The 57,671-nt window shown below is 44.0% G+C and carries 57 protein-coding genes and 3 tRNA genes (2 of these 60 only partly in view); 20 read left to right on the top strand and 40 right to left on the bottom strand.

Features of this window, described 5'->3' with window-relative positions:
* The 16 genes from AC5SXE_RS07300 to tpiA all read left to right on the top strand — a co-directional run.
* Window positions 1–227, top strand: partial view of a B12-binding domain-containing radical SAM protein gene (locus AC5SXE_RS07300; RefSeq protein WP_493917054.1) — the end only. It extends 1,261 nt beyond the left edge of the window; 227 of the gene's 1,488 nt are visible here — the last part of the coding sequence; its start codon lies beyond the left edge, outside the window; it ends in the stop codon at window positions 225–227.
* 71 nt (window positions 228–298) lie between these two features.
* The gene (locus tag AC5SXE_RS07295) at window positions 299–919 is read left to right on the top strand and encodes an SPOR domain-containing protein (protein ID WP_493917053.1); all 621 of its coding nucleotides are present in this window, start codon (window positions 299–301) and stop codon (window positions 917–919) included.
* 17 nt (window positions 920–936) lie between these two features.
* Window positions 937–2,178: a molybdopterin molybdotransferase MoeA gene (locus tag AC5SXE_RS07290; protein ID WP_493917052.1), complete on the top strand. Its 1,242-nt coding sequence runs from the start codon at window positions 937–939 to the stop codon at window positions 2,176–2,178.
* Window positions 2,172–4,073, top strand: coding sequence for a substrate-binding domain-containing protein (locus tag AC5SXE_RS07285; protein ID WP_493917051.1), 1,902 nt, complete (start codon window positions 2,172–2,174; stop codon window positions 4,071–4,073). The genes AC5SXE_RS07290 and AC5SXE_RS07285 overlap by 7 nt, the downstream gene beginning before the upstream one ends.
* The gene (locus AC5SXE_RS07280; RefSeq protein ID WP_493917050.1) at window positions 4,064–4,777 is read left to right on the top strand and encodes a GTP 3',8-cyclase MoaA; all 714 of its coding nucleotides are present in this window, start codon (window positions 4,064–4,066) and stop codon (window positions 4,775–4,777) included. The genes AC5SXE_RS07285 and AC5SXE_RS07280 overlap by 10 nt, the downstream gene beginning before the upstream one ends.
* Complete coding sequence (locus AC5SXE_RS07275) at window positions 4,674–5,039, top strand: GTP 3',8-cyclase MoaA family protein (RefSeq protein WP_493917294.1); 366 nt, start codon at window positions 4,674–4,676, stop codon at window positions 5,037–5,039. Before AC5SXE_RS07280 ends, AC5SXE_RS07275 begins: the two co-directional genes overlap by 104 nt.
* Window positions 5,040–5,043: 4 nt before the next feature.
* Window positions 5,044–5,181 (top strand): hypothetical protein, encoded by a 138-nt coding sequence (locus AC5SXE_RS07270; protein ID WP_493917049.1) that lies wholly within the window; start codon window positions 5,044–5,046, stop codon window positions 5,179–5,181.
* Entirely contained in the window at window positions 5,165–5,545 is a 381-nt protein-coding gene (gene moaC, locus AC5SXE_RS07265) for a cyclic pyranopterin monophosphate synthase MoaC (protein ID WP_493917048.1), read from the top strand. The genes AC5SXE_RS07270 and moaC overlap by 17 nt, the downstream gene beginning before the upstream one ends.
* Window positions 5,529–6,332 (top strand): MogA/MoaB family molybdenum cofactor biosynthesis protein, encoded by an 804-nt coding sequence (locus tag AC5SXE_RS07260; protein ID WP_493917047.1) that lies wholly within the window; start codon window positions 5,529–5,531, stop codon window positions 6,330–6,332. The genes moaC and AC5SXE_RS07260 overlap by 17 nt, the downstream gene beginning before the upstream one ends.
* Window positions 6,319–6,849, top strand: coding sequence for an RNase adapter RapZ (locus tag AC5SXE_RS07255; protein ID WP_493917046.1), 531 nt, complete (start codon window positions 6,319–6,321; stop codon window positions 6,847–6,849). The genes AC5SXE_RS07260 and AC5SXE_RS07255 overlap by 14 nt, the downstream gene beginning before the upstream one ends.
* Complete coding sequence (locus tag AC5SXE_RS07250; protein ID WP_493917045.1) at window positions 6,809–7,291, top strand: RapZ C-terminal domain-containing protein; 483 nt, start codon at window positions 6,809–6,811, stop codon at window positions 7,289–7,291. Before AC5SXE_RS07255 ends, AC5SXE_RS07250 begins: the two co-directional genes overlap by 41 nt.
* Window positions 7,275–8,447 carry a gluconeogenesis factor YvcK family protein gene (locus AC5SXE_RS07245; protein WP_493917044.1) on the top strand — a complete coding sequence of 391 codons (1,173 nt, stop codon included), beginning with the start codon at window positions 7,275–7,277 and terminating at the stop codon, window positions 8,445–8,447. Before AC5SXE_RS07250 ends, AC5SXE_RS07245 begins: the two co-directional genes overlap by 17 nt.
* Window positions 8,408–9,298: a DNA-binding protein WhiA gene (gene whiA / locus AC5SXE_RS07240; protein ID WP_310849916.1), complete on the top strand. Its 891-nt coding sequence runs from the start codon at window positions 8,408–8,410 to the stop codon at window positions 9,296–9,298. The genes AC5SXE_RS07245 and whiA overlap by 40 nt, the downstream gene beginning before the upstream one ends.
* A 111-nt stretch (window positions 9,299–9,409) precedes the next feature.
* Window positions 9,410–10,426 carry a type I glyceraldehyde-3-phosphate dehydrogenase gene (gap, locus tag AC5SXE_RS07235; RefSeq protein WP_493917043.1) on the top strand — a complete coding sequence of 339 codons (1,017 nt, stop codon included), beginning with the start codon at window positions 9,410–9,412 and terminating at the stop codon, window positions 10,424–10,426.
* 19 nt (window positions 10,427–10,445) lie between these two features.
* Window positions 10,446–11,636 carry a phosphoglycerate kinase gene (locus AC5SXE_RS07230; protein WP_493917042.1) on the top strand — a complete coding sequence of 397 codons (1,191 nt, stop codon included), beginning with the start codon at window positions 10,446–10,448 and terminating at the stop codon, window positions 11,634–11,636.
* Between the two features lie 101 nt (window positions 11,637–11,737).
* Window positions 11,738–12,547, top strand: a complete 810-nt coding sequence (gene tpiA, locus AC5SXE_RS07225) for a triose-phosphate isomerase (protein WP_493917041.1) — start codon at window positions 11,738–11,740, stop codon at window positions 12,545–12,547.
* Between the two features lie 156 nt (window positions 12,548–12,703).
* On the opposite strand, the gene rsfS is transcribed toward tpiA, so the two are convergent.
* From rsfS to xseB, 13 genes are all read right to left on the bottom strand, one after another.
* Window positions 12,704–13,066: a ribosome silencing factor gene (gene rsfS / locus AC5SXE_RS07220; RefSeq protein ID WP_493917293.1), complete on the bottom strand. Its 363-nt coding sequence runs from the start codon at window positions 13,064–13,066 to the stop codon at window positions 12,704–12,706.
* 117 nt (window positions 13,067–13,183) lie between these two features.
* Window positions 13,184–14,473 carry an LCP family protein gene (locus AC5SXE_RS07215; protein ID WP_493917040.1) on the bottom strand — a complete coding sequence of 430 codons (1,290 nt, stop codon included), beginning with the start codon at window positions 14,471–14,473 and terminating at the stop codon, window positions 13,184–13,186.
* Between the two features lie 5 nt (window positions 14,474–14,478).
* Window positions 14,479–15,117 carry a nicotinate-nucleotide adenylyltransferase gene (nadD, locus tag AC5SXE_RS07210; protein ID WP_416358723.1) on the bottom strand — a complete coding sequence of 213 codons (639 nt, stop codon included), beginning with the start codon at window positions 15,115–15,117 and terminating at the stop codon, window positions 14,479–14,481.
* A gap of 18 nt (window positions 15,118–15,135) precedes the next feature.
* The gene (obgE, locus tag AC5SXE_RS07205; protein ID WP_493917039.1) at window positions 15,136–16,428 is read right to left on the bottom strand and encodes a GTPase ObgE; all 1,293 of its coding nucleotides are present in this window, start codon (window positions 16,426–16,428) and stop codon (window positions 15,136–15,138) included.
* Window positions 16,429–16,516: 88 nt separating this feature from the next.
* Window positions 16,517–16,792: a 50S ribosomal protein L27 gene (rpmA, locus tag AC5SXE_RS07200; RefSeq protein ID WP_303882976.1), complete on the bottom strand. Its 276-nt coding sequence runs from the start codon at window positions 16,790–16,792 to the stop codon at window positions 16,517–16,519.
* Window positions 16,789–17,124, bottom strand: coding sequence for a ribosomal-processing cysteine protease Prp (locus AC5SXE_RS07195; RefSeq protein ID WP_323721542.1), 336 nt, complete (start codon window positions 17,122–17,124; stop codon window positions 16,789–16,791). The genes rpmA and AC5SXE_RS07195 overlap by 4 nt, the downstream gene beginning before the upstream one ends.
* Complete coding sequence (gene rplU, locus AC5SXE_RS07190; RefSeq protein ID WP_416358722.1) at window positions 17,124–17,438, bottom strand: 50S ribosomal protein L21; 315 nt, start codon at window positions 17,436–17,438, stop codon at window positions 17,124–17,126. Before rplU ends, AC5SXE_RS07195 begins: the two co-directional genes overlap by 1 nt.
* Window positions 17,439–17,594: 156 nt before the next feature.
* Window positions 17,595–19,247 carry an AAA family ATPase gene (locus tag AC5SXE_RS07185; RefSeq protein ID WP_323721541.1) on the bottom strand — a complete coding sequence of 551 codons (1,653 nt, stop codon included), beginning with the start codon at window positions 19,245–19,247 and terminating at the stop codon, window positions 17,595–17,597.
* Window positions 19,248–19,250: 3 nt separating this feature from the next.
* Window positions 19,251–20,129: an NAD(+)/NADH kinase gene (locus tag AC5SXE_RS07180; RefSeq protein ID WP_323721540.1), complete on the bottom strand. Its 879-nt coding sequence runs from the start codon at window positions 20,127–20,129 to the stop codon at window positions 19,251–19,253.
* Between the two features lie 11 nt (window positions 20,130–20,140).
* Window positions 20,141–20,944 (bottom strand): TlyA family RNA methyltransferase, encoded by an 804-nt coding sequence (locus AC5SXE_RS07175; RefSeq protein WP_323721539.1) that lies wholly within the window; start codon window positions 20,942–20,944, stop codon window positions 20,141–20,143.
* Window positions 20,916–22,793 carry a 1-deoxy-D-xylulose-5-phosphate synthase gene (dxs, locus tag AC5SXE_RS07170; RefSeq protein WP_493917292.1) on the bottom strand — a complete coding sequence of 626 codons (1,878 nt, stop codon included), beginning with the start codon at window positions 22,791–22,793 and terminating at the stop codon, window positions 20,916–20,918. The genes AC5SXE_RS07175 and dxs overlap by 29 nt, the downstream gene beginning before the upstream one ends.
* A gap of 12 nt (window positions 22,794–22,805) precedes the next feature.
* On the bottom strand, window positions 22,806–23,705 hold the full coding sequence (locus tag AC5SXE_RS07165; RefSeq protein WP_323721538.1) for a polyprenyl synthetase family protein: 900 nt from the start codon (window positions 23,703–23,705) through the stop codon (window positions 22,806–22,808).
* The gene (gene xseB, locus AC5SXE_RS07160) at window positions 23,702–23,920 is read right to left on the bottom strand and encodes an exodeoxyribonuclease VII small subunit (RefSeq protein WP_323721537.1); all 219 of its coding nucleotides are present in this window, start codon (window positions 23,918–23,920) and stop codon (window positions 23,702–23,704) included. The genes AC5SXE_RS07165 and xseB overlap by 4 nt, the downstream gene beginning before the upstream one ends.
* A 101-nt stretch (window positions 23,921–24,021) precedes the next feature.
* On the opposite strand from xseB, the gene rpmB reads away from it, so the two are divergent.
* Window positions 24,022–24,216 (top strand): 50S ribosomal protein L28, encoded by a 195-nt coding sequence (gene rpmB / locus AC5SXE_RS07155; RefSeq protein ID WP_303882984.1) that lies wholly within the window; start codon window positions 24,022–24,024, stop codon window positions 24,214–24,216.
* A gap of 12 nt (window positions 24,217–24,228) precedes the next feature.
* Here rpmB and AC5SXE_RS07150 read toward each other — a convergent pair whose 3' ends face one another.
* From AC5SXE_RS07150 to AC5SXE_RS07085, 14 genes are all read right to left on the bottom strand, one after another.
* Window positions 24,229–24,954, bottom strand: a complete 726-nt coding sequence (locus tag AC5SXE_RS07150; RefSeq protein WP_323721536.1) for a thiamine diphosphokinase — start codon at window positions 24,952–24,954, stop codon at window positions 24,229–24,231.
* Window positions 24,935–27,268 carry a DNA translocase FtsK gene (locus AC5SXE_RS07145; RefSeq protein ID WP_493917038.1) on the bottom strand — a complete coding sequence of 778 codons (2,334 nt, stop codon included), beginning with the start codon at window positions 27,266–27,268 and terminating at the stop codon, window positions 24,935–24,937. Before AC5SXE_RS07145 ends, AC5SXE_RS07150 begins: the two co-directional genes overlap by 20 nt.
* The gene (locus AC5SXE_RS07140) at window positions 27,269–28,633 is read right to left on the bottom strand and encodes a TldD/PmbA family protein (RefSeq protein WP_493917037.1); all 1,365 of its coding nucleotides are present in this window, start codon (window positions 28,631–28,633) and stop codon (window positions 27,269–27,271) included.
* Between the two features lie 4 nt (window positions 28,634–28,637).
* The gene (locus AC5SXE_RS07135) at window positions 28,638–28,883 is read right to left on the bottom strand and encodes a DUF4911 domain-containing protein (protein WP_323721533.1); all 246 of its coding nucleotides are present in this window, start codon (window positions 28,881–28,883) and stop codon (window positions 28,638–28,640) included.
* A gap of 2 nt (window positions 28,884–28,885) precedes the next feature.
* Window positions 28,886–29,662 carry a 23S rRNA (guanosine(2251)-2'-O)-methyltransferase RlmB gene (gene rlmB, locus AC5SXE_RS07130; RefSeq protein WP_323721532.1) on the bottom strand — a complete coding sequence of 259 codons (777 nt, stop codon included), beginning with the start codon at window positions 29,660–29,662 and terminating at the stop codon, window positions 28,886–28,888.
* Window positions 29,659–32,499, bottom strand: coding sequence for an excinuclease ABC subunit UvrA (gene uvrA, locus AC5SXE_RS07125; protein ID WP_493917036.1), 2,841 nt, complete (start codon window positions 32,497–32,499; stop codon window positions 29,659–29,661). Before uvrA ends, rlmB begins: the two co-directional genes overlap by 4 nt.
* Window positions 32,459–34,483, bottom strand: coding sequence for an excinuclease ABC subunit UvrB (gene uvrB, locus AC5SXE_RS07120; RefSeq protein ID WP_493917035.1), 2,025 nt, complete (start codon window positions 34,481–34,483; stop codon window positions 32,459–32,461). Before uvrB ends, uvrA begins: the two co-directional genes overlap by 41 nt.
* 127 nt (window positions 34,484–34,610) lie before the next feature.
* Complete coding sequence (gene ftsH, locus AC5SXE_RS07115) at window positions 34,611–36,524, bottom strand: ATP-dependent zinc metalloprotease FtsH (protein WP_493917034.1); 1,914 nt, start codon at window positions 36,522–36,524, stop codon at window positions 34,611–34,613.
* 40 nt (window positions 36,525–36,564) lie between these two features.
* Window positions 36,565–37,101: a hypoxanthine phosphoribosyltransferase gene (gene hpt, locus AC5SXE_RS07110; RefSeq protein WP_493917033.1), complete on the bottom strand. Its 537-nt coding sequence runs from the start codon at window positions 37,099–37,101 to the stop codon at window positions 36,565–36,567.
* Between the two features lie 5 nt (window positions 37,102–37,106).
* A complete protein-coding gene (tilS, locus tag AC5SXE_RS07105; RefSeq protein WP_493917032.1) occupies window positions 37,107–38,504 on the bottom strand; it encodes a tRNA lysidine(34) synthetase TilS in 1,398 nt (465 codons plus the stop codon).
* Between the two features lie 81 nt (window positions 38,505–38,585).
* Window positions 38,586–38,662 (bottom strand) — tRNA-Met (locus tag AC5SXE_RS07100).
* Between the two features lie 8 nt (window positions 38,663–38,670).
* Window positions 38,671–38,747 (bottom strand) — tRNA-Met (locus AC5SXE_RS07095).
* Window positions 38,748–38,779: 32 nt separating this feature from the next.
* Window positions 38,780–38,866, bottom strand: a tRNA-Leu gene (locus tag AC5SXE_RS07090).
* A 52-nt stretch (window positions 38,867–38,918) separates the two neighbouring features.
* Window positions 38,919–39,623: a lipid-binding SYLF domain-containing protein gene (locus tag AC5SXE_RS07085; RefSeq protein WP_323721526.1), complete on the bottom strand. Its 705-nt coding sequence runs from the start codon at window positions 39,621–39,623 to the stop codon at window positions 38,919–38,921.
* 348 nt (window positions 39,624–39,971) lie between these two features.
* Here AC5SXE_RS07085 and AC5SXE_RS07080 point away from each other — a divergent pair, with 348 nt between their 5' ends.
* Together AC5SXE_RS07080 and AC5SXE_RS07075 are read left to right on the top strand one after the other, a co-directional pair.
* Complete coding sequence (locus AC5SXE_RS07080) at window positions 39,972–41,039, top strand: pyridoxal phosphate-dependent aminotransferase (protein ID WP_493917031.1); 1,068 nt, start codon at window positions 39,972–39,974, stop codon at window positions 41,037–41,039.
* A 116-nt stretch (window positions 41,040–41,155) separates the two neighbouring features.
* Entirely contained in the window at window positions 41,156–41,467 is a 312-nt protein-coding gene (locus AC5SXE_RS07075; protein ID WP_303882829.1) for a YerC/YecD family TrpR-related protein, read from the top strand.
* A 96-nt stretch (window positions 41,468–41,563) separates the two neighbouring features.
* Here the strand turns inward: AC5SXE_RS07075 and AC5SXE_RS07070 are convergent, their stop codons facing one another.
* From AC5SXE_RS07070 to cobO, 8 genes are all read right to left on the bottom strand, one after another.
* Entirely contained in the window at window positions 41,564–42,709 is a 1,146-nt protein-coding gene (locus AC5SXE_RS07070) for a DUF362 domain-containing protein (protein WP_323721524.1), read from the bottom strand.
* Window positions 42,699–43,436 (bottom strand): endonuclease III domain-containing protein, encoded by a 738-nt coding sequence (locus tag AC5SXE_RS07065; RefSeq protein ID WP_493917030.1) that lies wholly within the window; start codon window positions 43,434–43,436, stop codon window positions 42,699–42,701. The genes AC5SXE_RS07070 and AC5SXE_RS07065 overlap by 11 nt, the downstream gene beginning before the upstream one ends.
* A gap of 36 nt (window positions 43,437–43,472) precedes the next feature.
* A complete protein-coding gene (locus AC5SXE_RS07060) occupies window positions 43,473–45,923 on the bottom strand; it encodes a Lon protease family protein (protein ID WP_493917029.1) in 2,451 nt (816 codons plus the stop codon).
* Window positions 45,924–45,956: 33 nt separating this feature from the next.
* Entirely contained in the window at window positions 45,957–46,106 is a 150-nt protein-coding gene (locus AC5SXE_RS07055) for an aminomethyltransferase beta-barrel domain-containing protein (protein WP_493917028.1), read from the bottom strand.
* A 68-nt stretch (window positions 46,107–46,174) separates the two neighbouring features.
* On the bottom strand, window positions 46,175–46,999 hold the full coding sequence (gene mnmA / locus AC5SXE_RS07050) for a tRNA 2-thiouridine(34) synthase MnmA (protein WP_493917027.1): 825 nt from the start codon (window positions 46,997–46,999) through the stop codon (window positions 46,175–46,177).
* Window positions 47,000–47,007: 8 nt separating this feature from the next.
* Window positions 47,008–48,816 (bottom strand): cation-translocating P-type ATPase, encoded by a 1,809-nt coding sequence (locus tag AC5SXE_RS07045; RefSeq protein WP_493917026.1) that lies wholly within the window; start codon window positions 48,814–48,816, stop codon window positions 47,008–47,010.
* Between the two features lie 26 nt (window positions 48,817–48,842).
* Window positions 48,843–49,562, bottom strand: coding sequence for an HAD-IC family P-type ATPase (locus AC5SXE_RS07040; protein WP_493917025.1), 720 nt, complete (start codon window positions 49,560–49,562; stop codon window positions 48,843–48,845).
* Between the two features lie 24 nt (window positions 49,563–49,586).
* On the bottom strand, window positions 49,587–50,117 hold the full coding sequence (gene cobO, locus AC5SXE_RS07035) for a cob(I)yrinic acid a,c-diamide adenosyltransferase (RefSeq protein WP_493917024.1): 531 nt from the start codon (window positions 50,115–50,117) through the stop codon (window positions 49,587–49,589).
* A gap of 61 nt (window positions 50,118–50,178) precedes the next feature.
* Between cobO and hypF the strand changes: the two genes are divergently transcribed.
* Window positions 50,179–52,452: a carbamoyltransferase HypF gene (hypF, locus tag AC5SXE_RS07030; RefSeq protein ID WP_493917023.1), complete on the top strand. Its 2,274-nt coding sequence runs from the start codon at window positions 50,179–50,181 to the stop codon at window positions 52,450–52,452.
* A gap of 126 nt (window positions 52,453–52,578) precedes the next feature.
* Here the strand turns inward: hypF and AC5SXE_RS07025 are convergent, their stop codons facing one another.
* The 5 genes from AC5SXE_RS07025 to ispF all read right to left on the bottom strand — a co-directional run.
* The gene (locus AC5SXE_RS07025) at window positions 52,579–52,776 is read right to left on the bottom strand and encodes a cold shock domain-containing protein (protein WP_303882815.1); all 198 of its coding nucleotides are present in this window, start codon (window positions 52,774–52,776) and stop codon (window positions 52,579–52,581) included.
* Window positions 52,777–52,926: 150 nt separating this feature from the next.
* Window positions 52,927–54,408, bottom strand: coding sequence for an IMP dehydrogenase (gene guaB, locus AC5SXE_RS07020; RefSeq protein WP_493917022.1), 1,482 nt, complete (start codon window positions 54,406–54,408; stop codon window positions 52,927–52,929).
* A gap of 12 nt (window positions 54,409–54,420) precedes the next feature.
* Window positions 54,421–55,818 carry a glutamate--tRNA ligase gene (gene gltX / locus AC5SXE_RS07015; RefSeq protein ID WP_493917021.1) on the bottom strand — a complete coding sequence of 466 codons (1,398 nt, stop codon included), beginning with the start codon at window positions 55,816–55,818 and terminating at the stop codon, window positions 54,421–54,423.
* 26 nt (window positions 55,819–55,844) lie between these two features.
* Entirely contained in the window at window positions 55,845–56,558 is a 714-nt protein-coding gene (locus AC5SXE_RS07010) for a septal ring lytic transglycosylase RlpA family protein (protein ID WP_493917020.1), read from the bottom strand.
* A protein-coding gene (ispF, locus tag AC5SXE_RS07005; RefSeq protein ID WP_323721514.1) for a 2-C-methyl-D-erythritol 2,4-cyclodiphosphate synthase crosses the window boundary here: on the bottom strand, window positions 56,546–57,671 show its 3' portion. The gene runs 65 nt beyond the window's last position; the window shows 1,126 of its 1,191 coding nt (coding positions 66–1,191); its start codon lies off the right edge, out of view; it ends in the stop codon at window positions 56,546–56,548. The genes AC5SXE_RS07010 and ispF overlap by 13 nt, the downstream gene beginning before the upstream one ends.

The raw sequence follows: 57,671 nt of genomic DNA, 5'->3' as shown, positions 1-57,671 counted from the left end.
GCAAATTAAACATATTACGTAGATCTTTAAAAGGATTTGGCAAAGTTATTACAATAAGGCCTGTGGATTTGAGGGGATCTTTAAAAGAATACACGTTATCGTGGTATGGTTTACAAGAGGCCGAGGTTTTATTAGACATGATTGATGACGGCGACAAAGATGATCTTTCTTGTTTGGCATTCTCTAAAGAGGTTGTTCGGGAACAAATTTTCATGCTTGGTTTTTGATAAAACATTCTCCTTATTTCGATTTCGGCGAGCATATTATGTTGTGTCAAGACTATAAGAGGTGATAATTAATGATGAAAAGAGAAAGGCAAAACGATAAAAAGCCAATCTTTTCCTTTGGCCAAATAATGATTCCCCTAGTAGGTTTGGTCGCTATAGGCTTGTTGTATCTGGGGGTTAAGATGTTTTTCTTTGCACCCGTTAAAACGATCTCCGATCAGGTAGGGGCACCCGATATCGTGGCACAACCTGCTCCCAGCGTGAGCGACGAGAGCGCTAAAACCCCCACGGTTGCTGCGCCTTCTGTTCCTATAGAAGAACCTTTTCTGGATTCTAAAGATGTGATAGCGGTGCCTTCTACCGAGAGTCCTGCCAGGTCGGCTGAAAAAGCAACTAAAGGCGAAGCTACCGGGGCCCAGACACCACAACCTTCTGTGAAGGTATCTCAACCTTCAAAGGGCGGTTGGGGAGTCCAGGTTGGTTCTTTTACTGAAAAGTGGAGAGCAGATGAGGTTAAAAAGAAGCTTGAAAGCGCAGGGTATACAGACAGGGTGCGTATAATTGAGGCTACCGTAAACGGTAAGCTTTATTATAGGGTACAAGTTTACGCCGGTACTGAAACGTCAGACGCGAAGGAGTTAGAAAAAAAGCTGAAGGATATGAATCTACCTACTTTAGTAGTGAAGTATTGATTTGAAGAGGTGTTTTTATGGCTGGCGTAACGGAAGAGCTTTTAGGAAGGTTTAAGGCGCTTCAACTCGTGTGCGATAGCATGTCTTTTCCTGCAGTTTTGAGGTGCACTTCAGTTGCTGTTGAAAGTTCTTATGGAATGCGATTAGCAGAAGATGTTGAAGCACCGGAGTCATATCCGCCCTTTTCCCGGAGTTTACGTGACGGATACGCAGTAAGAAGCGTTGATGTGAAGGGAGCCTCGATCTCCTCCCCTGTCTTTTTGAGAAAATGTGGCATTATTCCCATGGGCAAAGTGATCCGAGAATCTTTGCCAAAGGAAGCTGCTATGCAGATCCTCACGGGTGGGATTTTGCCTCTTGGCAGCGATGCCGTTGTGATGGTTGAAGACACTGAGGAAATCGGTCCATGGATCGAGGTAAGAAAGGGTGTAATGCCGGGCGAGAACGTAATTATCCAAGGCGAAGAGATAAAAAGTGGAGATATCATTGCAAGAGCAGGTGATTTGCTCGATTTTAAAAACATCCCAGCCGCTGTTGGCTTGGGAGTAAGAGAGGTTAAGGTGGTAGATTTAAAGATCGGCATTTTAAGTACGGGAGATGAGATAGTAGAAGCAGGAATAGATTGCGTTCCTCCCGGATGTGTTAGGGATGTCAATAGCACTACGTTGCGGCTACTGCTCAAGTTTTATGGTTACGACGCTCAGTTTTTGGGAATAGTGCGCGATGACCTGCAAGTTCTAACATCAGCCGTTCAAGATGCTTTGCGAAAAAACGACGTCGTCATATTAAGCGGAGGATCCTCCGTATCGACCAGGGATTACTGCTCCGAAGTGATAAAGAATTTAGGCGACCCGGGACTGATCATTAAGGGTATAAACATGAGACCCGGCAAGCCAACTTTAATCGGAGGCATTAAAGGAGAGCCTACTAAACTGGTCGTTTCTTTGCCGGGGCATCCCTTGTCTTGCACCGTTGTGGCAAGGGTAGTTTTGTTGCCTTTATTGGACATGATGATCGGCGGAATAAATTTATATGAAAGAAACTTCGTGCCCGCGAAGATGAAGTGCCTAGATGATGTTATAGGTAGAAGTGGCGTAGAAGAATATGTGCCTGTCGCTTCTAAGCCGGGTGGGGTTGTTCCCGTGAACTCTAAATCAGGGTATATTTCTGCGCTAAATGGGACCATCGGATTGGGTATGTTGCCTGTGAATAAAGAGACATTGAGAGCAGGAGAGGAGATAGAGGTAATTTTATGGTAAAAGAACATTTATCGTTATACGAGGTTTGGAAGTTGTTACAGAGCAAATGGGGCGGAAAGTTTTCTGTGATCCATGTTCCTCTACAGCAGGCACTTGGTGCGTCGTTGGCTGAAGATATCCTTTCTCCGATTAATGTGCCTCACTATCCGGCATCTGCGGTTGATGGTTATGCGGTTTTGTCAATATCTACTTCCATGGCGACTGCAGCCACTCCGGCAATCTTAGATGAAGGACAATTTCAGTGGGTCAATACAGGATCCTTTGTTCCTCCTCAGTTTGATGCCGTCGTCATGGTGGAGGATACCTCAATTAAAGAAGGAAAATTATACGTTTATGAATCTGAATTACCCGGGGCAAACCTCAGACCCATCGGGGAGGACGTTATCAAGGGACAAATCGTTGCCCATTTCGGGGATGAGGTTGACCCCAACCTAACGGCTTTGTTTTATGCGATTGGAATGCACGAGTTGCCTGTGTTAGCCAAACCAAAAGTTGTCTTCATACCTACAGGTGACGAGATCATTCCTAGGGAGAGCGTTAATGACCTCGGCTTATTGCCTCCTGGCAAGGTAATGGAGAGCAATTCAATTATGCTTGAGTGTATTTTTAAAAAATGGGGCGTACCCTTCTTTGTAGATCAACATGTGGAAGATAACCCACAGCTTTTGAGTAAAGCCCTGCTTCGGGCCGTTGATGAATACGATTTGGTGTTAATTGGGGCCGGGTCCGCCAAGGGAAAGCGGGATTTTACAGCCGATGTAATAGAACAAGAGGGAAGATTGCTCTTTCATTGGATTTTAATGAGGCCCGGGAGACCTGCGATGCTTGGTGTGGTTCGGGATAAACCTGTCATTGGCATGCCAGGTTTTCCAATGTCTACAATGGTCGTTGCATGGAGCGTGGTATACCCTCTAATAGAACTGCTGACGAAGGGCAGCTTTAACGAAGATAAATTTTTGGATGAAGCCATGGATGTAAAAGAAAGACTCAAGGCCTCTTTGTTAATATCTCATACATCACCACAGGGAATAAGTGAATGGCTTAGAATAAAGGCAGTCCTGTTGGGATCAAAAAAGTACGTCTGGCCGATTTCAGGAGGCTCAAGTTCCATGAGAGCCACAGCTGAAGCAGATGGATTTGCTCTCATGCCTCCAGAGGCTTATGAATGCCCGAAGGGCAAAGAAGTAGAAGTCAGGCTAATAAAAGATGTCTTGTGGGAGAATAGGGCATTGTTTCAGGGTTCTGATGATCCTGCAGTGGCAAGACTTGTTTCTTTGGTAAGGAGACGGGGCTCTGACTTAGTCATACGTCCCGTTGGTAGCTTAGGCGGGTTAGCGGCCCTTGCTAGGGGCGAAGCCCACCTCTCGGCCGCACACCTTTTGGATCCTGAAAGTGGCCTATATAATGATAGCTACATAGCAAGTTTTAAGCCGATTAGCGATAAATGGAAACGTTATTTGCTATTTTATAGACAACAGGGATTTATCGTAAAGAAAGGAAATCCGAAGGACATAAACTCCATTGAGGACTTAGCACGTAGTGATATTCGCATAGTCAATCGGCAACCTGGTGCTGGAACTCGAGTATTGCTGGATTCCATGCTTAAAGAACATGGCATTGAAGCCTCATTGATAAAGGGATACGAGGATCAGATGGTGACGCACCTCGATGCCTCTTGTAGGGTAGCGTGGGGTTTAGCTGACGTTGCCTTGGGGATAAAATTTGCAGCAGATGCCTTAGATTTAGATTTCATTCCCGTTACAGAAGAACCTTACGAGCTCATTATTCCCGAAGATGAATTAGATCATCCGGGGGTAGTTGCTTTGCTAGATGCCCTTTCTGATCCCGAGTTTAAAGAAAGAATTAACACAATGGGGGGATATCGTTGGCCTTGAAACTAGTAGACAAATTGGGGCGAAAATTAACATATGTGCGTATTTCTGTTACTGACAGGTGCAACTTCCGTTGTCAATATTGCATGCCCCCCGAAGGCGTGGAATGGATACCTCATGAAATGATCATGAGGTATGAGGATATACATTCGCTTATAAGAATATTAACCGAGTTGGGCATCAAAAAAGTGAGGTTAACGGGGGGAGAGCCTTTTGTTAGGAAGGACATTTCGAAATTTTTGCGTACGCTTCGCCTGTCCTTTCCTGAGCTCGTGCTTGCCATTACGACAAATGCGTCATTGCTTTCTAAGTTTATAGATGAAATAAAAGATCTTAAAATTAACCTAAACGTCAGTCTCGATACGCTCAATGCCGAAAAATTTAAATATATGACGAGGATGGGGAACTTAAACGACGTCATCAACGGGATTACTGAATGGAGTAAGTTAAATTTGCCATTAAAAATTAACACGGTTTTGATAAAGGGATTTAACGAAGATGAGATTAAGGCCTTGGCGAATTTTGCGAGGAAAACGGGGTGCTGTATTGAGATTTATAGAGTTCATGCCCGTAGATCAAAGTTTGTGGACGCAAGATTCCTTCATTCCCGCTTCGTCTATCAAAGAACTTCTTTTTTCTTCCGGAGAATGGGAAGAGGTTGGCAAAAGGCCGTCAGACACCGATGGGCCTGCAAAGTATTATGTTAACCTAGAGACAGGCCAAAGGATTGGAGTAATATCAGCCGTTTCGCATCACTTTTGCGAGACATGTAATAGACTTCGAATTACCGCAACAGGAGAGCTCAGGAATTGCTTATTTGCTACTAAAGGGATCGATTTGCTTTCACCCTTGAGGGCGGGTGATTTGGAGGAAGTTAAAAGGAGGATACTGCTTGCTTCTTGGGAAAAGCCAGCAAATTGGAAAAAGTTGGTTCGTGGCAATAGGCACATGTCTCAAATAGGGGGATAATTTTATGGGATCTTTAACGCATCTCGATGAACATGGCCATCCAAAAATGGTGAATGTGGGATTTAAAAGCCCAACGGACAGAAAAGCTATAGCCTGTGGTTGGATTATTTTGCCCGACAAAGTTTATGATACGATTTGCTGAAGGAAGTGTTCCTAAAGGAGACGTTCTTAAAGTTGCCGAGTTGGCAGGTATAATGGCTGCAAAAAGGACATGGGAAATGATTCCTTTGTGTCATAATATAAGGTTAGATCACGTTGAGGTAAAATGTGAATTGGACGAAAAGCGCCGAGGCATAAAAGTAACTTCCAAGGTGTTGGCAAGAGAAGTTACGGGTGTCGAGATGGAAGCTTTAACGGCTGTGACCGTTGCTCTTCTGACGATATATGACATGTGCAAGGGCATTGACAAAGGGATGTATTTTAATGATGTCCATTTGATTGAAAAAAGTGGAGGCAAAAGCGGACACTATCTTTCGGAGGATGCAAAACGTGCTGAAAGCGACTAAGAAAAGGCTTATAAGAATTTATGACAGCGAAAGAGATCTCACGGCGGTTTCTCTTCGTAAAGGCAGTTTGGGTGAAAACATGGTCGATGGGATGGCTAGGAGGTTGTTTGCAACTTCACCCATGCCTTTGTTTTCTTTGTGCGAGCCTTCTTTAATCTTGGTCTTATCACATGGGGTTAGCGACAAGGGAAATTTGATCTCCTTTTCAAATGGAGAAGTGATAGTTAAATTTCTTGATGAGGATGAGGTAGAAGTTTTTAAGGGCGGTTTCTTGAGTCTTTCTGCGGAATACGAAGAATGGTTTCCCATTTCTTTGGGGATCCTTACTGTAAGTGACAGAGCTAGCAGGGGGGAATTGGTAGATACCTCGGGCCCATCCCTGGAGGAATTAGCTCTTTCTATTGGTGCGGTCAGTAAGGAATACGAGATTGTTCCTGACTCCGTAGATGAGATACAAAATATAATACGCAAATGGAGTGACGAAAAGTTGCTCGATTTGGTTTTGGTGACAGGAGGAACGGGAATCTCACGGAGAGATGTCACCCCGGAGGCAATAATGCCCTTGTCAGATAAAATTGTATACGGAATAGGCGAATGTATGCGCTGGTCGACGGCCGTTAAAAACCCCATGTCGATTTTGAGCAGAGGTTTAGCTGTAACGAGGGAAAAGACGCTTATACTTGCCCTTCCTGGAAGTGAGAGGGGAGCGAGAGAGTGTTTTAGTGCCGTATCTCCCGCTTTAAGACATGCTGTGGAGGTGCTCACAGGCAGACATGTTCGTCATTGAAGGGGATAATTACGAGAGACAAGCAGAAATTAGTTGCGGAGTAGATTATCTTGACCATAAAAATAGGCATATATCCAAATGCATCATAATTACTGGAATGTCGGGTGGCGGGAAGTCGACTGCGCTAAAAGTATTGGAGGACATCGGTTTTTACACCATCGATAATATCCCACCAGCTATATTGCCCCAAATTATAGACATGTTAGGTTCGCACGAGGCAGCCGTCAACATGGGTATTGCCGTTGTCATGGATGTCAGAGGGGGAACCTTGCTGGGTGATTTTGAAGGCGTAATAAAGGCATTAAAAAATAAATTATCCCTGGTTAAGGTAATTTTTTTAGACGCTAGCGATGAAATCTTAATCAGACGTTATGAAACTACGAGAAGAAGGCACCCTTTAGGTGTCGAGCCTTCCGTTAAGCGAAATGATCTTAAAAGAACGAACGATGGTAGCCCCTGTCAGAGAGCTGGCGGATGTGGTCGTAAACACCAGTCATTTGAGCATTCAAGAACTTAAAGAAGCAATTTTAAGATCAATTGGAGTGATAGACGTTGAACCATCCGTGATCATTACTTCCTTTGGTTATAAATATGGTATTCCTTCCGATAGTGATTACGTCTTGGATGTGAGGTTTTTGGAAAATCCTTTTTATTGCCCACAGCTTCGAGATCTTACTGGTGTGGAACCTGAAGTTCAAGAATACTTGTTGAGTTTTAGAGAAACGGTCGTATTCTACGACGAATCGTTAAGGCTAATAAAGCTGATACTTCCACTTTACAGGAAGACTGGAAAGCCACAGGTTCACATTACAATAGGATGTACCGGTGGGAGACATCGTTCAGTGGCTTATGCTGAATGGCTTGCAAGACAGTTAAGTGCAGATGGAGAAAAATGTATAGTGAGACACCGTGATATTGGGAAAGACAAGGAGAAGATTGGCGATGTCGTCGCTGGTTAGTTTTTTTGCAGGTATATTTTTGGGAGGGGCTGTGGCTTACTTATTTTCTCGAAGAACATCTAACATGCAGCGTGATAGCAAAACAGGGGATAAAATCAAGGAAAGGTATAAGGACGTATATTTTAGCGCATCTCGCCAGAGGCTTTCTTTAGGGCCCTATATTGTAGCCCTAGGTGGTGGTACAGGTTTATCCACTTTGTTAAAGGGATTGAAGTGCTTTACTAGAAATATTACGGCTGTGGTGACTGTGACGGATGAGGGTGGTAGTTCAGGTCGTTTGCGTCAGGAGTGGGGAATGCTTCCCCCGGGGGATATTAGAAACTGCCTTTTAGCGCTGGCCGAAGATGATAGTTCTTTAAATCGCTTGCTGAACTTTCGTTTCGATCGTGGCGAATTGGCCGGTCACAGCCTCGGGAATTTGTTATTGCTTGCCGCGACGGAAATAGCAGGAGATTTTAGAAAGGGCATCGAGGAATTAAACTATATGCTCGCCATAAGAGGTCAAGTTCTCCCAGTTACTACCGAAAGCATATGTTTGGTTGGGAGGACCAAAAACGGCGTTAGAGTAGAAGGAGAATTAAACATCACTAATTACGGTTCAAGCTTGGAAGAAATATGGCTAGAGCCAAAGGGAGTAAAACCTCTACCAGAGGTGTTAAATGCCATCAGTAATGCCGATTTAATAGTACTGGGACCTGGCAGTCTTTTCACAAGCGTCATACCCAACCTTCTAGTGGAAAAGGTCGCCAATGCTATAGTGACTTCGCCTGCCCCTGTGGTTTACGTTTGTAACCTCATGACGCAACCACTGGAGACGGAAGGGTTTACCGTATTGGATCATGTAAGGTGGATTGCCAAGGTCCTTAGAGGGTTTCCTGATTTTGTAGTTGTCAATGCCATGTCTTTGCCCGAAGAAATATCTTCAAAATATACTGCCGCAGGTTCTATGCCTCTTTTAGTGACGACGGAGGAAAAGGAGAGGTTTAAAAAGATCGGGATAGATTTGATAGAAGATAAATTATATGAGATTAGCGAAGAAGGTGCTGTTAGGCATAATTCAGTCAAATTGGCAGAATGCCTGATTAGAATAGCAAGAAGTGCGAGGGAAAGGGAGATATGGAAAGAATCGATTCAGTTCTCTGGGATGAGTGGGTAAATAGTATATCGCCCGACAAAAAAGAGAACGATGCGGAATGTTCAGGTATTATCGAAGGGATTTTCGTAGCAAGAAAGATGGACCATGCAGTGCTCGCTTCCCTGAGATTGTGGGTTTTCAGGAGACTTTATGCTATATGGAAGTATACGCGATGGTCCGACGTGAATTTTTCATCTTACATGAGAGTGCCGAAGAGCAAAAAGGGACGTGTCAAGTTAATTTTGCCCTTCGAGCTTTACGAGGATATTTCCCGTTCTTCAAGGACTTCCTGGGCTTGGTTGCGCGGTGTATTTGGTAGTTGTGGATCAATATTTTGGCCGAAGAATGGATATCACTTGACCTTTAGGGTTAAAAATGAGCAATTATGCGATAAGACAATAGCATTCTTGAATACTAGAGGAATAAAAAACAACTGTAGACATCGATCCGGAAACTACGAGATTCAAGTCAGAAACCATGAAGCTATAGTTACAATTTTAGCTGGAATGGAACTTATGAAGACTTCGCTCATGATAGAAGAGAAAGCCATAATAAGGTCTGTAAAAAGCAGGGTGAACATGCAAGTTAACTGTGATACGTCAAACATTAAAAAAAGCCTTCAAGCTGCGGAGAAACAACTGTATATTAGCAAATTGCTAGTGAAGACGGGCTTAATAGATGACCTGCCAGTTCACTTTAAGGATCTCGTATTTACACGGCTTAACTATCCCAGCGCTACGCTCCGCGAGATAGGCCAGCTGTTGCCTAAACCGGTGAGCAAAAGCACTGTTGAGTATCGATGGAATAAATTGGAAAACATGATCAACGGTCTCTTTGATGGCGGAACAAATGTTTTACAAGCCAAATCGTAAGATAAAAAATGGGATTTGTGACGAGCAAAAATCATTGTTAAAATAGTATGTGAGTTAGAGTCAATTGAACTTTAGTGACTTTTTTAATCTTTGCGGGAGGTGTAGTGTGGTATGACCAAAAAAGTTGCCATAAACGGTTTTGGAAGGATTGGTCGTTTGTTTTTGCGAGCGATGTTCCAATATGACACTCAGAAGTTGTGTGACGTGGTTGCCATCAACAGCAGATCCCCTATTGATATATTAGCCTATCTATTTAAATACGATTCCGTACATCGTCGTTATCCCGGCAAGGTTGAAGTAGAAGGGGACAATATAATGATAGTCGATGGCCACAAAATAAAGGTATCCACGGAGACGGATCCGTCCAAGCTTCCTTGGAAGGATTGGGGGGTTGATATAGTCATCGAGTCTACAGGTCGTTTTACCGATGGCAAGGAGGCAAAGACTCACATAGACGCTGGAGCTGAAAAGGTGATAATAACGGCTCCTGCTTCTAACGAAGATGTCAACATAGTGATGGGCGTGAACGAGGAGACGTACAATCCCTCAGAGCACGTTATAATTTCTGCTGCTTCATGCACTACCAACTGCCTGGCCCCTGTAGTCAAAGTGCTGCATAAAGAATTTGGGATTATACGTGGTCTGATGACTACAGCGCACGCTTATACCAACGATCAGGTTACTTTGGATCGTTCCCACAGGAAGGATCCGGCACGGGGAAGAGCAGCGGCCCTTTCGATAATTCCTACGTCTACCGGTGCAGCTAGAGCAATTGGTAAAGTAATCCCAGAGTTAAAGGGATTGCTTAATGGGATAGCCCTGCGAGTGCCAACTCCCGACGTATCTATAGTGGATTTGGTCGTTGAGCTAAAGAGACCTGTCACAGCAGAGGAAATTAACGCAACGATGAAAAAATATGCTGAAGGTGAGCTAAAAGGCATACTTGGCTATGAGCCTGGACCTCTTGTCTCTTCTGATTTCATCGGAGATCCGCGTTCTGCCATATTTATGCCCAATGAAACCATGGCCATAGATGCAATGGCTAAGGTCTTTGCCTGGTATGACAACGAATGGGGATATTCCTGTAGGTTGGTGGACCTCGTAAATTACATTGCAAAGACAATTTAATCTAGCGAGGTGATCTTACATGGCTTTAAGGATCCCCGAAGCAAAAGATGTAACACGAAAAAAGGTGCTGGTCAGGGTTGATTTTAATGTGCCCATTAAAAATGGCGTGGTTTCGGACGATACACGTATCAAGGCCCACCTTGAAACCCTGAGGTTCTTAAAAGAAAACGGAGCTTTTATCACGCTCATTTCCCACTTGGGACGTCCAAAGGAGGGAAGGGATCCTGAGTTTTCGCTCAAGCCCGTGGCAGAGTACCTGAGCAACCTAACCGGCTGGAAGGTGAATTTTATTCCTGACTGTATTGGCGAAGCAGTCGAAGGAGCCGTCGCGTCACAACTTCAAGATGAAATAATAGTGCTAGAAAATGTCCGATTCTATAAGGAAGAGACTAAAAACGACCCTTCTTTTGCAGAAAAACTTGCAAAGCCCTTCGAAGTCTTCGTCATGGATGCCTTCAGTGCCGCTCATAGAGCTCACGCTTCAACGCGCGGTGTTGCAGATTATCTAAAATCCTTTGCTGGCTTTTTAATCAAGAAAGAAATAGAATCTTTAAGCGTTGTAAGAGATAATCCAACGCATCCTTACGTGCTAATTTTGGGTGGTGCTAAGGTGTCTGATAAAATTGGTGTGATTGAGAATCTTTTGCCCAAAGTAAACCATATCCTAATCGGTGGCGGTATGGCCTACACATTCCTTAAAGCAAAAGGTTACGGCATAGGGAAATCCTTATGCGAAGAAGACAAGATTGAATACGCTAACAAATTGATCACACTTTCTCAGGTTAAAGGGGTTAAAATTCATTTGCCTCTCGACTGCGTGGCTGCTCTGGAGGCGAAAGCCGATGTGCCAACTATTGTTATTGACACCGAAACATCGATACCCGATGACATGATGGGGTTGGACATCGGGCCTAAGACGATAAAAGCCTTTTGTGAGGTCATAAAAGAAGCAAAGACGATATTCTGGAATGGCCCCATGGGTGTCTTTGAGCTTGAACCTTTTAGGTCTGGAACGGAGAAGGTGGCAATTGCCGTGGCCGATGTTGCAAAAAGGGGCGGATATGCCGTCGTCGGTGGAGGGGATACAGCTGCGGCGGTAAATGTGTTTGGTCTTTCTGACCAAATGACTCATGTGTCAACTGGCGGTGGCGCAAGTTTGGAGTTCATGGAAGGGAAAATGCTCCCGGGCATCGAGCCATTGTTAGATTAGCATATTAATGCTATATTGTCATGCTGAGGAGAGTAGAGCGGAGCGCAGGGCAAAAGTGCTCCGCTCAAATTTAAAAAGGTTTAAGGAGGGAGGGTTACACGGTGAATCGCGTTCCTTTTTTGGCTGGCAACTGGAAGATGAATAAGGGCCCCTTGGAGGCCGAAAATTTCATTAAAAATTTGGCCTCAACGATACATGACAACGAATCCCTGTCAAAGGCCGTAAAAGCTGGGATAATTGAAATTGGCGTTTTTCCGCCCTTTGTAAGTCTTGAGCGTGCTAAAAAAGGCATTTCTATCTCCGGCATCCCCATGTCATTAGGTGCACAAAACATGCACTGGGAGGATAATGGTGCCTTTACAGGTGAGGTATCGGGAGAGATGCTCAAAGAGGTAGGCTGTGAATATGTTATCCTTGGACATAGTGAAAGACGTCACATATTTCAAGAAACGAATGAAATGATAGGCAAGAAGATGAAAAAGGCTCTCAACACAGGACTTAAGCCCATCTTATGCGTGGGGGAAACGCTTGAAGAAAGAGACAGGGGCATAACCGAATCTGTTGTCGAAGAACAGCTAGAAGAGGCGTTTAGAGGCCTTACAGGGCATCCAAATCTTGAGGGTGATGTAATTATAGCTTACGAGCCAGTGTGGGCCATTGGAACGGGCCGTAAGGCCAGCGATGAAGATGCTCAAAGGATGTGCCTCTTTATAAGGAGGTTTATTGGTGATAAGTTCGGTTCTACGGCGGCCCAAAATGTTCGCATACTTTATGGCGGTAGCGTGAAACCTGACAACACTAAGGGCTTGATGTCTCAAACAGACATTGATGGAGCTCTAATCGGTGGTGCTTCCTTGGACGTAGAAAGTTTTCTTAAAATTGTTAAAAATACAACCGATGTATTATTATGATGTGTGGGAATGTGTGGGGCATTGTAAGAACCGGGAATTTTAGCCTTAATGTAACATAAGATACATTATAGGACATATGAAAACAAGATAAAGGCGAAAGGCCAGCATGTGAAGCCGCGATCTTTCGCCTTTATTATTGCTTAACATATGTTATATTTAAACATTAACTGCTAGAACAAGCTCTCCCTCTTCGTCGAACTGTATTTGAGGTGCATCTCCCCAGATGCGCTCCAAGTCATAAAACTGTCTGCCCTCAGAGCTAAATATATGTATTATTACGTCGCCACAGTCTATCAGACGCCACAAACTACTATTCTTGCCCTCGACGACGTATTGTACGTGATGAGCCTCTAAGGCTTCGGTGACGATATCCAAAAGCGCCTTCATGTGGGTATCGGAATTGCTGCTGGTTATGAAAAATACATCGGTGAATCCAGAAACATCACTTACGTCCATTGATATGATATTTTCTGCCTTTTTTGAAGCCAGAGCCTTGGGTATCCACTCATACTGTTTTATTAAATCTTCTTTGTACTTGCGGATGCCAAATCACCTCTCCTTTTTTTAAATTATGATCGTGTTCACACATATTATAACTTATTGGATTGGTTATTTCGATTGTCATTATCTTGGTGGTCATTGAATGCCTTGCAGCTGGCTTTCCAATCGAGCAAAAATGGATTTGTAATCATGTCCTATAATGATCGTAAGGTAGGATGATCCATCGCTCGGCTTTATTAGATTGTTTGGGATCCCCAGCAGTTTGCCAAGCATTTTAGCTTCATTGTCCAAGTTTCGAGGATGCAAAATAGAGGTGTAATGATAATCAAAATGTCTTGCATTGCTTTTGTAGGCTATGTCTATACCATAACGTTGTAATAAGTCAGCTAGTTGTGTCGCCAATTTAGGAGTTCCATCACCATTAAGAATGGCAATCCTGTTTGTTATGCTTCGACCTATTGTCATTCTGTCGATTGTTGGAGTCTCAGGTTTTTCTCCAGATTGCCCTGATGACACTACTCCATTCACTTGAGCATTCACTGTTTCTGTGGGTTCAGATTCGCTGGGAGGTGTGGAAAGTATTGCCAAAGCTCTGTTTACGTCTCCCAGCCAATAACTCACTCCTGATAAAACCGCCGGTTTGCCTGGTAGGGTAAAAAACCTGATGTTGTCAGACGATACGTCCTTAAAATACATCGCTAATTTCAGCGCCTCTTCCACTGGCAAATCCGTTTGAACGGTTTGCAGAATTTCCTTGAGCAAGAAGGGCATTTTAGTGCTTATAGCTTGATCGAATATTTTCTGAAGCAAGGCCTTCATAAATTGTTGTTGCCTTTTGATCCTTCCTATGTCTCCTAAAGCGTCATGTCGAAATCTGACGAACTTCAATGCCGTTTCTCCATCCATGTGTTGTAGCCCTTTGGGAATATCGATATAAAGGCCAGCGGCTCTGTCTACATACTGGAGTTTTTTTTCGACATAAATATCTACTCCTCCTAACATGTCCACTATCTTAGGAAACGTACTGTAATCTAGCTCGATATGGTAATGAATGGGCATTCCTAGATAATTTATGAGGGTCCTGCTGAGCAAATTTACACCCCCATAGGGATAGGCGTGGTTTATTTTGTTCCAGCCGTGACCCGGAATTTGAACTCTTGTATCTCTTGGAATTGATAACACTTGAACGCTTTTATTATCGATATCCAATACTGTAAAAAGAATTGTATCAGGGCGTTGTGAATTTTCGGTATCATCCTTTCCGATAATACATATATTTATCTTGCCAGTTCGTTCATCGTGGCGCACTGTTCCTTTGATTGATTCTAGGTTGGGCGCGAAGTAGCTGTGAAGACGTACGTAAGCTCCTCCGATAGTTGCAATGACTAAGGCTAATACCAAGAGAGCAATTCGTGATTTAGTCAAAGGGGTCACCTTCCCTCTAGAGAATAAAGGTTTTTCTTGTAAATATAGTGTTCGACGGTCCAAGGCAAAAAGTATCTGATGCTTTGACCAGCAGCGATGCGTCGTCTTATTTCCGTGCTCGAGATGGCTAACAAAGGAATTTCAAGCGGTATGACAGCTTCTCTGATATCCTCGGGTAAAGACTCTAGTTGCGAAATGTTATAACCCGGCCTAGAGGCGGCCACAATGTGAGCTATTTTTGCTATAGCAGAGGGTTCCTTCCATGAGGTCATTTGCAACACTGCATCTATACCAGTTATGAAAAAGAACTCGACCTCTTTGGGCAAATACCAATGTCTCATTTCTCGCAACGTATCGATAGTGTGCGATGTGCCTTCACGTTCTATTTCGATTTTAGAAATTTTAAAATGAGGATTATCAACTATGGCCATACAGGTCATAATATAGCGATCCTCTGCTGGAGTTACCATCTTAAATTTTTTATGGGGAGGATTTCCAGTAGGCACGAAAATTACCTCGGATAGATTTAACGAGGTGTAAGCCTCCTCTGCAACCACCAAGTGGCCAAAGTGAATGGGATCAAAGGTCCCCCCCATGATTCCTACTTTTATCCTGCTCATAAAATTTGAACGTATTTGAGGCAAGGCGGCACCCCCTCTTTTTTATTCGATGTCTGGTTTATACTCGAACTCCAATTCTCCTATATAAACCGTGTCGCCGTCTTTAGCACCCATCTTGGCCAGTGATTCTTCAACTCCTAATCGAGCTATGATTTTGCTAAAACGTATAATCGCTTCATCTTGGCTAAAGTCGTATCTACTAGCCAGCTCCTCGAGATATTGATTAACTACCCTAAATTTACCCTCGCCGAGAGGTTCGATTTCAATTTCTGAAGGTCGTAAAATACGTCCTCTCACTGCGTGTTTAAGAGGATAAAGCCTTTGCCTGCCTCCCGAGTCTAAATTCGAAAGGTTTTGCAAAAGTAAAGAAGAAAGTTTGTCAATTCCTTGTCTTGTGATGGCGCTAGTAAAACAGACTTCTTGCTCGATTTTCTTCGCCCATTGAGCTACTTGCTCGAGAAAAGAAGAATCATTAACTAAGTCGGTTTTATTAGCAATCAACATGGATGGTTTTTTTAATATCTCCGGGTTGTAGTTAATTATTTCTTTTTGCAAAACGTTCCACTGTCTGTTTAAATCCTCAATTGAATTACTAGATAAATCTATGACGTACAGAATTAATTTTGTTCGTTCTATGTGTCTCAAAAACAATAAACCTAGGCCTTTATTTACAGAGGCACCGTCTATTAGGCCAGGAATATCGGCCAAGGTTATGCGTTTCTCTCCCAATTGCAAGACGCCCAGGTTAGGGTTTAGGGTTGTAAATGGGTAACTACCTATCTTTGGCCTAGCGCTGGATAGACAAGCCAATAGACTTGACTTTCCCACATTAGGAAGACCTACAATCCCGACGTCGGCTAGTATTTTAAGCTCTAAGATTAAGTGCCTGGATTGCCCGGCTTCTCCCTTTTCCGAAAACCGAGGGGCTTGGTTCGTTGATGTGGCAAAGGTCGCATTGCCCCTGCCCCCTCTGCCTCCAAGGGCAACGAGCAATGTGTCTCCTGATTCTACCAAATCGCCCAAGGGCTCACCGGTTTCGGCATCCCAAACTACCGTTCCGCAAGGAACTTCAATTATTAAATCTTCGCCATCCTTGCCGGATTGGTTTGCTCTTCGCCCCTCTTCCCCTGATTGTGCCTTAAACTGCGTCTTATAAGTAAAATCCTCGAGGGTTTGCAACCTGTCCGTTGCTTTAATGTAAACGTTTCCCCCTCTTCCTCCGTTTCCGCCATCTGGGCCACCTTTTGGGATATATTTTTCTCTCCTAAAGCTCATGCATCCGTTGCCACCACGACCTGCATGAACATTTATTTCAGCTCTATCAATGAACTTCAATTCACATCACCTGTATACCTGCAATAGAATAGGGACCCCCCATACAATAGGCCCCTATTCCAGCATTCGCCACTCCACTACTCTATTATTAGTCAACGGGAATAACACTGACGTACTTTCTATTTTTCTTATTCTCAAACTTCACTAGTCCCGTTGTGAGTGCGAAAAGCGTATGGTCCTTTCCCATCCCAACATTTTGGCCTGGATGTACTTTAGTACCGCGTTGGCGAATAATTATGCTCCCCGGGCTGACGATTTGCCCGCCAAACCTTTTTACTCCGAGCCTCTTGCCGACGCTATCGCGGCCGTTTTGGCTGCTACCTTGCCCTTTTTTGTGAGCAAATAGCTGTATATTGAATTTCAACTTTTATTCACCTCCACAATGTGCACATACTTTGGATATGCCCCGGCGATGTACTTTAAGCTTTTAAGTATGGTATCTATGACTGCCCTTGTCCTATCGTCGCTCATGTTTTTTTCATTCCAAAGGATCGAAAACTTGGGAATCTCATCGTTTATCTCAGAAGTTATATCGCATATACCTATTACTTCCTTTAGTCCTAAGAGCAAAGCATACATCAACGTCGATACCGCTGCGCAAACGATGTCCTCGCCTTCAGGTGCATATCCGCTGTGACCCTTGACTTCGATGGATAGGGGTCCCTTTTTGCCCATCAATACGTTAATTTCGATCATTAATGCTTCACGGATAAGATTTCGATCTCTGAGTAGGGTTGACGATGGCTCTTGAATCTTTGATAGTTCCTTTTGTTCTTGAACTTAAATACTGTGACCTTCTTACCTTTGCCGTGTGCCTTGATGGACGCTTCGACGCGAGCTCCTGGGATTGTGGGATTGCCAACCTTTACCCCTTGATCGTCGGATACCATTAGCACACCGTCAAGTTCAACTACATCGCCTGGTTTTCCCTCAATCTTTTCGATCTTCAATATGTCCCCTGGTGAGACGCGGTATTGTTTTCCTCCTGTTTCTATAATAGCGTAAGTCAATGTTTTTTGCCTCCTCTCGCTGAGCATTTCGGGCGGCAATTGCCTTGAGAAACCCGTCTCAAGCGGTTATTGCCACTTTATATTCGATATATTCGATTGGGACTCATGCATTTTAAACAAGAAGGCCCTTGAAGTCAATAACAAAAGTCTTATTCATCATCTTTTGCGCAAATTTAACAACCGCATGGCATGGGCAATGGCCTCTCTTATCTCGCTCGTTCCAGATAACATGCGTGCAATTTCCTGTACTCTTTCTTCATCGTTTAGCTCCTTGACGTACGATTCTTCGCCTTCCTTCGTGACGCGAAAATGTTGATCCGCAAGGGAGGCTATAGTGGCTTCATGTGTAATGAGGATGATTTGGCATTTAGTTGAAAGCTCTTTGAGTTTAAGTCCGGTGAGCAAGGCGGCTTTACCGCCCAGTCCTGCTTCTACTTCGTCTACTACCAGAAGTTTTGGCAGGACTTCTTCGGGAAGCGCCATCTGCAGCGCTAATAATATGCGACTTAGCTCGCCGCCCGAAGCCACTTTAGATATAGGTGCAGGAAGATTATTATCTGTCTCTATCATGAAACTAACAGTTTCTGCTCCATTTGCGCGAACCTTTTTCATTTCCTCGATATATACAGTGAGCCTTGTACTTTCCATTCCCAAGTCCCTTAAGTGTGAATTAACTGTTTCCTCCAATTGTTTGGCTATTTCAGTTCTTAAAGATCGTAAGTCAAGAGCATGTTGACTCACGTCCTTTTTTAATTTGTTTAATTTTTCTTTCAGGGTCTCGATCTCTGCAAGGCTTTCTGACAGCCAAGATATTTCCCTTTCTGCGGCGGTATAGTATTCGACGAGTTCTTCCATAGTGGAAACACGGGCTATGCGTTTGCACTTCCTTAAGCTGCCAAGCTTGCATTCGAGTTCTTCATGTCTTCTTTTTAACTCTTCAAGCGATGTCTTACTTGAAATAAGTTCCCTAATCTGACGTATTAACTGCTGCAAAGCCATTAAAACACTTTGACTCGTTTGTTCAATGTCTTCATTTGAGCCTATTACCGACTTAAGTTGCAAAGATATGTTCTCCAGTTCTCCTTCAAGTCCGCTTGATGCCATTCCTCCCTCAAGGACAATCAATATACTTTCAAGTTCTTCTCTTCTGCTTATTGCTTCTTTTACAATCCTTAATTCATTTTCCCACTCGTATTCGCTGGAAAGAGAAGGATTCAGTTCTTTTAGCAACTGGATTAGCTCCACTGCTCCATTGTAACGCTCTTCAACCCTCTTTCTTTTTCGATAAAGGTCCTGGATCTTTCTTTCCATTTCTACGGCTTTGTGAAAAATATCTGCCAAGGCCATCTTTTTTTGCAATAACTTTACGCCACCGTAACTATCAAGTAAGTCCAGTTGATTGTTTTCATCAAGTAAGTCCAGTTGGGAGAACTGACTTTGTACGTGCATGAAATGTGTCATTGCTCTCGATAATACATTTAAGGGGACGACATGTCCTTGGATGTAAGATTTGCTCCTACCTTCTGATGTAACGACGCGTTTTACGACCCATACTCCCTCTTGTGGCTGAAGTTCTTCGGGAAGAGACGGAATGTGATCCGCTAAAAAAGCTCCTTCCACCTCGCCTAACGCTTCGCCTACACGCAAGTAGCTAACTTGGGCTCTTTTGCCTGCTAGTAACTCCAATGCCCGAACCAGGCTACTCTTGCCTGCACCGCTTTCACCTGTGACGGCAGTGAAGTTGCCTTGAAGTTTTAGGGAGGCAGTGGTTATACCCCCTATATTTTTCACGTTAAGTTCCTCTAGCACTTACTATTCCTCCTCGGTTTGGCGAATGCGCATGTTACCCCACTGCAGCTTTTCTCTCAGAAGGTCGAAGTAGTTATCTTCGGGCAGTTCTATGGTTAAAACGTTTTTGTCCTTAGCAAGCGATATATCGATCCTGTCTTTGACCATAAGTTCGTAGCCCAATTGGCCATCTTGAGTGAGATATATCTCTTTTTGATCGCTTTTGGGTATCAGGGAAATCATATCATCGGGTCCTAGGACCAAAGTCCTCGCGTATAAAGTGTGTGGACATATAGGAACCATGACCATTGCATCTACGTGAGGCGGTAAAATTGGTCCTCCTGCCGACAGCGCGTATGCTGTTGAGCCAGTAGGTGTTGATATTATAATGCCATCTGCTGGCAGCAGGCTCAAAAAGTAGTCATTTACCCGTGATTCCACCTCTATCAATCGAGCCAACGGGCCTTTAGTAACAACCAGATCATTTAATGCGTACAACACATGAACAAGATTGCCTTTACGCGTAACGCTTCCCTTTAGCACCCTGCGTTTCTGAATTCTATATTCGCCAGATAAAATTCTTTCAACTTCTTCCTCAGCCTTTTCGGGATCACCGGTCACCAAAAAACCAAGGCGACCTGCGTTGATGCCATACAAAGGAATATTGTAGTCCATCACCATCCGAGCAGCCCTTAAGAACGTCCCATCTCCTCCAAGAACTACCCCAAATTTGACCGAGTCAGATGGCAAGCTCCAATCGTATTCGGGTAGTCCAAGCAGGGCTGATTCGTGAGAAGGTGCCACGAAGTTGACACCTTTTTTCTGGCTCCATCCTATTAGTTTGTAAGCTAGTTTTAAAGCTGCTGGTTTTCTAGTGTTTACTATCAAAAGGATTTGATTCACAGGCTTCCCTCCTAAGTGAGTTCGAAGTGAGCAGCATTGACAATCTCCATGAAATCTAAGGGAAGAGGATCTTTAGGCCTAGCCGTTGCGTGCAAGAGAAATTCGATATTGCCCTTAGGGCCTTTAATGGGCGAGTGAGTTAATCCAACCACATTTAACGGTGGAATATTCGTAACGTAGCATACAACATCCTTTAATACCTTCTCGTGCAACAAGGGGTCAGCTACGACGCCCCCTCTTCCAACATATTTCCTTCCTATTTCGAATTGAGGCTTTATAAGGGCCAGGATATCTCCTCTGGCGGACAGTAATTTTGCCAATACCGGTATTATTAGTTTTAATGAGATGAAGGAAACATCAACAACGATTAAATCGGCTTCCTCATCGAAATCCTCTTTGCGCAGATACCTTGCGTTTGTTTTTTCGCGCACTACAACGCGTTTGTCTTGTCTTAATGTCCACGCTAACTGTCCATAACCCACGTCAATGGCATAAACTTTTTTGGCGCCTCTCTCAAGTAATACTTGCGTAAAGCCACCAGTGGATGCCCCAACGTCGAAGCATATCGCGTCTTTTGGATCTACATCGAAACAATCTAATGCCTTGAGGAGTTTGTAAGCACCTCTACTTACCCATTTATCCTGTTGGATTATTTCCAATTGTGAAGCTACATTGACCTGTGTGCCGGCTTTAACGACAACTTTCCCATCGACCTTTACTTTTCCGGTCAATATCAGGGCTATTGCTTTGTTCCTGCTATTCACAAAACCTCGTTCGATCAGCAGTTTATCGAGACGCTGTTTTGAGATGCTCACTTACTCTTTTCACCACCTCATTGCTGTTAAGCCCGACATGTTGCAGCTGCTCGTCTCTCGTTCCATGTGAAATGTATGTGTCGGGCACGGCCAAATGAATCCACTGCAAGTCTTTATTTTCTTTGAAAGCAAGGCAGGACAATTGCTCGCCTGCTCCGCCGATTGCGTACTCTTCTTCTGCCATTACAGCTAAAGAATGTGCGGCAAATAATTCTTTTAATGTCTTCAAATCCAGCGGTTTTATGAACCTTAGATCAACCACAGTGGATTCAAATCCTAAGGTTTTTCTAATCTCTTCGCTAGATTCTAATAACATCGGAATGGTACTTCCATATCCTATTAAAAGAACTTCTTCTCCTTCGCGCAAAACCTCGGCCTTGAGCCATTGCGATGGAAGGCCTCCTTTTTTTCTCGCCAGGGATCTCGGCGCTTCACCCTTGGGGTATCTTATTATACCCGGGCTATCGCAGTTCTCGATAAGGCATGTGAACATGTACTCTAAGTCCACCACATCTCTGGGTGAGGCGATAATGAGTCCTGGAATGGATTTACACCACGGGACGTCAAGTAATCCTTGATGGGTTTCGCCATCCTCACCTACTAATCCGGATCTGTCGAGGGCTATGATGACCGGAAACCCCTGCATGGCTATATCGTGACAAAGTTGATCCATGGCTCGTTGTAAGAAAGTAGAATAAATGAACACTATAGGTTGCATCCCCCCCGCCGCTAATCCGGCGGCATAGGTTAGCAAGTGTTCTTCTGCGATGCCGACATCGAAAAATCTGTTTGGAAACCTTTTCTTGAAATCGGATAAACTGCATCCCTCTTCCATCGCCGCGGTGAGGCAAAGGATCTTATTGTTTTTCTCGGCCAATTTTTCCGCACACTTGGCAGTAGCTTTGCTCCATGAAATAGAATCCTCGGGAGAATCTAAAGAGGTTGTTGTCTTCGGTGATACTCCATGGTATTTAGTCGGGTCTTCTTCGGCGGGTTCATAACCTTTACCTTTTTGGGTTATCACGTGTATTAAAACGGATTCATCAAATACCTTTGCCAATTTAAAGACTTCTTCAAGTTCTTCAAGGTTGTGGCCATTAAAAGGGCCCCAATAATTAATTCCCAGGGCTTCGAACATGTTAATCGGCTGAAACATGGTCTTTACTTGATATTTCAATCTCTTTAGGGCATCTTCAATTAAAGCGCCACCCAGAGGCAAGCTTTTGCAAGCCAGTTTTATCGCTTCCTTTGCTCGTTTGTAGGAAGGATTAGTGCTTATGTGACTTAAGTGTTTAGCAACTCCTCCAATCGGAACGTTGATGGACATTTTATTGTCATTTAAAATGATTATTAATTTTGTCTTAAGCTCGCCAATTTGATTTAAGGCCTCGAGGGATGTGCCGTTTGAGATTGAAGCATCTCCTACGACGGCTATTACGTCGTGTTTTTGGCTTAGCAGATCACGAGCCTTTGCGTAACCTATTGCAGCAGAAATGGAGGTACCAGCATGCCCTGTATTGAAATGATCGCATGGACTTTCTTCCCTCTTTGGGAAACCGCTTATACCGCCCCATTGCCTGAGCGTGTGAAAGTTGCTTTTGCGCCCCGTAAGTATCTTGTAAGCGTAACTTTGATGGCCGACATCAAATACTATCTTGTCCTTCATTGGGTCAAAGACAGACAGCAGCGCAATGATCAACTCTACTGCTCCTAAAGATGACGCTAAGTGTCCTCCATTTTTTGTTACAACTTCTATTATCATATGCCTGATCTCATTACAGAGTCGAAGCTTCTCTGTATATCTTAATCTTTGAAGGTCTTTATAATCCGTAATTTTATTTAAATACATATAGGTCAATCCTCACCTAGACCTCCTTGTAAAATGCTCTACGATCTCTACAAACACCTTAAACTTCTCGCCCAAAGGGGTTATTGCCTCCACAGCTTTTTTTGTTTCATTTAAGGCCAGTTCTTTTGCTTTTTGCAACCCGTAAAAGGAGACAAAAGTTACCTTTCCGGATGCTTCATCCTTTCCGGGCGTCTTGCCAAGTTCTGAGATTGTTCCCGTCACGTCAAGTATATCATCTACGATTTGAAAGGATATTCCCATATGTGTCCCATAATTATGTAAACATGACATTGTCTGTTCGTCTACACCGACCAGCGCTGCAGGAGCTGTCAAGGAAGCCCGTAGCAATGTTGCCGTTTTTAGTTCGCTCATTTTCCACAGGAATTCTTCATTATCTTCTCCATATTCTTGCGTAATATCCAAAGCTTGACCACCGCAGATGCCAGATGGTCCAATTGCATTTGATAATATGCTCAGCGCCCGAAGGATATGGCTTTGCGAAAAACCTTGTTTGGGCAGTTCATTTAACGAAATTTCAAAGGCGAAGGCTAGCAAAGAATCGCCTGCAAGCACCGCCATAGCTTCGCCGTACACCTTATGATTCGTTAACTTTCCCCGTCTATAATCATCATTATCCATGCAAGGTAAATCGTCGTGTATTAAGGATGCAGTATGCACCATCTCAATGGCTGCAGCCAAAGGCAGCACCCTGCTGGGCTTGATTCCTAGACTCTCGGCTGTGATCGCGCATAACCCAGGCCTGACCCTTTTGCCTCCATCCAGCAAGGAGTAGGCAATGCTTTGAGCCAATATATCCGGTATTTTCTTTTTGCACAGCGTTTCTCTTAAGTATTCATCTATTAGCTCTTTTTTCCGTTCAAATAGGGTTTTCAGATCGCTTCCGCTGCTCAATTTTCATTCTCCTTCTGCTGCTCCCAAGTTGACTCGTTGCCTTCCTCGCTGACGAGCAACACCTTTTGCTGTGCTTCTGTCAAATAGGCTTGACAACTCCGTACCAAAGTAATTCCACGTTCAAATATTTCCATTGCTTCTTCCAAGGTCAAAGCTTCTTTTTCTAAGCGCTGGATAATTTTTTCCAATTCCTCAATATCCTTTGAAAATGACATCATCATTCCTCCAGACTAGTATTACTATTTGATTTTTTTTGGTCAGGCATGTTAAAATACCATAGCTGTTATTTTATAACAAACAAGGGAGGTTTTGATTTATGGCTCGAAAATGCGATTTCTGTGGGCGTGGTCCAATAACTGGAAATAGGGTCAGTCATTCCAACCGTCGCACTCGCCATCGCTGGTTGGTTAACTTGCAAGTAGTTAACGTGGATTTGGGAGGCGGTGTTAAGAAGCGCATGAAGGCATGCACGCGTTGTTTGCGTTCTGGCTTGGTAAAGCGGGCGATCTAAAAGCCCGCTTTTTTATTTCACTCCACCACGAGGATGACAAATGTAAATTCCCACACATCCCGACTCTACCCTTAAATGAACGACTTTTTCTTCATGTTTTAATTCGTTGCTTATGGCGAAGGGTTCTTCCAACTTTAAGGTAGCGTCCTCTAGCTCCCATTTTACCCCCCTTAAATATACGCCTTGGGATTGCGGCGATAAAGATAACAAAGAAATCGCCAAAGGTCTTTCCTTAAAAAAAATCTTTAACTCCTCACCGCACCTAAGAAGCAACAGCGATTCCTCGTCATCGATAAAACCAGCGGCATTTACTCCCCACTTTTCGGCCCAGAGCAGACTAAAGACATTGCTCATCGTATGGTCTAATCGTCCCCCCAGCCCTGCAGTTACAAACACAGAGGCCGATTTATAGCTTTCGCCGATTTGCATTAGTGTAAGCTGTAGATCGGTATAATCTTTATCTTTTGGGTACTTGCAGACTTTTGTGCCCCTTTTTTTGGCCCAAATCCAGTCTCCGGAAGAAGAACTGTCTCCATCACCTATAAGTGCCTTAGGTGTGATGTCAAGCTTTCTGCAATATCGGACTCCCCCATCAACTGCCCAAATGTCAAAATCTTTTGATATCTTTTTAAACCATAAGTCGTTTGGAGGTTTGCCTCCTGCGACAATCAGCACTTTGTCGTCGAGGAAAGGAGGCGTACGTTGAATTGCAAAAGTTTCAACCTCGATTAATTCCATCGCAATCACCACTTAATGCCTGAGACAAAACCTCTCTTGCTCTATCTTCGTCGAGCAATATGTCTCTTGGTTTGGATCCTTCTTGAGGGCCAACGATGCCAAGCTGTTCCATAGTATCTATTAGTCGAGCAGCGCGGGTAAATCCCACCCTGAGTTGGCGTTGTAGCCTACTTGCTGAAGCGATTCCTGTGGCTAATACTACCTCCACGGCCTCCTCGAGCAATGGATCGTCCAGATATATCGCTTCATAACTTGCTTGCTCTCCCTCTGAAATGTTTATATATTCCGGTTCGCCAAAAATATTTATAGTGTATTTTATAAACCTGATTACAGCTTCCTCTTCCACCCACGGTGCCTGTATTCTAACCGGTTTTGCAAATTTAGGAGATAAGAAGAGCATGTCTCCCCTTCCTAGTAATTTTTCTGCTCCACCAACATCGAGTATGGTCCTTGAGTCCGCTTGTGACGGCAAAGTAAAGGCCACTCGTGCAGGGAAATTCGCCTTTATTAATCCTGTAACAACGTTTACAGAAGGCCTCTGTGTTGCCAAAATAAGATGAATGCCCGTGGCCCTTGCCATCTGAGCTAGCCTGCATATATAGTCCTCCACTTCCTTTGGGGAAGTCATCATTAAATCAGCTAATTCATCAACAATTATTACGAGATTATATAACCTGTCTTTCGGCAATACCTTTTCATTGTAAGATTTTATATTTCTAACTCTCGTTTTTGCAAATAATTCGTATCTTCGTTCCATTTCACTCGTGGCCCAAGCTAGCGCTGCGACGGCTTCTTTAGTCTCCACTATAGGTGGAGTCAGGACGTGAGGAAGTTTCTCGAAAAGAGTCATCTCTACTCTTTTGGGATCAACGAGAAGAAATTTGACTTCATCGGGGCGTCTTACGAAGCAGAGCCCAATTAAACAGGACGACACAAATACGCTCTTGCCCGATCCGGTGGTCCCGGCAACGAGTAAATGAGGAAGATTTTCAAGCCCTACCACCATAGGAGTCCCATCGACTTTCAGTCCGAGAGGTAGGGGCAGTTCGTATTTAGATTGCATGAAATCGGATGACGCAATAACATCTCTCAAGAGTACTGGCCTTCGTTTGGGGTTGGGGATTTCAATGCCAACGTAAGGTTGTCCAAGTATTGGTGCCTCTACCCTAAGGCTTGGAACAGCCAAGGCTAAAGCCAAATCGTTTGACAGGGCTGCAATCCTACTAACTTTGATGCCAGGTGCAATTTGTATCCGAAACTGGATTACCGTAGGACCCAGCACAATGTCCGCTAGTTCCGATTCTATGTCAAATTCGGCTAAGGTTTCTATGATCTTTGCCCCGTATTTTTCCAATGTAGGCTTGATATCTGCCGTCGTGTCGTGATCGGTTCGTACGCCTAGTATCTCTAAGGGCGGAGGAAACTTACCAGGCTCGAAGTCGGGGGGAAGTACGAAGCCATCTTCAGAATCATCTGCTTCAAATAGCGCGTACGCCTCTTTTTCTCCGCGATAAGGTCTTTTGTCAAATGCGCTTTCAACTGCAAGTCCCTTCTTTGCATCTGTATTATAAAATTCACTTTCAGGCAATTTGGAAAGATCGGATAATTTAATTTCCCTCTCTCTGTATTCAGGTTCGCTTGGTGCTTTTTTTTGCCTGGACAATGGTCGGAAAAGATCCTTTATTTTGCCATGTATATTTGAAAGCAATTTACGAAAAGCAGCGACAAATTCCCTGAAATTGCCGGTACCATAAAGAAAGTAGACGAAAAAGCCAAGCGTTAATCCAAATAAGGAGACACCTAAAGGACCGACGCTTTTTAGAGATATGGTCGCAATAAAAAGCCCCCATGTTCCGCATAAATGTATGTTTGCGGACTTTGGGTTGTTTATAAGTATCAGTCCTAATAGCAATTCAGCAGCCAAAAAAAACAAGATCATTCCCACTAGTTGTTCTAAGAAAGCAGGAATTTCGCGTTTAACTAAGAGAGCGACGCTTAGATATCCCAAAAAAGATAGCGGTATCAAAGAAGCTAAGCCCCACTTGCCTGTCATAAATTCCTTAATTGCTTCGCCAACAGCGCCAGTCCAGGGAGTAAAGATACTTGCCATGCAGTAGATAATGGCAAAAAGCGCCAATAGAAGAAGGAAGTCGAGCATCTTCGATGCTTTTTTTATTCTTTTGCGGTGTCTTTCTTCTTCAAAAAAATCGTCGACAGCTCTTTGGGCGTTGTCAAAAAATGTACCGAGTTTTTTTGTTATTCCCTTTTTGTCTTTTGACCTGCCTTTTGTTTTTCGTGAATAATGTTTTGACATCTATATGTCGCTTCCTCCCACAACTAACTCTTTGATGAGGATAGTTGGTTGACCATCTGTAACGGGAACATACTGTCCATTTTTACCGCAAAGGCCCACGTCAAATCCAAGATCGTTACCTACAGCTAAAGTATTTTTTAGGACTTGCGCACTATTTCCCACCAGAATCGCGCCCTTAACCGGAACTGTTACCTCTCCGTCTTCGATCAAATAGCCCTCATCTACGTGGAATACAAAGTCGCCAGAAGTTGGATTAGTCTCTCCGCCACCCATCTTTTTCGCGAAAAGACCGTATTGGACGCGCGAGATGATTTTTTCCGGCTCTTCGCTGCCTGGGAGCAGGAAGGTGTTTGACATTCGTGCTGTTGGAGGGCGCATGTACGACTCTCTCCTTCCGTTCCCCGTGAGGGGAAGTCCCCACATTTTATTACAGAAAACATCTGACAGATAGGCCTTCAAGATCCCATTTTCTATCAGCGTGGTCCTTTGCGAAGGAGTACCTTCGTCATCGTATTTATATGATCCGAAGGCATCTTTAATAGTTGCGTCGTCTATCAAATTTACTGCCGGGCTTGCAACCTCCTCGCCAATTTTATCCTTAAATAGGGAGTAATCTTTGTATACTATATCACCTTCCAAGGCATGTCCACAAGCTTCATGTATCATGGTTCCTCCTGCCTCCCCAGATAATACGACTGGCATCTTGCCTGCCGGGCAAGGCACGCACTCCAGTCCGAGGAGGGCCTTTTTAGCGGCACTTAATGCTGTTGATCCAATGTTCGCTAATTTTAGAAAACGGTCTAATGGCACGCTGTATCCGCTGGCGTTATAGCCAGAGAAAAGCTTGCCATCACTTTCTACAATGACATGAGCGGCAAAGCGAGTCAAATATCTTACCTCTTGTACAAGGTTGCCATTGCTTGCCACTATGGCTATTTCTTTTTGCGAGGTGCTCAGTTTTAGTGTTACTTTTTTGATGTATTTACTTTCATTCAATATAACCTTTTCTAAATTTCTTAAAGGTCCGCTATCAATCTGAGAGATTTCCCCACCGCCTGTTGTTATTAAAGGTTCTTCTGAGATGGCAGAAGGAAGTTTTACTTTTATGCCTAATGGTTCGATTGTATTGCAAATCAATCTTATTGCCGTGTTGGCTGTTGTCCTATGGGTATGCATAAAGTGCATTTCGTTCCCACGAAGTATGCGGAACCCACAACCCTCTATTGTGCCATGAGCCAATTCCTCTACTCTACCACCCTCAATTGTTATGAAGTGCCCCGTTGAGCGCTGCATGTAGAGATCGCAGAAAAGATCGTGCTTTTTCCCAATGTTTGTCAATATTTCAGAAAGGATGTTTAATGACAAAAAATTACACCTCCACCGCGATGGGTTCCCCTTTTATTTTGAGACCTTCAATTTCGTCTTGAAGCAGTAAAAGCAACTCATAAACTTCATCTTTCATGTCGTTAGAAAAGAAAAGCCATGTATGTCCGATTGGAGCCTCTTCTTTTCTGATATAACCTAAATTATCGTAACTATCGACGATGGTGCTGAGGTAGAAGATTTCTGACTCCGGAACTTGCAACAAAATTTTGCAAAAGATAATTTTAGACATAGCTATCGCGATTTTTGAGACTTTCCTTTATTGCAGCATCTCAGCCATTCGTACATTCCTATGCTCGCTGCGACAGAAGCATTTAAAGAACCCGTCTTCCCAAGCATGGGAATTGATCTTATATCGTCGCAGGTTTTAGCTACGATGGGAGAGATGCCTGCTTCTTCAGATCCAACCACAAGAGCTAATTTCCCGCCAAGGAAAGGCTCATCCCATATAAATCTATTAGCCCTGTGATCTAACCCAACGACCCAAACTCCCTTTTCCTGCAGCTCCTTTATCGACTTCGCTAAGTTACTTACCGCAATTGTCATAATTCTTAAGCTGGCACCAGCACTTGTCTTGTGTACCGTGCTATTTGGGTAGGCGCTATTGCGCTTAGGGAAGATGACTCCAAGCGCTCCAAAAACTTCGGCACTTCTTATTATAGCGCCAAGGTTATGAGGGTCTTTGATTTTATCCGCGATGATCACCAGCGCGTTGTCTTTAGCTTGAGAGATCTTATCCAATAATTGGCTCAAGTCCCCTAATTTTCCCATTACAGTATAAGCCAACACGCCTTGGTGCGATGCTCCATCCGTTATTCTGTCCAGGGCTTGTTGTTTTACCCTTGAAACGGGCACGGATAACCTTCGCGCCTTATCGTAGATTTCATCCGCCAGTCTTTTGTTTATTGATTCTGATATTAATATTTTATGACAACGATCAGGAGCCACATCCAAAAGAGTCAGGACTGGGTTGCGACCGTAACAAATATCATTTGTCTTTTCGTCTTTCATGATACTAAATACTTTCCTCCTCTAATGTCCTGCAAAAATGCGGAGATGTACTTGCCAGTGAAACTGTTCCCGTTTTCTGCCAACTTCTCCGGTGTTCCTGTCGCTACGACATAGCCTCCTTCGTCTCCGCCTTCTGGGCCAAGATCAATGATGTAATCGCAAGAGACTAGAAAATCTAAATTGTGTTCTATCACAACAACTGTATTGCCCTGATCGACAAGCTTGTGCAGTAGCACAAGTAACTTTTTAACATCAGTGTAGTGTAAACCTGTAGTTGGCTCGTCTAAAAGGTATAACGTATGCCCTCTAAATTGCTTAGAAAGCTCCGTGGCAAGTTTGACCCTCTGTGCCTCTCCTCCGCTTAAGGTAGGTGCAGGTTGACCAAGGCGAATGTAACCTAATCCGGCTTCCCTTATCACCGAAAGTTTCCTTGCAATCTTCGGTATGTCCTTAAAAAACTTGCAAGCTTCGTCTACGGTCATATTGAGTACGTCTGTTATGTTTTTGCCCTTGAACTTTACCTCCAAAGTTTCTCTGTTATAACGTTTTCCCTTGCAAACTTCGCAAGTTACGTAAGCATCGGGCATGAAAAGCATCGGAACTTTCACTAATCCCTCTCCTTTGCAGGCCTCACATCTACCACCCTTTACGTTGAAGCTGAAACGACCCCTGTTGTATCCTCGCAGTTTTGCTTCTGGCAACATGGAAAAAAGCTCCCTGATGTGAGTGAATACACCAGTATATGTAGCCGGGTTCGACCTGGGAGTGCGGCCTATGGGGCTTTGGTCTATCAGTACTACATTTTGAATTTGAGAATATCCTTCTATGGATCGATGTTTACCGACCCTTGCCCTAAAATCACTGTCTAAGAGCTTTTTGATGCCCTTGAAGATGATTTCATAGAGCAACGTGCTCTTTCCAGAACCGGAAACTCCGCTAATGCAAACTAGTTCTCCTAACGGAACCTCGACGTCAATTGACTTTAAATTGTTTTCCTGAGCTCCGTAAACTTTTATGGAGCCTTCTGGTTTCCTTCTGTTGTTGTAAGGCAGGAGTACGATCCCTGAGCTTTGCCCTCTAAGATAACGAGCAGAGAGGCAGTTCGAATTTTGGATATCTTTTATCGAACCCTCAAAGACTATTTTCCCCCCATGTTCTCCTGCCGCGGGTCCAAGTTCTATGATGTGGTCGGCAGCCATCATCACTTCCCTGTCGTGTTCTACCACTATTATGCTATTGCCTATCTCCTTTATTGACTCGAGAGTCTTTAGCAATCGGTTAGTGTCCCGCGGATGAAGTCCTATGGTGGGCTCGTCTAATACGTAAAGCACGCCACTAAGTTTTGAGCCTATCTGAGTAGCCAGATGAATGCGTTGGCTTTCTCCACCGCTCAATGTATCGGCCCTCCGATTTAGCGTCAAATAACCGACGCCTACGTCTACGAGGAAAGAAAGCCTTTTTACAAGTTCTTCCGCAACCGGCCGTACCACCATTTCCCACTGGCTTTCCTTTGCCTTTACGTTTTTAATCACATTTACCAAAAATGCAACCTGCATTTCCACCATGTCTCCAATGCTGTACCCTGACACCTTTACTGCCAGAGCTTCAGGACGAAGGCGCCTTCCGCTGCAAGCTTCGCAAATGTCCTCAGTGCGAAAACGAGCTAGCTCTTCTTTAACGTTTTCCGATTTTGTTTCCTTCCACCGCCGCTCTAACCAGGGTATTAATCCTTCGTATCGTCCCATATAGGTATATTCTTCGCCGTGGTTCCTATAAGTCATAAGGGCTCTGTCGTTGGATCCGTTTATTATCGTGTTTATGATCTCTTGAGGCAAAGATTTTAATGGTCCTTTTAGATTCCACCCCTTTGATCTAGCAAGCGCTTCCATGCGCCTAAGCATATAGTGATTTTTGCCCCAGGGGATAATGGCGCCGTCAAGGACGCTTCTTTCTGGATCTATAGCTAAATCCTTTGAGAAATACTCGTAACTTCCAATACCCGAACAGGAGGGGCATGCGCCGTAAGGACTGTTGAATGAAAAAAGCCTTGGTTCTACCTCTGGAATAGAAATCCCACAGTCCAAACACACGAATTTGTTGGTGAGCAACTCCTCTTCTTTTTCGTCGATGACGAATAATACAAATCCGTCCGCTAATTCAAATGATTTTTCTACAGCTTCACTCAAACGGTCCTTTTTCGCTTCTTGAGCGCGTATGCGGTCCAAAACGACCTCTATGTTATGTGGTTTGTTTTTATCCAGGGCTATCTCTTCTTCAAGCCAAAGAATTTGACCATCAACCCTTACTCTTACGTAACCGGCTTGTCGTAATCTTAAAAATATGTTCTTGTGTGCTCCCTTTTTTCCTTTAACTACAGGCGCAAGAATAGAAAGCCTTCTATCGGGCCATTTATTCAGGACTAGCTCGACTATCTCGTCCACAGTGTAACTGTGAACTTCTCTGCCGCAAATGTGGCAGTAAGGCGTGCCTGCTCTTCCATATAGCAACCTTAAGTAATCGTAAATTTCAGTCACGGTCCCAACTGTGGAACGTGGATTGTGAGAAATTCCTTTTTGTTCTATTGATATAGCCGGCGAGAGGCCTGAAATATCGTCAACATCAGGTTTGTCTTGCATGCCCAAGAATTGTCTTGCAAAGGCCGATAAAGACTCCACGTATCGACGTTGCCCTTCGGCATATATTGTGTCGAAAGCTAGTGATGATTTACCGGAACCTGACGGACCTGTCATTACCACCAACTTGTTCTTTGGTATCTTTATGTTTATGTTTTTTAGGTTATGCTGTCTTGCCCCTTTTACGATTATGTATTGTTCCACGTGTTATTTTTCCTCCCTTGATTTCACCGATCAAGTCTCGCAACTTGGCTGCTTCTTCGAAGTTAAGCTTGGAGACGGCATCCCACATCATACGTTCTAGCTCTTCAAGTGAAATCTCACTTGACCTTGGAAGCATGGCCTTATCGCTTTCATCACTTGTTTTATCCAAGAGTTCTTCTGGCAGAAGGTGAACTACGGGTTTCACTATGCTTTTAGGAACGATTCCGTGCTTGCGGTTAAAGGCCTCTTGCACTTTCCTCCGCCTCTCGGTTTCTTTGGCGGCAAGGGCGATGCTTTCAGTTACTTCATCAGCATAAAGCACGACTGTGCCGGCCGCATGTCTTGCTGCCCTGCCTATCATCTGTATGATCGAACGAGAAGAGCGCAAGAATCCTTCCCTGTCTGCATCAAGTATCGCCACTAAACTCACTTCAGGTAAGTCAAGCCCTTCTCTAAGCAAATTTACGCCAACTAAAATGTCAATGTTTCCAATTCTTAAGTCACGCAGCAGCTCGGCCCTCTCGAATGCATCTAATTCAGAATGTATGTATTTTACTTTATATCCGATCCCCGCGAGGTACTCAGCCAAATCTTCTGCTGATCGCTTCGTCAAGGTGTTCACTAAAACCCTTTGGTTATTTTTTACGGACTCCTTCAGTCGATAAAGCAAATCATCCAGCTGATTTCTGGCCGGAATCACCTCAACTTTGGGATCTAATATCCCGGTAGGCCTGACCAGCAACTCGACTATTTGCTTTGACACGGAAATCTCAAAGTCACCTGGCGTTGCTGAAACGAAAATGGCCTGTTTCATGTAATCCTCGAACTCTTCCCACCGCAACGGCCTGTTGTCCAAGCATGAAGGCAGTCTAAATCCATGCTCTACCAGCGTTTTCTTCCTTGAAATGTCGCCGTTATACATTCCCCTAATTTGCGGGATGGTTATGTGCGATTCATCTATCACAACGATGAAATCCTCGGGAAAGAAGTCTAAAAGGGTCCCCGGTGGCTCGCCCGGATTTCGTCCGTCAAGATGGCGGGAGTAGTTTTCGATCCCGGAACAATATCCAACTTCCGATAGCATTTGCATATCATATCTCGTTCGTGTCATAAGCCTCTGTGCTTCAAGAATCTTGCCTGATGCTTGAAGTTCGGCAACCCTGACCTTCAATTCCTCCTCGATTGCCTTTAAGGCTTTTTGTATGTTATCTTGCGTTGTCACATAGTGTTGTGCGGGGAATATGGCTGCGTGATCTTTTTCAATTATCGTTTTTCCCCAAAGTGGGTCAATTTCTTCGATCCTTTCTATCTCGTCGTCAAAAAAAGATATGCGCAAAGCAGTATCGCTATACGCAGGATAGATCTCTATGATATCTCCTCGTCCCCTGAAAGTCCCAGGTTCCAGCACTACGTCATTGCGTTCGTAGTAATTGTCGAGTAATCTCTTAAAAAAGCTCTTCCTGCTTATGATATCTCCGACACCGAAACGAAAAATTGCGTCCTCATAAGATTTTTTCTTGCCCAAACCATATATACAAGATACGCTTGCCACTACAATGACGTCTCTTCTTTCAAGCAGCGATTTAGTCGTAGCAAGCCTTAATTTTTCTATGCGCTCGTTTATTGAGGCGTCCTTTTCGATGTAAATATCTTGAACTGGCAGATAAGCTTCAGGTTGATAATAATCGTAGTAGCTCACGAAGTAGTGAACTTCGTTGTTTGGGAAAAAGTCTTTAAATTCACTGTAAAGCTGAGCTGCTAAAGTTTTATTATGAGCGATTACTAAGACAGGTCTTTGAATCCTTTCTATGACGCTAGCTATTGTGAAGGTCTTTCCGCTACCCGTAACTCCAAGAAGAGTTTGATAGCGCATACCTTTTTTTAAGCCCGAAATTAATTTTTCTATGGCTTGTGGCTGATCTCCAGCCGGTTCCCAAGGGGCTTTCAGCTCAAACCTTTCCAGACTTTCCCTTTGGCGCTTCATATTTCAAATACCACCTCAAACACATATGATATCAAGAAAAAGGATGACGCGCAGAGATTTCTACGCGTCATTTATATAATAAAGTGCTCTCGGACGACCTATTAAGTTAGGTTCAAACAAGTTAATTTCAAGCTGGATCTATCCGAGGCTCCCACTGGACTGGCGCCTTTTTGTCGATTGCCTGTGATGCAGCTACCGATTGTTCCTCTGCTTCTTCGCTTTTGACTTCCGGATCTCCTTGAAGCGCATGGTTTATTAACATATCCAGCTCTTCTCCTTCCAGCACTTCTTTTTCAAGTAAAACTTCGGCAATTTTTTCTAAAACTGACTCGTGCTTAATTAAAAGATCTTTAACTGTCTCGTAACAATTGTCGATGATGCGCCTTACTTCCTGGTCTATTGCGTATGCTATCTCTTCGCTGTAATTTCTGTCCTCAACTATATCCCTTCCAAGAAAGATCTCGTGTTGTTTCCGACCCAAGCGTATAGGGCCCAGTCGATCGCTCATTCCAAATTCCGTCACCATTTTTCTGGCTATTTGAGTAGCCCGCTCCAGGTCATTTTGAGCTCCAGTGGTTATATCGTCGCCCTTTAATTCCTCGGTTACTCTTCCGCCGAGTAAGACGCATACCCGGTTCAACAATTCCTTCTTGGAAATGAGAAAGCGGTCTTCTTCGGGCAATTGCATGGTGTAGCCTAATGCGTGATGTCCGCGTGGGATGATGGAGACCTTATGAACAGGATCGCAATTAGGTAACAACTTGGCCACCAAGGCATGCCCTGATTCGTGCAGGGCTATGATTCTTTTTTCCTTTGGGCTTATTACTCTGCTTTTGCGTTCAGGACCTGCTATGACCCTGTCAATGGCCTCCTCGAACTCTTCCATCGTTATGAGCTTTTTGTTGCGCCTTGCAGCCAGCAATGCTGCCTCGTTGACGAGGTTGGCTAGGTCGGCACCTACGAATCCAGGAGTTCTTTTGGCGATTATCTCGAGATCAACATTTGGATCCACTTTTTTATCGCGCACATGAACCTTGAGTATAGCTAGCCTACCCTTGGAATCTGGCCGATCGACCACAACTTGACGATCGAATCGTCCTGGTCGCAAGAGAGCGGGATCCAGGATGTCCGGTCTGTTAGTGGCAGCTAATACTATTATTCCCGTATAGGCATCAAATCCATCCAACTCAACGAGCAATTGGTTTAGGGTTTGTTCTCTTTCATCGTGTCCCCCTCCAAGTCCTGCTCCTCTGTGCCTGCCCACGGCGTCTATCTCGTCAATGAATATGATGCAGGGTTGATATTTTCTTGCTTGCTCAAATAGGTCTCGCACCCTGGCGGCACCAACACCGACGAACATTTCAACGAAATCTGAACCACTTATACTAAAGAAGGGCACATCTGCCTCACCGGCTACCGCGCGTGCAAGCAAAGTCTTGCCCGTTCCTGGATGTCCTAACAAAAGCACGCCCTTAGGTACCCTTGCACCTAAAGCTGTAAACTTCCTGGGATCGCGCAAGAATTCAATTACCTCTTGTAATTCCTCTTTTGCTTCGTCGCAACCGGCAACATCGTCAAAGGTGACCTTTGGACGATTATCTAAAAACATCTTTGCCTTGCTCTTGGCAAAAGACATGACCTTGCTTCCGCCGCCCTGCATGTGATAAAGGATAAAGATCCATGCTCCTATGAGAAGGAGAGTTGGAAATAGGGAAGAAACCATGCCTGACCACCAAGGCGTCACTTGAGGCGGCTTTACCTCCACATTGACACCCTTTTTCGCTATCTCTTTTGCCAAATCACCAATGCCTACTGCGTAGGTGTTGAAATGACGACCGTCTTTCAGCCTTCCTGTGATGTTAGAACCATCTACAGTGACCTCCGCGACGTTACCCTTGTCTACCTGGTTTAAGAACTCTGAATAAGATAGAGGGGTCACATCGCGGGACGGTTGCATGGGAGCCATGAACATGTTGACTAGGCTCACGACGAGCACTATTAGGATCAAATATAACCCCAAATTTTTCATCATTTTACCCAAGTTATTCCCACCTCTTTTGCCACTTGGCACATTTTTTACCCTACACTGAAGGCCTTACAACGTGTATGGAGGGCAAATTGCGCCACAATCCTGCATAATCGAGCCCATATCCAACTACGAACTCGTCAGGTATTGTAAATCCACAATAGTCTATCATAACTTCTGTTTGGTGCCTCTCCGGCTTGTCGAGAAGAACGCAGATTTTAAGTCCCCTAGGCTGTCTTTCCATCATTAATCTCGATAGATAAGAAAGTGTTAGTCCCGTATCCATGATATCTTCAACTATTAAGACCTCGCATCCCTTGATGTCAGCATCAATGTCCTTGACGATTCTAACGATGCCGCTTGTCCTTGTAGAGGCACCATACGATGATACCGCTAAAAAGTCAATCTTTACTTTTACGGAGCTATTGATGTTGCGCACTAGATCTGATAAGAAAATAACAGCCCCCTTTAGGACGCCAATCGCAATTAACTCCTTGCCAGAGTAATCTTGAGATATTTGTTGTCCTAATTCCCTTACTCTTTTTTTGATCGTCTCTTCGCTCAACAGGACTTCGCTCAGTTCGTACGACACGAAAATTACATCCTTTCGCTTCTCTTATATTGTGCTTTTATTTGAATCGCGTCCAATGAACGACTTCCAGCTCTACGCTCTCCACCTTTACCGTGTAACGGTACCCACCACATTTTACAACTTAAAATGAATATTGGCCATCCTTGTTTAGACCACCAAGGCATGAAATCGAATGTTTGTCCTAGAATTTTGCGGGCGTTTTTAGCAGAAATTATTCTTAAAAAAACATCATCTTTATCATCGAATAAAAGACGACATTGGTGCGAGCCGAACTTAGGTGTCTGAAAGCGTCTATTCAAGCGTTTCCAGGATATATTCCAGCCATTCCAAAAAAGACTCCCTGAAGGTTGCGATCCAAGGTCAATTGATGTGTTTATGGATTTGACGTTCATGTCCCAATTTACCCAAGCGATGAAATCTTTATCGGCGCATACTTCAATCTTATCTTCCCACTGAAATCGCCAATTTAAACTTTCCCTCACAAGTTTTACCAGTAATTCTGTTCGGTTGCTGGAAAGAGTAGTTAAAGAAAGATCGCGTTGCTGTTTTCTGATACACTCGGCTAATTGTTGCGATGGAAGCTCCAAAGTTTCTAACACTTTCCTATCCCAGGTGATTATTGTGTAAGGAAGCGGTTTGCGTCTTAATAAATTGTTTATTTTTTCAGCCTGTGCTTCTAGCTGGCTTACGATTCCTACGGCTTGTCTTGAAAGCGTGGCGATGTGCTCTTTGACCCTTGGGTTATACTCCTTCTCCAGCAGTGGAATTAAGTGTAAGCGTATTTTATTCCTGGCGTAATCGACTTCAAGGTTAGTGGAGTCTACTCTCCAGCTCATTTTGAGGCCATTCAGAAGCTTAATTATCTCAGATCTGTCAAATTCAATCAAAGGCCTTATTATGTATCCCCTTTTTTCGGGGATGCCCTGAATTCCTCTAATTCCTGTGCCTCTTATAATGTTAAAAAGGGCCGTTTCAACCAGATCGTCTTTATGGTGACCTACAGCTACATAGGAGGCTTTGTTTTCTTTTCTGACTTTTTCTAGAAAGGCATAGCGTAACCTACGAGCTGCCTCCTCGACACTTTCGCCTTTTTGGCGTAGCTTGGGCACAGGAGCTCTTTCCATGAAAAAAGGACATTCCATTTTAGATGCCAGATCACGTACGAAAAGTGCGTCATTCAAAGATTCCTTCCCTCTTATGCCATGTTCAAAGTGTGCCACAATCACTTTGCCACGCCATAGATTAACAAGCAGCCAAAGAAGCGCGATGGAGTCAGGTCCACCGGAAATACCTGCTACAATTGGGTTGGTCTCATTCCACCAGTCTTGACGAATGCCGGTGTCTCTAAACCTGGGATAGTATTCCTTCATAACCCATTTGGGGATGCTTTTTGAGGTATCCACCTAGAAAATCACCTGTACAAAATAATAAAGATAGGCGGGGATCCCCCCGCCTTCTTAACGCTTCTATTGGTATCAACAAATTGGTGGCGGTGAGTGGATTTGAACCACTGACCCTGCGGGTATGAACCGCATGCTCTCACCATCTGAGCTACACCGCCATAATAATTGGTTGCGGGGGCAGGATTTGAACCTGCGACCTTCGGGTTATGAGCCCGACGAGCTACCGACCTGCTCCACCCCGCGATATAAATTATGCAAAGAACATATGCACCACATGGTGCCGGGCGCGGGACTTGAACCCGCACGGACCTTGCGTCCCCGGGATTTTAAGTCCCGTGCGTCTACCATTCCGCCAGCCCGGCTGGCACAACCATTATATGAAGATGTAGATTTCTAGTCAAGTGGGGGTTGAGATCAGCTTTTATTTTTTTTCGCCATTGCAATGAGCGAGTTTAGCTCCTTAATTAAAGGTTGCACATCGCTCCGCGTAGCCCTCTTCTGCAAGATCTCCTCAGGCGTCAAGTTTTTGCCCCAGTAGGCAATATTAGCGTTTTCATCGATATCTACAGTGCCGCCACCCAGAGAGACACCTGCAAACGCACCTTTTGCTAAGGAATAGCTATATATGGAGTTTGTCGCTGCTCCCGCTCTGCGTCCGACAGGACCTGCTGCAACTGAAACGTCAGCCCCCAAGTTTACATGTTCTTTTTTCAGCGCATTCAATCCAGCCTCGTCCATTATAACCAATATCATGTCGGTAGATTGTACGCCTATTTGAAGCCCCAAGGATACTCCGCCTATATTCAGAAAAGACGGGCCGTACCATCGGGTTGTATTGGGCTCCCTTCGAAGCAGCAACCCTTCTCCGAATTCAGCCCCAAATACAAACCCTGCTTTTGTGACGTTAGGGAATATTGCAACGCCCACACAATCGCTTAGCAGGTCTATCAAACCTTCAACATCACTTTGCTTGCTCATTTCTTGTAAAAGCTGAGTTGATAGGGTTATTCTTTGTTGTGGTGTTTTTGCCCAAGCTTCTGAGAAGGAAAGGCATACTAAAACTATAGTTAAAAACACCACTGGAATTATAGTGAACTTTATTTTTCTCGTTGTCGTCATGGAATAACTCCTCCTAAAATTTCTAAAGTTATTTTCCAAAATCATTATACAATGCATTGTCAGCTTTGTCTTCGTGAACATTACTAACTTGATTTATTATTTCAGAACATCTATTGCATTAAAAATCAGAAATTAGCAAAAACAGATACTAGACAACCATAGTTGTATTTGCTAAACAAAATAGTGATACGTTCTGTTGACATTATATGAACCAGATTACATATTACCCTCATAAATGATGATCACAAAATGTGAGCAACGCACTTGACGAAAAACATGTGATTATGATAAACTGGATTTTGGTTGCATCATGAATTCATTTGAATAATTCGTTAGGAGGATTGCACAATGTTGCGTGATCATATACTCACATTAGATAGAGAATTAGGACTCGACAAAAACGAAAATCCCTTCGAACTTCCCTCTTCCCCTAGGGAAGAGATGAGGAAGTTAATTTCTAGTATTGATCTAAATCGCTATCCGGATCCCTTAGCTTTAAAGCTTAGGAACAAATTGAGCGCGAGATTAAACTATCCGCAAGAATGCATTGTCGTTGGCAATGGCGGCGATGAAATACTTTCTATGTTGTTTACGGCTTACGTAAAACCAGGCGACAGGGTGCTTACAACGTATCCCTGTTTTTCCGAATATAACCGACTGTGCAGGATATTTGGGGCTGAACAACACGTCTTACATCTAGGTTTTCATGAAAATGAGATCACGCTGGATGTTGAGCAGCTTTTAGATGCTGTAGCGAGGATTTCGCCCAAACTGATTTTACTGGACAACCCGCACAATCCTACTGGAATGTTCTTGGATCCAGCTGTATTACTAGAAACTGCAAAGTTATCCCCTTGCCCCTTTGTCATTGATGAAGCTTATGTTGAATTCGCCACAAAGTCGTCTTTGGATGTTTTAGATAAAAACATTCCCTCAAGTTTGTGCATTTTGAGGACTCTCTCTAAGGCGTGGGGGCTTGCGGGTTTGAGGGTTGGATATGCTTTATGTTCTGAGGATATCGCTATGAAGCTTCTTGACGTAAAAAGTCCTTTCAACGTCAATGTTGTATCGCAAGAAATTGCTTGTATAATGCTGGAATATGACGAGTGGATGAAGAGTAGAGTTTACAGCATTAGGTTTTTACGTGATAAATTCATAGAAGAAATAAACGAGCTAGAATCTTTTCATGCCTACCCAAGTCAGGGTAATTTTGTCCTGGTACGCACGGATATTGACAGGGAATGCATGAGCACGATTTTGAAGGAGAAGGGTATAAGATTAAATATGCTCGAGTTGGATATAGATGGTTTTACCTGGATGCGTATTTCCATTGGAAAAGAAGACGAATTGAATTATGTTATACAAGTTTTTCGTTCCATTGTGCGACAACCAAATGTTGAATTTGTTATAGCTTAAGATATTTTACCCCCTTGACAAATGCACATTTAAAGCTGTAATATTGAAGCTGGCGATTAAAAGTCGTACAATAAAGCGCGAATTATCAAGATGTGCATTAAAAGGGGGGATAAAAAATGACAGAGAAGTGGAAGGATCGTTTGACCGACCAGCTTTGCAAAGCTTTCTTGGTCTTGGAAAACATTGATGAAGTTTACAACTTTCTTGAAGACGTCGCAACTATCGGTGAAATAAGGGCACTAGCTCAAAGGCTTGAAGTCGCTCGCTTACTCGAAGAGGGGTATACTTATCCCCAGATAGCACAGCAAACGGGTGCAAGCACGGCAACCATAAGCCGGGTGAAGAAATTTCTTGAGTACGGTGCTGATGGATACAAATTGGTACTAGAGAGGCTCAAGACCTTCGAAGGCGAAACCAGGCCGGAGTAACTTTTTAAGTGTCAAAGGCATTGGCGATATGATAGAAAAGGACGACATTAGTCAAAAGGCTGTCGTCCTTTTCTTGTTTCAAGAAAGGTAAAAGAATTACATTCTTAGCAACTTCATAATAAAGTTTTCGCGAACCTCCATGGCGCCCGTTGGGCACATTTCATGACAGCAAAGGCATTTAACACAGATTCGTCTGTCGATTTCAGGCAAGGGGTTCATCTTAATGGCGCTCTTGGGGCAAACCTTAACGCAAACGCCACACCTAATGCAGTTAACTTCTTGAAGATGAGGGCTCAAGGCTACCCATCTATGTGCCCAACCCCTCAACCACGTTGGAAGCATTCTCGATGAAGAAGCTCTTTTAGCGAATCCCTTTATTTCCAAATTATCCGGATCTATGCCAATTATGGTTATATCGCTCATTGAAGAAGGTCCTATTCCCCTTTTAGCGGCTAAGTTTATCAAGGGAATGTCTAAGGGATCTTTATATCCCATTGCTTTTGCTGCTACAAAATCAACTGCCAAAGCGTTTTCGGACGCCATTAAAAGGCCTGCAAACCTTGGTTTGCCGTGAGTTGGACCGTTTCCTTCCATTGCGTAAATGCCATCTAAGATATTTATCTTCGGAGGATTTATTGAGTATAGGTCTATTATTGCATTGCATAACCTATTGATCGATGTGGACAAATGAGCCTTTTTCCGCGTGTTTGTATCGGCAATGCCAAAACAGTTTTTTATGCAAGCAGTAATTTCCGTTTCAACGTGCGTCTTTAATTTGGCCATATTTACTACGTATGGTGCTTCATAGTAACGTTTTGATACGGTGAGATCTTTTAAGATGATATTAGAAGGTCGTTTGAGTGTTACGAAGCCAGCGTCCGATAAAATTGTAGCGACAGCGTTGCCATCGTCTTTTACAGCATCGAACATACCGGTTATCTTTAAAAGCTCCTCTTTTTTGTCTGTATGAAGATGTCCTGGAGAGTCTGCAACGGTTATTTTTCCCGAAAAGCCACTATTTCTAGCAAGTTTAATTAAAGCACTCACAACAGAAGGATGAGTTGTGACGGCTTTATCAGGCGGCTTCGGGGCGAGAAGGTTTGTCTTGAAAAGGAGCTCGTCGGGCATATTGGCCTTAGGCCACCCCCCGATCTTCCCTAAAGCGTCGGCCAAAGCATTGTAAACCTCGTCTGCTTCATAGGAAGAACAACGACTTACCGATACCAGAAACTTATCTGTCATTCACTTTCCCCCCCGATGCAAAAAGACATAAATTGTGCTCATTTAAGGGGCATACTTCACATTTAGGTTTCCTGGCCATGCATATGTTTCTGCCGTGAGAAATGAGGTCTAGATGGGCGGACCAGTATAAATTTTCGGGAACAGTTAATTCCATGATCTCTTGAATTTCACGAGGGCTTGTTTGAGGATGGACCCATCCAATCCTTTTGCATATACGACTTACATGGGTATCGACTGGGAAGGCAGGTATTCCTAGATCAAACAGTAAAACGCATGCAAGGGTTTTAGGGCCGACGCCAGGAAGAGAGCTTAGAAATTCAATTATATCTTCTTTTTTCATCTTTCGTAGTTGCTTGAGGCTGCAGTTGCCAAATCGATTTGCTATGATCTTGAGTGTTTCTTTAATTCTAGAAGCTTTAATATTGGACAAGCCAGCAGGCCTAATAGCAGTCGCTATTTCGTCATGAGTGGCTTTTAGTACATCGCTCCACTGCGAAAAACGTGATTTTAAAAGCTTGTAAGCTTGATCTCTATTTTTGTCGTTTGTATTTTGTGACAATATTGTCAAGATTAACCCATCCAGTGGTTCTTCTCGTATTTTCTTGGCGGGTCGCAGGTGACCCCACAAACCCGCCAAAATCTCTATGACGCTCAGCGCCCATTGTCGATCTGTGAGCTCGAAGTTGTTGGAACTTGGCGAAGGGTACTTTTTCGCCAGGGTTGTCATATCATCGTTTCCTCCCGAGCGACTTCTGACTTTGTTTTATTCTTTTTCATCGTTCTCTTCATTATTCTCTTCTTTCTCTTCTTTTCGAAGTTTCCTTTTAAGTTTCGCTGCCTCTTCCATAAGAGATCTAAGTTTTTCCTTGACCTTGCCATGAACAGAATCTTTGGGATATTCACCTGATTCATCGGGTAGGCCTGCTGGAACGCCCGTCAAAATTTCTAGACCCTGATCGACGGTCTCTATTGCCCATATGTTGAATTCACCATTTTCTACGGCCTCTATAACCTCATGATCTAGCATTAAGTGAATTAAATTCTGTTTAGGGATCACAACACCCTGTTTACCAGTCAAGCCGCGTAGTTTGCAGTACCTGAAAAATCCCTCGATCTTTTCGTTTACCCCTCCAATGGGTTGGATGTTTCCAAATTGATCTACCGAACCGGTGACCGCGATGCCCTGTTTGAGCGGGTAACCAGAAAGAGACGATAGCAAACAGTATAACTCCGTCGACGAAGCACTATCGCCTTCTATTTCCTCATAAGTTTGTTCGAAGGCAATCCTTGCTGATAAGGTTAAAGGCATGTCCTGGGCGTATTTTTTGCCTAGGTAGCTTGAAAGTATCAGTAAACCTTTGTTATGAATGGGCCCTGTAAGTTTGACCTCTCTTTCAATGTTAACGACCCCTTCTTGTCCCATATAGACGTTGGATGTAATTCTTACAGGATGACCAAAAGTATGATCCCTCATGCCTATAACGGTAAGTCCATTTATCTGTCCAACCTTTTCGCCATCGGCTTCAATGCGAAGGATCCCATCCTCAAAGGCCTTGAACATACGATCTTCGATTAGACTAACTCGATAGCGCATCTCGCTAACTGCCTTTCGAACGTGTGCGGCTTCTACTATATCTTTGTCCTCCTCTTTGGCCCAAGCTGTTGCCTCAACCAATACCTCCGTTATTTTATTCATTTGCGTTGTCATTCGGTGTTGGTGATCTGCCAATCGAGAGGCGAATTCTATTACTTCACCCACCGCCTCCCTGTCAAAGGGAAGCAAATTTTCCTGTTGCGTGTATTCTGCTACAAAGGTAGCCATATCATATTCAGTGGCCTCGTTTCGTGGCATATCGACGTCAAAGTCCGCCTTTATTTTAAAAAGTTCGGAAAATTCCTTATCATACAAGCTCAGTAAGTAATAAATTAACCGAGTACCCACGATCACAACTTTGATGTTTAACGGAATTGGCTCGGGTCTCAAGGAGGAAACGGGTATAAATCCGAGTTGTTCTCCCAAATTTTCTATGGTCAACTGGTCATCCTTAAGGGTGCGCTTTAGTGCATCATAAGAGAGGTACTGCCTTAGTAATTCCTCTGCTTCAAGGATTAAGTATCCGCCATTTGCTCTGTGAATCGCACCAGCAACTATTTTCCTGAAGTCTGTATAAAGATAGCCTTGTCTGCTTTCATATTCCACCTTGCCCATTAGATTGTAGTAAGTGGGGTTAGATTCCCTAACCACCGGCGCGCCTTCGTCGGGGTCATTACTGACAAAGACATTTACCATATATTTTCCAAAATCCACTTCTATGCTTTCATCCCTCGCGGCAGCAACGAATATGTTGAAGTTTTTGATCACGTCTTCCTCCATGGAATCGAGCCATTTCGACAGCTTTTCCGACTTTGTGTACTTTTCCTTGACCTCATATAAAAGGGGACTTATGGCGTTACGGGAGATGTTTCTTTCTAGCTCTCTAATCCTATCCTTTAGTCCCTTCTCGAGATCTCTTATCCTTCTTAAGGTATCCAAGGTGTATTGGGATATCTTTTCTGATATCTCTTGTAACCTTTTTTGTTCTTCATCTGAAAGGGCCTCAAACTCTTCTTGCTGCATTTCTCTGTGCACTACCTTGCCTTCTTGCTCAATCTTGACTAGCGGTATGTTTACGAAGCCTTGTGGGGTGCGCTTTATGATGAACCCGTTCTGTTGAGCTATATTTCTTAAACGTTCCATTAATTCGTTAACTTGCTCTTGAAATTCCTTGACAAGTTGAGCCTTTGCATCCTCGTACTGACTGTCCTCAAAAGCCTTACTTAAGGTCGATTTAAGCTCCTCGATAACTTCCGTTATCGATTGGGCAAACCTTTTACCTTCTCCCGCGGGCATGCTTACTGCCATTGGCGAGCTGGGATTATCGAAATTGTGCATATAAAGCCAATCATCTGGAGCAGGCAGTTTTTTTGCCCTCGCTCCAATTTGCCTCATGGCATAGGTCATGCGGCCGCTTCCGGGATTGCCCACCACAAATATGTTATACCCTTTCTTGTTGAGCGACAATCCAAAGGAAACCGCCTTTGCCGCCCTTTCTTGACCTATTAGTCTATTATCGCTAACGAGATCTGCTGTGGTGGTAAAGTCAAACTTTTCAATAGATGATTTAAAGCGGAGCAACTCCTTAGGCACTCTTTTTTCCTCTATCAATGATGACATGTATTCTTAACCTCCTTTAAGCTTCAAGTTCCTTTAACTGCTGGAATTGGTGGAATCAGCTATAATGCCCCCGCCCATGACGACTTCTCTATCGTAGATTACCAGCGATTGACCGGGTGCGACACCCCAAAGGGGGGATTCAAGTGCTTCCACTGTAAATTCGTGCTTGTCAAGGTGGGACAATACAACAGGTTTGGGTGTCGTTTTATACCTGTGTTGTGCTGTATATGCTTCCCCGATTTCTGGGTCTTTCAAGCCAATGAGGGCAAAGGCATTTTATGGTTCGCCTGTATAGATCTGTCTTTCCTACCAACTATTAAAGTGTTATCATGCTCTTTAACGCTTAATACATACCACGGCCCGTTAGATAATCCCAATCCTTCCCTTTGTCCAACCGTATAAAAGACTGCTCCTTCATGGTATCCGAGCAAATCGCCTTGCGAGGATATTATGGGACCTTTTTTTGCCCTTATCTTGGCAGAGATAAAATTCCTTAAAGTTTTTCGCTCGCTTAAAAAACATAGGTCTACACTTTCTCGGACATCGCTGAACATGTCTCCAAAGATCCCTTTAGCCTTATCTTTTACTTCGGCCTTTGTCCACACTCCCAAAGGGAAAATTATTTTGCCCAACCATTCCTTCTTGAGACGGTAAAGCATATAGCTTTGTTCCTTTTTTGAATCTTTGCCACGAGCCAGATGATAATTCGAATTGTTTTCAATAATTTTAGCATAATGTCCCGTTGCGACGAAATCAGCGCCCAATTTTTTAAGCATCTCAAACAAGGTTTTAAATTTAATACTTGGATTGCAAAGTATGCAAGGATTTGGTGTGTTTCCCCTAGAGTAAGAGTCGATGAAGGGTTTTATGACCTCGTTTTTAAATTTTTCCTTTGCGTCGACGAAATAGCACGGGATATTTAAAAAATGGCAAACATCTTTCGCTCTTTCAGCATCTTCTTCATGGTTATCTGACATCAGCAGATGACAACCAATTACATCATACCCACGTTGCAACAATAACGCTAAGGCGAATGAGCTATCGATTCCACCACTTATGGCTGCTATCACTTTCACCTTGGGGATCACACACCTTTTGTTAATTTGTGTAATTGTAGAATTATCGTCGGGATCAGGGCACTTGTCAATATAATGCTCCATTCACTTAAGGATAGGGGCACTATCCTTAAGACATTTTGAAATATTGGAACATAGGTTATCGTTACTTGGAGTAAGATTGAGGCTAGCACGCCACAAAGCAGATAAGCGTTACTCCACAAGCTGGAGGGATGTCTTAAAATGCTAGCTTCTCTAACGTTGAAGACAAAAAACAACTGGGCCAAAACCAGGCTGTGAAAGCCTATTTCTGTCGCCTTAAGCGAGGAAAATCCGAGAAATTTCAGTGTGTAAAGGGTTGCGCCCAAAACTCCCAAAAACATGACGATGCCAAAAATGCCTATTTTCAACTGGTGTGCCTTCGTCAAGATATCTTCGTCCTTTCTCTTGGGCGGCCTTTTCATTGTATCTGCCTCTGGCGGGTCTAAAGATAGTGCTAAGGCTGGGATCACGTCGGTTACGAGATTTATCCACAAAATCTGGAGAGGCAGTAAGATGGCAGGAAGTTGAAGTAGGATTCCGCCGGATACGATTAAAACTTCGCTCAAATTACAGCAAAGCAAGTACACGACAGCCTTCCTGATATTGTCAAATATCCTGCGACCCTCGGCGATAGCGTTCACTATAGTTGCAAATCTATCATCTTCAAGTATGATGTCGGCAGCCTCTTTACTGACCTCGGTGCCCTGTATGCCCATGGCTATTCCTACGTCGGCTTGCTTTAAGGCAACAGCATCGTTTACACCATCGCCTGTCATAGCTACTACCTCGCCTGCCTTCTGAAGGCCTTTTACTATCTTGTATTTGTGTTCGGGAAGTACCCTGGCAATTACCGCCACTTCTCTCGCGCGTTGCGCAATATCTTCCTCGCTCATCGCGGAGATTTGTTGGCCATCTAAAGCTCTAGAGTCACTATCATCCAATATGCCGACTTCCTTGGCGATGGCTATTGCTGTGGTAACATGATCTCCCGTGACCATTATCACGTGGATCCCTGCTTCACGGCAATTAGCGACGGCTTCCCTTGCTTCCTCTCGAGGAGGGTCCATTATTCCCACCACTCCCAAGAAGGCCAACTCCTCTAAAGATTTGCCAATGGCGAAGGCAAGGGTTCTCATGCCCATGCTTGCCAATTTTTCTACTGACTCTTTCCACTTATCGCAAGCGGCAGGAGAAAAAGGTTGCAAACTACCATCTTCGTAGACGAACTTGCAATCCTGTAACAAGCGTTCCGGTGCACCTTTAACGGCCACAAAATCGTCATGGTATGTAACCATGCGCATGACGGAGGAATCGAAGGGATCTTCTTTTAATCTGGGAAATTTTTTTCTGATCTCTGTGACGTCAAAGCCGTTCTCGGATGCCCATTTGAGTAAGGCAATTTCCATGGGATCGCCTACCTGATTTTCGTTATTTAATGTAGCGTTATTACATAAAAGGGCAACCTTAAAAATCAAATCCCTTGCTCGGTCATTTGTAACGAGGTGTTCCCGAACTGTCATCTTGTTTACCGTTATAGTTCCTGTCTTGTCCGTGCATATTACAGAAGTGCTTCCCAAGGTCTCCACGGAGGCTAAGTTTCGAACTAATGCGTTGAGTTTTGCCATTCTATGGACTCCCAGAGCAAGAGTCATCGTTGCTACAAAGGGAAGTCCCTCGGGTATTGCCGCTACAGCCAAGGCGATGCCTGTTTGAAGCATGGGTAAAAGTTTGTTGCCCTCAAATACACCCAGGGCGACCGTGACTGCTACAATAGCGAGCACTAACTTGATGAGCAATCGGCTGAATTTGGCAAGGCGTGCTTCTAGGGGGATCTCTCTTTTTCGACCCTTTGAAGCATCTCGCTTATGCGTCCAAGCTCGGTATTAAGGCCGGTAGCACAAATTATGGCCTTAGCACTTCCTCGCACGACTGCAGTTCCTGCGTAAAGACAATTAGTTCTGTCGGGAAGCGGAGTGTCTTCTGACAAGGTGTTCACTGATTTGTCTACGGGGACCGATTCTCCAGTGAGGGCCGATTCATCTACAGCCACTGAGTAGCCCTCGATCAACCTGCCGTCAGCAGGAACTACGTCGCCAGCCTCGAGCAAAACTATGTCTCCCGGGACCAGGTCTTGTGAAGGCAATAATGAGACCTCTCCATCTCGCAATACCTTAACTTGATGTACTACCATCGATTTTAATGCCTGTAACGCCTTTTCAGCACGGTATTCCGTGAAGAAACCAATGGCGGCGTTAATCAATATTACAACTATTATCGCTCCTGCATCCAGCCTTTCGCCCATTATGATGCTGATGAATGCGGCGATGGCTAAAACGTAGACCATAGGACTCTTAAATTGTCTTAAAAAAAACTTCCACCATGGAGTTTTTTCTTCTTCTGCCAGTTCGTTTGGCCCAAAGATTCGCAAGCGCCTTAGGGCTTCGTCACTCGATAGTCCACACTCTCTCGATGAATGAAGCAGGGAAAGCAACTCTTCCTCGGGTATATCATGGAATTTCTTTAGCTGAACTACGTCTTCCAACGGCGGTCCTCCCTTTGATTGTCCCTAATATTCTACACCTTTGCGTGCTGTGACGTTTTTTTGATATGGGTGTTTAATCTCAACCATTTCCGTTACCAGATCAGCAATTTCTATGATTTCCTCGGGAGCATTTCGTCCGGTTAAAACGAGCTCGATGGTTGGGAGTTTTATGCTGATCAAGTTTAGCACATCGGATATTTTGAGCAAACCGAAGTCAACGGCAACATTAATCTCGTCCAGAACTACCAAGTCGTGTTTCGGATTAGTGAGGCATTTTTCAGCGATTTCAAGCCCCCGTTGGGCTTCTTTCAAGTCCCTATCGGAATGTTCGCCTTTTCTAAAACATTTGTCTCCCCCTGTCCTAAACAGTTCAACGTTGGGAAGATAGCTAAGGCCCTTTATTTCGCCATAAAAGGGCCATCCCTTCATGAATTGAACCATAGCAGCCTTTCCATCATGACCGACGCACCGCACGATCAAGCCCATAGCTGCGGTGGTCTTTCCTTTGCCATTTCCAGTGTATACGTGGACTAATCCTCTTTCAAACAAAGACACAATAGGTCACTCCCATTGAAACAAACTTTTTATGGTATTACAATGCCTGTTGCAGGGAGGTATGTCAATAGTGAATCGAAAAGTTTTCCTCGTTAAAGGTGTCGTTCAAGGTGTAGGCTTTAGACCCTTCTGTTCTAGAATGGCGAAGGAACTCGAGCTTGGTGGGTCGGTACAAAACAATTCATCAGGTGTCATGATAGAGCTTTGCGGTACAGATGAAAACATAAAAGCATTCATGGAAAGGCTCATCGAGGAGGCCCCTCCTCTGGCAATGATTCAGGCAATAGAAGTTGTTTGTGAGGATGATGTTCCGGATGGCTTTAGGGATTTCACGATAAAAGAAAGCGAAAAGCAGGAGACACAACAAGTATTGATACCGCCTGATATAGCGACTTGCGATGATTGTTTGATGGAGATGAGGGATCCGAAAAACAAAAGATATCGTTACCCCTTCATTAACTGCACGAATTGTGGGCCAAGGTATACAATTATCAAAGGGCTACCCTACGATAGGACGAAAACTACCATGGCTTGTTTTCCCATGTGTGAGGATTGTAGCAGGGAATATCACGATGTGAACGATAGGCGCTATCATGCTCAGCCAAATGCATGTTCAAGGTGTGGCCCCACCTTATGGATTTGCAACGTGGAAGGAAAGAAGCTGGCAATAAATGACGAAGCCATCGAATTGACCAAAAGATACCTTAAAATGGGCAAGATATTGGCCATAAAAGGTATAGGTGGTTACCATCTAGCCTGCGATCCAAATAATGATGAAGCTGTAAGGACACTTCGAGTTCGAAAAAGAAGGCTTGATAAGCCCTTTGCACTTATGGCAAAGAGTGTGGATGCGGCCAAAAAAGTGGTATTTATTAATGAAAGGGCTGAAAAGCTGTTACTATCGCCAAGAAGGCCCATAGTTGTGTGTCCTAAAAGAAGCGGCGATCCCTTGTCAGTTTACGTGGCTCCCAATATTGACACCTATGGAGTGATGTTGCCTTACACGCCGGTACATCATTTACTTTTAGAAGATCAAGATCTTCTCATCATGACAAGTGCGAACCTTTCCGATGAACCTTTGGTTGCCGGTAATAGGGAAGCCTTGAGGGAGCTCGGCTCGATAGCCGACTATTTTCTCATGCACGACCGTGATATCTACGTTAAGATAGACGATTCAGTTATTGCCTTGGCCGGAAGGACACCGATTTTGACCAGGAGAGCCAGGGGATATGTGCCTCAACCTTACATTTCCAAGGACTTGTTGCCGCCAATTTTCGGTGCTGGAGGAGAGATGAAATCAACTTTCTCGGTTGCACATGACCATTACATCTTTACTAGCCAGTATCTAGGCGATTTAAAGGAGCTTTCAAGCATTTCGCTATATGAGCATGTCATGGACTTGTTTTTGTTGCTTTATGAGATCTCGCCCTCTTACTTGGTTTATGACAAACATCCACTATATTTGTCGACGAGGATAGCCAAAAATAAGCTGCCACACATAAAAGACAGCCTTGCCGTACAACACCACCACGCGCATTTAGCGGCTTGTCTCTGGGATAACCATTTTACAGGGGAGGCCATTGGCTTGATACTTGATGGCACCGGGTACGGCGATGATGGCAATATCTGGGGAGGCGAGTTTTTGGTTGGCAGTGCAAAAAATTTTGTCAGAGTTGGCCATTTTTTGAACGCACCACTACCGGGGGGCGATAAGGCGGTCTTGGAACCTTGGCGATTTGCTCTTTCCCTTTTGCTTGAAACCTTTGGGAAAGAGAAAGCTTTAGAACTGGCTCGCATGCTTTGGCCCAAAAGAGAAAGGATATTAGAGCCCCTTCTTCGAAATATGGGTATATATATTAAAACCTCATCAGCAGGAAGGTTGTTTGATGCTGCTGCTTCGGTATTAGGGCTTAGAGATGTAGTATCTTACGATGCCCAAGCAGCTATAGAGCTGGAAGCCATGGCAAAGGGCAAAGAATGTGCGCCCTTTGATATAAAAGACGAAGGTAGCGATTTGCTCCTCGATTGGCGGCCTGCCATTGAATGGCTCGTGGAAGGTTTAAAGCATAAAGGGAAAGAACAACTAGCTGCTGGTTTTCACGATGGCCTTTCTAGGGCTCTAGTCGAAGTGAGCAAGAGGATAGCTTCTCAAACAGGCATAAGACATGTAGCATTGTCTGGCGGGGTGTGGCAAAACAAAAGACTTTTAAGCGTAACCTCTGCCCTTTTAAAGAAAGAGGGCTTGGAACCTTTAGTGCACAAAAACACCTCTCCTAATGATGAATGCATATCTTTGGGCCAAGTGGCCGTCGGCATTGATCATTGGTCTAATTAGGTTTTTGGCAGAGCTCAAGCAAAAAAATAAATAAAAAATAAAGGGAGGTTAACCTCCCTTTATTTTTGTTTCGTATATCGCTGATTCTACCTACTCTTCCTTAAATGGAATGAAAAGCTATTTTTTTTAAACACGCCTTACATGTGCCGCTTGCGGTCCCTTAGCTCCTTCTACAACTTCAAACTCCACTTTGTCACCTTCCTCAAGGGTTTTAAAGCCCTTCATGTCAATAGCTGAATAATGCACAAAGACGTCTTTCCCATCTTCCGAAGTAATGAAGCCATAACCCTTCGTAGCATTAAACCACTTTACAGTTCCTAACATGCTTTGCTCCTCCCGATTACAGAAATCAATCGCACTCATCGATGCGACTTTGCCACTAACTATAGCAACATTTTATCATTCCGTCAACAAAAGGTTAGCTCGGTAAATACCATTTCTAGCTTTTTGCTAGCTGTGCAAGTTTTAATGAGCTTACTCCATCCAATAATTAGGGGCTTCTTTTGTGACAACTACGTCGTGGGGATGGCTTTCCTTTACCGAGGCCGCGGTAATTCTTATAAAACGGGCATTGTCCTGTAGGGATTTTATGTCATGTGCTCCGACGTAGCCCATCCCTGCCTTTAAACCACCAACCAACTGGTAGATCAGTGATGACAAAGGTCCTTTGTAAGGAACAAGGCCTTCAATGCCTTCGGGGACCAATTTTTCAGCTGGGATACCTTCCTGAAAATATCTGTCCGTACTTTTGCCTTCTTTCATGGCAGCTAGCGAACCCATGCCTCTATAGCTTTTAAAAGATCTGCCCCTGTGAATTACCTCTTCCCCTGGGCTTTCTTCTGTGCCGGCAAATAACGAGCCTATCATCACGACATCGGCTCCCGCGGCTATCGCCTTAGTTATGTCGCCAGAATATCTTATCCCTCCATCTGCTATTATTTTAACGCCCCTTGGTTTTGCGATTTGGGCGGCGTTCATTATTGCAGCAATTTGAGGCACTCCTATGCCGGCTATGATTCGTGTCGTGCATATAGAACCGGGTCCTACCCCGACCTTTACGGCATCAGCTCCCGCTTCTATCAATGCTTCCGTTCCCTTTGCAGTCGCCACATTGCCACCTGCTATCGATAGATCACCGAATCTTTCCCGCAGTTTGCAAATAGTCTCCAGTACTAACTTAGAATGGCCGTGCGCGGTATCGACCACTATGGCATCTACTCCGGCTGCGACAAGAAGATCGGCCCTTGCAATGGCCTCAGGCCCTACGCCTATCGCCGCAGCTACTTGCAGTCTGCCTTTTGAGTCTTTGGATGCATTAGGAAAATCCCTTGCTTTGACGATGTCTTTGATGGTGATCAAACCTTTCAAATGACCTTCGCTATCGACAATGGGTAATTTTTCAACTTTATGTTTCATCAATATGGCTTTCGCATCCTCTAGGGTGGTTCCAACGGGTGAGACTATTAAATTTTCTTTAGTCATGAAATCTTTGATAGGTTGACCATGGTCGGCTTCGGTTATGAAGCGTAAATCTCGATTAGTGATAATTCCCACCAATTTCATATCGGGGTCGACGATTGGAACACCCGAAATGTGATAATGCTCCATTAGGGCAACGGCGTCACCCAGTGTATCGTTTGGGTGTAAATAGAAGGGGTCGACGATTACGCCCGATTCCGATCGTTTTACCTTGTCAACCTCCTCGGCCTGCGCCTCGGGTGTCATGTTACGGTGAACCACGCCGATGCCTCCCTCTCTTGCAATGGCAATAGCCAGACGTCCGTCTGTGACAGTATCCATGGCGGCGCTACATATGGGGATATTAAGCGCTATTTTGGGAGTAAAAAAGCTTTTTACACAAACCCGTGATGGCGTAACCTCGCTATATCTTGGTTCTAGCAGTACATCATCGAAGGTAAACCCTTCGTAAGTGACAAATTTGTTTAGCAATTCCATTGCCTAACCCTCCTAATCTTGCAATCTGAACAAAACTTCATCTTTGCCCAAGACCTCCATTGTAAGAGGTAGTGGAGGGCCTGAATGGGCGCCGGTTATGTAGATGCGCAGTGGGTGAAAAAAGTCTCTTGCCTTTAATCCATGTCTTTTTTGAAAAGCTCGAAGCAACTTTTCTATTTCATCTTTCTTCCACTCTTTTAGCGAATAAAGTTCATTCACCAAATCCCTTAACCACTCTGGTTGCGTCTCAGGTTTTTTTGGTCTCGTAAGAAGCCAGTTTAAGCTTTCGAAAAGCTCTGCAAGGGTGGCCTGATTGGATATAGCTTCAGGTATCAATGAAACTAACGATTCATTTGTACATACAAACTGCAAACCACTATCTTTTGCCATTTCTATTAGTTTTTCCGCAACCCAACGAGGATCTTTTTTCTTAATAGCTTTATTGCCCCACCATCTCAGTCTATCCTCGTCATGTATCGGAGATGATTTAGAAACGCGAGAAAGATCAAATGCTTGGGCCATGGCATCTAGATCGAATAGAAAATCCTCCCCCTCCACTGCCCAACTTAAAGTTGCTAAGTAGGCTCTTACAGCTTCGGGTAAATAGCCTCTTTTTCTTAAGTCGTCTATTCCCTCGGCACCTTCTCTCTTGCTCAGCTTTTTTCCTTCTCTGGAAAGGATCATGGGTATATGCGCAAAGGAAGGAGGATTCCAGGATAGAGCCTGATATATGAGCAGTTGCCTTATCGCGTTAGGGAGATGCTCGTCACCCCTTATCACATGGGTAATTTTCATATGATGGTCATCCACTACTGCTGCATAAAGGTAGGTTGGAATCCCATCGGACCGCATCACAATAAAATCACCGATATCCTTGTATGATAGCGAATAATATTTGTGAACCTCGTCGTAAAACTCTATTCTACCCGTTTTTTGAGGTACTTTAAAACGCCATGAGGGAACCCTTCCCGCCTCTTCAAGTTTTTTTCTATCTTTTTCCGTTAAATTTCTGCATTTACCGGAATACCTTGGCGGCATACCCTTAGCCAATTGAGCTCTCCTTTCCATTGCCAACTCTTCCCCAGTACAGTAGCAGGGGTAAACTTTACCCAGCTCTTTGAGTTTTTCTAAGGTTTCTGAATAGAGGTCCAAGCGTTCGCTTTGCCTGTATGGAGCATAAGGACCTTCTATATCGGGACCTTCATCCCAGCTTAGGCCTAACCATAAAAGATCTCTTTTTATCGAATCCTCGAATTCAGGTGAGGAACGATCTTTATCGGTGTCCTCGATGCGAAGCACGAAGCTGCCTTTCCATCTTTTTGCCCATATCCAGTTGAATAGCGCGGTTCTTGCACCGCCTATGTGTAGGTTTCCTGTGGGCGACGGAGCAAAGCGAGTTCTAACATGCATTTCACGAAAGCTCCTTTCCTTCATTACTACTTCGATGAGTGCAGTATTTCCACCCTCAGCTTAGCCGCCCCTTTGCGGGTAATTCCCAACAAATCTGCGGCTAGCTTAGATACGTCTACAATCCCGTCCTTTTTACATCGATCGTTGACCCTGACAATTACGCTTCTGTTGTTCTGCGGATTGGACAGTCTTACCAAAGAATTTAGGGGAACGTCATTAAATGCTGCCGTTAATTGCCAATCGTAAAAAATTTCTCCGCTAGCGGTGCGTCTGCCGTTCCATTTAGAACCTCCATACCAGGTAACGGTCAAGTAATTTGATCCTTCCACTTTGTTTTTAAAGCCGTAATGGGCTTCATAAAAGTTGGTTAACCAAAGTCCGGCTAGCAATCTCGAAGAGCATTTGTGATATTTTGCTAAATCAGGTGTTATCCTCAAGATTTCTTCCCCGTCCTTTAAAGATATAGCGAAGGTTTCGTTTTCGTATTTGATGATCCTGTAGTAATAATGTTTGCGTTGTTCACTAAACGCCTTTTCTAATTTTCCCAAAGATGAGCGAACCATGTCTGCCTTTTCCTTGGGTGCGGAGGCTATAAGTGTTCCGTTAATGTGTAATTCCACTTTTGGCCCCCTTTCATCGATCCAGGAATATGGGCGAGATGCATGAGTCTTTTTCGATAGAAGGAGGGTTAGTGCAATTATGGCAGCGTATAAGACTGGCTTTCTGTTCACTTTCTCCATGTAATATCACCCCTCATCGTTGCAATGGCATGGCACTTCATACACTGGGCCTTTCCAACCGCTCCTATATACTCTCCTGATTTTACCTTTAGGTTAATCCTTTTGTTCATAGCCCAAGTAAGGCTAGAGAGCGCGTTTTCTAAGTTCATCTTAAAACAATCGATGAGTTTAGAAAGCCTGGGTAATTGTGCTTCTAGCGTGATGTCTAGCCAAATTAAGCTCCAATTTTTCTTTGATAAGAACTGCGATATCTCTTCCAAGAAAATAATGCTTGAGGCATCCTTATACCGCTCATCCGAAGAAGGATAAAGAGTGCCTAAATCAGGTTCCCCGGCAGCTCCAAGCAATGCGTCGGCTACTGCGTGAGAGATCACATCACCGTCTGAATGACCTTCTAATCCCAAGGGAGCATCGGGTATTAGATGTCCCGCCAGGATCAGTTTTCGCCAGGGTCGCAGAGGGTGCACATCGAATCCGTGTCCCACTCTCCATTGGCTCATTCCTCTAGCAATCGTCTCGCAAAACTTGAAATCGCTTTCATAAGTAACTTTAATGTTGCTTGGCTCGCCTTCAACAAAGTTAATGGGATATCCTGCTTTTATCCAGGCTTCTGCCTCGTCAGACATATTGTCGTCCGCGAGTTTCATGACCGCGATCAACTCCTCCCTCGGAAAAGCCTGAGGCGTTTGTGTGGACCATAGGTTTTCTCTTGATACAGGTAAAATTTCACCCTTGTTTGATACCTTCTTTAAGGCGTCCCTAACAGGGATCAAGGGTATGACTCCGGTTAGGGGGGTTATAGACGATATTATACGTTGAACCAAAGAGGAAGAGGCAAAGGGACGAGCCGCATCGTGTACCAATACATAATCGCCACTGGCAGCACTTATACCTGCTAATGAGGATATAGCCCTTGTTTCCCCTCCTTCAACGGCATTAACTTTAAAAGGTACTTTTAGCTCGTTTATAATTTTGACCTCATTTGAAAAGTCAAAGTCTTTTGGAAAAACCACGATCACTTCGTCAATGAGTCCCATATCGTAAAGTTCGCTTGAAAGTTTAAAACTCCAAACCCAAAGGGGCATGCCACCTAAATGACGAAACTGTTTAAAA

Source organism: Acetomicrobium sp., from assembly GCF_059026225.1.
This window is presented reverse-complemented; position numbering and strand designations above follow the sequence as displayed.

Excerpts from the sequence above, each read along its gene's own strand:
- rlmB (WP_323721532.1), bottom strand. The coding sequence starts at position 29,662 with ATGAAAGACGAAAAGACAAATGATATTTGTTACGGTCGCAACCCAGTC.
- gltX (WP_493917021.1), bottom strand. The coding sequence starts at position 55,818 with ATGCATGTTAGAACTCGCTTTGCTCCGTCGCCCACAGGAAACCTACAC.
- AC5SXE_RS07070 (WP_323721524.1), bottom strand. The coding sequence starts at position 42,709 with ATGACAGATAAGTTTCTGGTATCGGTAAGTCGTTGTTCTTCCTATGAA.
- AC5SXE_RS07230 (WP_493917042.1), top strand. The coding sequence starts at position 10,446 with ATGGCTTTAAGGATCCCCGAAGCAAAAGATGTAACACGAAAAAAGGTG.
- AC5SXE_RS07245 (WP_493917044.1), top strand. The coding sequence starts at position 7,275 with ATGTCGTCGCTGGTTAGTTTTTTTGCAGGTATATTTTTGGGAGGGGCT.
- AC5SXE_RS07150 (WP_323721536.1), bottom strand. The coding sequence starts at position 24,954 with ATGGAATTAATCGAGGTTGAAACTTTTGCAATTCAACGTACGCCTCCT.
- AC5SXE_RS07270 (WP_493917049.1), top strand. The coding sequence starts at position 5,044 with ATGGGATCTTTAACGCATCTCGATGAACATGGCCATCCAAAAATGGTG.
- AC5SXE_RS07080 (WP_493917031.1), top strand. The coding sequence starts at position 39,972 with ATGTTGCGTGATCATATACTCACATTAGATAGAGAATTAGGACTCGAC.
- whiA (WP_310849916.1), top strand. The coding sequence starts at position 8,408 with ATGGAAAGAATCGATTCAGTTCTCTGGGATGAGTGGGTAAATAGTATA.
- guaB (WP_493917022.1), bottom strand. The coding sequence starts at position 54,408 with ATGGAATTGCTAAACAAATTTGTCACTTACGAAGGGTTTACCTTCGAT.
- AC5SXE_RS07075 (WP_303882829.1), top strand. The coding sequence starts at position 41,156 with ATGACAGAGAAGTGGAAGGATCGTTTGACCGACCAGCTTTGCAAAGCT.
- rpmB (WP_303882984.1), top strand. The coding sequence starts at position 24,022 with ATGGCTCGAAAATGCGATTTCTGTGGGCGTGGTCCAATAACTGGAAAT.
- AC5SXE_RS07135 (WP_323721533.1), bottom strand. The coding sequence starts at position 28,883 with ATGTCTAAAATTATCTTTTGCAAAATTTTGTTGCAAGTTCCGGAGTCA.
- xseB (WP_323721537.1), bottom strand. The coding sequence starts at position 23,920 with ATGTCATTTTCAAAGGATATTGAGGAATTGGAAAAAATTATCCAGCGC.
- gap (WP_493917043.1), top strand. The coding sequence starts at position 9,410 with ATGACCAAAAAAGTTGCCATAAACGGTTTTGGAAGGATTGGTCGTTTG.
- AC5SXE_RS07060 (WP_493917029.1), bottom strand. The coding sequence starts at position 45,923 with ATGTCATCATTGATAGAGGAAAAAAGAGTGCCTAAGGAGTTGCTCCGC.
- AC5SXE_RS07065 (WP_493917030.1), bottom strand. The coding sequence starts at position 43,436 with ATGACAACCCTGGCGAAAAAGTACCCTTCGCCAAGTTCCAACAACTTC.
- AC5SXE_RS07145 (WP_493917038.1), bottom strand. The coding sequence starts at position 27,268 with ATGTCAAAACATTATTCACGAAAAACAAAAGGCAGGTCAAAAGACAAA.
- AC5SXE_RS07025 (WP_303882815.1), bottom strand. The coding sequence starts at position 52,776 with ATGTTAGGAACTGTAAAGTGGTTTAATGCTACGAAGGGTTATGGCTTC.
- AC5SXE_RS07085 (WP_323721526.1), bottom strand. The coding sequence starts at position 39,623 with ATGACGACAACGAGAAAAATAAAGTTCACTATAATTCCAGTGGTGTTT.
- AC5SXE_RS07285 (WP_493917051.1), top strand. The coding sequence starts at position 2,172 with ATGGTAAAAGAACATTTATCGTTATACGAGGTTTGGAAGTTGTTACAG.
- hypF (WP_493917023.1), top strand. The coding sequence starts at position 50,179 with ATGTCAATAGTGAATCGAAAAGTTTTCCTCGTTAAAGGTGTCGTTCAA.
- AC5SXE_RS07195 (WP_323721542.1), bottom strand. The coding sequence starts at position 17,124 with ATGATCGAAATTAACGTATTGATGGGCAAAAAGGGACCCCTATCCATC.
- AC5SXE_RS07010 (WP_493917020.1), bottom strand. The coding sequence starts at position 56,558 with ATGGAGAAAGTGAACAGAAAGCCAGTCTTATACGCTGCCATAATTGCA.
- uvrB (WP_493917035.1), bottom strand. The coding sequence starts at position 34,483 with ATGAAGCGCCAAAGGGAAAGTCTGGAAAGGTTTGAGCTGAAAGCCCCT.
- dxs (WP_493917292.1), bottom strand. The coding sequence starts at position 22,793 with ATGTATTTAAATAAAATTACGGATTATAAAGACCTTCAAAGATTAAGA.
- AC5SXE_RS07295 (WP_493917053.1), top strand. The coding sequence starts at position 299 with ATGATGAAAAGAGAAAGGCAAAACGATAAAAAGCCAATCTTTTCCTTT.
- AC5SXE_RS07290 (WP_493917052.1), top strand. The coding sequence starts at position 937 with ATGGCTGGCGTAACGGAAGAGCTTTTAGGAAGGTTTAAGGCGCTTCAA.
- AC5SXE_RS07255 (WP_493917046.1), top strand. The coding sequence starts at position 6,319 with ATGTTCGTCATTGAAGGGGATAATTACGAGAGACAAGCAGAAATTAGT.
- moaC (WP_493917048.1), top strand. The coding sequence starts at position 5,165 with ATGATACGATTTGCTGAAGGAAGTGTTCCTAAAGGAGACGTTCTTAAA.